This window comes from Teredinibacter waterburyi, assembly GCF_001922985.1.
Lineage (GTDB): Bacteria > Pseudomonadota > Gammaproteobacteria > Pseudomonadales > Cellvibrionaceae > Teredinibacter > Teredinibacter waterburyi.
The window spans coordinates 115,344-160,338 of record NZ_MRUH01000007.1; the positions used below are offsets into that span (position 1 = coordinate 115,344).

General features: G+C 47.8%; 38 protein-coding genes (1 of these 38 running past the window's edge). 22 read left to right on the top strand and 16 right to left on the bottom strand.

Going from position 1 to position 44,995, the window contains the following annotated elements; all coding sequences use genetic code 11:
- The 4 genes from metX to IDZ20_RS00540 all read right to left on the bottom strand — a co-directional run.
- On the bottom strand, positions 1-370 hold the 5' portion of the coding sequence (gene metX, locus IDZ20_RS00525) for a homoserine O-succinyltransferase MetX (protein ID WP_188149468.1). The gene continues 815 nt to the left of window position 1, outside the view; only the first 370 of its 1,185 coding nucleotides appear in the window; its start codon is at positions 368-370; its stop codon lies beyond the left edge, outside the window.
- A gap of 35 nt (positions 371-405) precedes the next feature.
- A complete protein-coding gene (locus IDZ20_RS00530) occupies positions 406-993 on the bottom strand; it encodes a YggT family protein (protein WP_188149469.1) in 588 nt (195 codons plus the stop codon).
- 138 nt (positions 994-1,131) lie between these two features.
- Positions 1,132-1,983 (bottom strand): pyrroline-5-carboxylate reductase, encoded by an 852-nt coding sequence (gene proC, locus IDZ20_RS00535; protein WP_425443398.1) that lies wholly within the window; start codon positions 1,981-1,983, stop codon positions 1,132-1,134.
- Positions 1,984-2,052: 69 nt separating this feature from the next.
- Positions 2,053-2,739: a YggS family pyridoxal phosphate-dependent enzyme gene (locus IDZ20_RS00540; RefSeq protein WP_188149471.1), complete on the bottom strand. Its 687-nt coding sequence runs from the start codon at positions 2,737-2,739 to the stop codon at positions 2,053-2,055.
- 103 nt (positions 2,740-2,842) lie between these two features.
- Between IDZ20_RS00540 and IDZ20_RS00545 the strand changes: the two genes are divergently transcribed.
- Both IDZ20_RS00545 and IDZ20_RS00550 read left to right on the top strand, forming a co-directional pair.
- Positions 2,843-3,877, top strand: a complete 1,035-nt coding sequence (locus IDZ20_RS00545) for a type IV pilus twitching motility protein PilT (protein ID WP_188149472.1) — start codon at positions 2,843-2,845, stop codon at positions 3,875-3,877.
- Between the two features lie 73 nt (positions 3,878-3,950).
- Positions 3,951-5,093, top strand: a complete 1,143-nt coding sequence (locus IDZ20_RS00550) for a PilT/PilU family type 4a pilus ATPase (protein ID WP_188149473.1) — start codon at positions 3,951-3,953, stop codon at positions 5,091-5,093.
- A 7-nt stretch (positions 5,094-5,100) separates the two neighbouring features.
- On the opposite strand, the gene ruvX is transcribed toward IDZ20_RS00550, so the two are convergent.
- The 4 genes from ruvX to gshB all read right to left on the bottom strand — a co-directional run bounded on the left by ruvX (position 5,101) and on the right by gshB (position 8,092).
- Positions 5,101-5,544, bottom strand: a complete 444-nt coding sequence (gene ruvX, locus IDZ20_RS00555; protein WP_245792031.1) for a Holliday junction resolvase RuvX — start codon at positions 5,542-5,544, stop codon at positions 5,101-5,103.
- A gap of 1 nt (position 5,545) precedes the next feature.
- Positions 5,546-6,130, bottom strand: coding sequence for a YqgE/AlgH family protein (locus IDZ20_RS00560; RefSeq protein ID WP_188149474.1), 585 nt, complete (start codon positions 6,128-6,130; stop codon positions 5,546-5,548).
- A gap of 84 nt (positions 6,131-6,214) precedes the next feature.
- Positions 6,215-7,087, bottom strand: a complete 873-nt coding sequence (locus IDZ20_RS00565) for an energy transducer TonB (RefSeq protein WP_188149475.1) — start codon at positions 7,085-7,087, stop codon at positions 6,215-6,217.
- A 54-nt stretch (positions 7,088-7,141) separates the two neighbouring features.
- A complete protein-coding gene (gene gshB, locus IDZ20_RS00570; protein ID WP_188149476.1) occupies positions 7,142-8,092 on the bottom strand; it encodes a glutathione synthase in 951 nt (316 codons plus the stop codon).
- A gap of 246 nt (positions 8,093-8,338) precedes the next feature.
- Here gshB and pilG point away from each other — a divergent pair, with 246 nt between their 5' ends.
- From pilG to IDZ20_RS00610, 8 genes are all read left to right on the top strand, one after another.
- The gene (pilG, locus tag IDZ20_RS00575) at positions 8,339-8,734 is read left to right on the top strand and encodes a twitching motility response regulator PilG (RefSeq protein ID WP_121467187.1); all 396 of its coding nucleotides are present in this window, start codon (positions 8,339-8,341) and stop codon (positions 8,732-8,734) included.
- Positions 8,735-8,782: 48 nt separating this feature from the next.
- Entirely contained in the window at positions 8,783-9,145 is a 363-nt protein-coding gene (gene pilH / locus IDZ20_RS00580) for a twitching motility response regulator PilH (RefSeq protein ID WP_188149477.1), read from the top strand.
- Positions 9,146-9,298: 153 nt separating this feature from the next.
- Positions 9,299-9,841 carry a chemotaxis protein CheW gene (locus IDZ20_RS00585; protein WP_188149478.1) on the top strand — a complete coding sequence of 181 codons (543 nt, stop codon included), beginning with the start codon at positions 9,299-9,301 and terminating at the stop codon, positions 9,839-9,841.
- 183 nt (positions 9,842-10,024) lie between these two features.
- Positions 10,025-12,229: a methyl-accepting chemotaxis protein gene (locus IDZ20_RS00590; protein WP_188149479.1), complete on the top strand. Its 2,205-nt coding sequence runs from the start codon at positions 10,025-10,027 to the stop codon at positions 12,227-12,229.
- An 18-nt stretch (positions 12,230-12,247) separates the two neighbouring features.
- Positions 12,248-13,102: a CheR family methyltransferase gene (locus IDZ20_RS00595; protein WP_188149480.1), complete on the top strand. Its 855-nt coding sequence runs from the start codon at positions 12,248-12,250 to the stop codon at positions 13,100-13,102.
- A gap of 94 nt (positions 13,103-13,196) precedes the next feature.
- A complete protein-coding gene (locus IDZ20_RS00600) occupies positions 13,197-19,436 on the top strand; it encodes an Hpt domain-containing protein (RefSeq protein ID WP_188149481.1) in 6,240 nt (2,079 codons plus the stop codon).
- A gap of 5 nt (positions 19,437-19,441) precedes the next feature.
- Positions 19,442-20,413, top strand: a complete 972-nt coding sequence (locus IDZ20_RS00605; protein ID WP_188149482.1) for a chemotaxis protein CheB — start codon at positions 19,442-19,444, stop codon at positions 20,411-20,413.
- Between the two features lie 135 nt (positions 20,414-20,548).
- Entirely contained in the window at positions 20,549-21,049 is a 501-nt protein-coding gene (locus IDZ20_RS00610; RefSeq protein ID WP_188149483.1) for a chemotaxis protein CheW, read from the top strand.
- A 66-nt stretch (positions 21,050-21,115) separates the two neighbouring features.
- Here IDZ20_RS00610 and hslO read toward each other — a convergent pair whose 3' ends face one another.
- Genes hslO through yrfG form a run of 3 tightly spaced genes read right to left on the bottom strand, consistent with a single transcriptional unit; the run spans position 21,116 to position 23,161 of the window.
- Positions 21,116-22,021 carry an Hsp33 family molecular chaperone HslO gene (gene hslO / locus IDZ20_RS00615; protein ID WP_188149484.1) on the bottom strand — a complete coding sequence of 302 codons (906 nt, stop codon included), beginning with the start codon at positions 22,019-22,021 and terminating at the stop codon, positions 21,116-21,118.
- 46 nt (positions 22,022-22,067) lie between these two features.
- Positions 22,068-22,454 (bottom strand): RNA-binding S4 domain-containing protein, encoded by a 387-nt coding sequence (locus tag IDZ20_RS00620; protein ID WP_188149485.1) that lies wholly within the window; start codon positions 22,452-22,454, stop codon positions 22,068-22,070.
- Between the two features lie 38 nt (positions 22,455-22,492).
- Positions 22,493-23,161, bottom strand: coding sequence for a GMP/IMP nucleotidase (yrfG, locus tag IDZ20_RS00625; protein ID WP_188149486.1), 669 nt, complete (start codon positions 23,159-23,161; stop codon positions 22,493-22,495).
- A 38-nt stretch (positions 23,162-23,199) separates the two neighbouring features.
- Here yrfG and nudE point away from each other — a divergent pair, with 38 nt between their 5' ends.
- Both nudE and IDZ20_RS00635 read left to right on the top strand, forming a co-directional pair.
- Positions 23,200-23,757: an ADP compounds hydrolase NudE gene (gene nudE / locus IDZ20_RS00630; RefSeq protein WP_188149487.1), complete on the top strand. Its 558-nt coding sequence runs from the start codon at positions 23,200-23,202 to the stop codon at positions 23,755-23,757.
- 336 nt (positions 23,758-24,093) lie between these two features.
- Positions 24,094-24,312 carry a hypothetical protein gene (locus IDZ20_RS00635; RefSeq protein ID WP_188149488.1) on the top strand — a complete coding sequence of 73 codons (219 nt, stop codon included), beginning with the start codon at positions 24,094-24,096 and terminating at the stop codon, positions 24,310-24,312.
- A gap of 178 nt (positions 24,313-24,490) precedes the next feature.
- Here the strand turns inward: IDZ20_RS00635 and IDZ20_RS00640 are convergent, their stop codons facing one another.
- Positions 24,491-25,396, bottom strand: coding sequence for a DUF3014 domain-containing protein (locus IDZ20_RS00640; protein WP_188149489.1), 906 nt, complete (start codon positions 25,394-25,396; stop codon positions 24,491-24,493).
- A gap of 51 nt (positions 25,397-25,447) precedes the next feature.
- Here IDZ20_RS00640 and IDZ20_RS00645 point away from each other — a divergent pair, with 51 nt between their 5' ends.
- From IDZ20_RS00645 to IDZ20_RS00655, 3 genes are all read left to right on the top strand, one after another.
- Complete coding sequence (locus IDZ20_RS00645) at positions 25,448-26,506, top strand: lipid A deacylase LpxR family protein (RefSeq protein ID WP_188149490.1); 1,059 nt, start codon at positions 25,448-25,450, stop codon at positions 26,504-26,506.
- Between the two features lie 227 nt (positions 26,507-26,733).
- A complete protein-coding gene (locus IDZ20_RS00650) occupies positions 26,734-27,654 on the top strand; it encodes a type 2 periplasmic-binding domain-containing protein (RefSeq protein WP_188149491.1) in 921 nt (306 codons plus the stop codon).
- On the top strand, positions 27,651-29,132 hold the full coding sequence (locus IDZ20_RS00655; protein ID WP_188149492.1) for a methyl-accepting chemotaxis protein: 1,482 nt from the start codon (positions 27,651-27,653) through the stop codon (positions 29,130-29,132). Before IDZ20_RS00650 ends, IDZ20_RS00655 begins: the two co-directional genes overlap by 4 nt.
- Before the next feature lie 99 nt (positions 29,133-29,231).
- On the opposite strand, the gene IDZ20_RS00660 is transcribed toward IDZ20_RS00655, so the two are convergent.
- The gene (locus IDZ20_RS00660; protein ID WP_188149493.1) at positions 29,232-29,672 is read right to left on the bottom strand and encodes a Spy/CpxP family protein refolding chaperone; all 441 of its coding nucleotides are present in this window, start codon (positions 29,670-29,672) and stop codon (positions 29,232-29,234) included.
- Between the two features lie 177 nt (positions 29,673-29,849).
- Between IDZ20_RS00660 and IDZ20_RS00665 the strand changes: the two genes are divergently transcribed.
- A complete protein-coding gene (locus tag IDZ20_RS00665) occupies positions 29,850-30,572 on the top strand; it encodes a response regulator transcription factor (RefSeq protein WP_188149494.1) in 723 nt (240 codons plus the stop codon).
- Positions 30,565-31,983, top strand: coding sequence for a sensor histidine kinase (locus IDZ20_RS00670; RefSeq protein WP_188149495.1), 1,419 nt, complete (start codon positions 30,565-30,567; stop codon positions 31,981-31,983). Before IDZ20_RS00665 ends, IDZ20_RS00670 begins: the two co-directional genes overlap by 8 nt.
- A gap of 6 nt (positions 31,984-31,989) precedes the next feature.
- Here the strand turns inward: IDZ20_RS00670 and sthA are convergent, their stop codons facing one another.
- Positions 31,990-33,447: a Si-specific NAD(P)(+) transhydrogenase gene (gene sthA / locus IDZ20_RS00675; RefSeq protein ID WP_188149496.1), complete on the bottom strand. Its 1,458-nt coding sequence runs from the start codon at positions 33,445-33,447 to the stop codon at positions 31,990-31,992.
- A gap of 308 nt (positions 33,448-33,755) precedes the next feature.
- Here sthA and IDZ20_RS00680 point away from each other — a divergent pair, with 308 nt between their 5' ends.
- From IDZ20_RS00680 to IDZ20_RS00695, 4 genes are all read left to right on the top strand, one after another.
- On the top strand, positions 33,756-35,573 hold the full coding sequence (locus IDZ20_RS00680) for an ABC transporter transmembrane domain-containing protein (protein ID WP_188149497.1): 1,818 nt from the start codon (positions 33,756-33,758) through the stop codon (positions 35,571-35,573).
- Positions 35,574-35,804: 231 nt separating this feature from the next.
- The gene (locus IDZ20_RS00685; RefSeq protein WP_188149498.1) at positions 35,805-37,835 is read left to right on the top strand and encodes a TonB-dependent receptor plug domain-containing protein; all 2,031 of its coding nucleotides are present in this window, start codon (positions 35,805-35,807) and stop codon (positions 37,833-37,835) included.
- Positions 37,836-37,960: 125 nt separating this feature from the next.
- Positions 37,961-38,599, top strand: a complete 639-nt coding sequence (trhA, locus tag IDZ20_RS00690) for a PAQR family membrane homeostasis protein TrhA (protein WP_188149499.1) — start codon at positions 37,961-37,963, stop codon at positions 38,597-38,599.
- 258 nt (positions 38,600-38,857) lie between these two features.
- Positions 38,858-40,864 (top strand): EAL domain-containing protein, encoded by a 2,007-nt coding sequence (locus tag IDZ20_RS00695; protein WP_223144880.1) that lies wholly within the window; start codon positions 38,858-38,860, stop codon positions 40,862-40,864.
- 5 nt (positions 40,865-40,869) lie between these two features.
- Here IDZ20_RS00695 and IDZ20_RS00700 read toward each other — a convergent pair whose 3' ends face one another.
- Positions 40,870-41,319, bottom strand: a complete 450-nt coding sequence (locus IDZ20_RS00700; protein ID WP_188149501.1) for a hypothetical protein — start codon at positions 41,317-41,319, stop codon at positions 40,870-40,872.
- Entirely contained in the window at positions 41,319-42,509 is a 1,191-nt protein-coding gene (locus IDZ20_RS00705; RefSeq protein WP_188149502.1) for a hypothetical protein, read from the bottom strand. The genes IDZ20_RS00700 and IDZ20_RS00705 overlap by 1 nt, the downstream gene beginning before the upstream one ends.
- 475 nt (positions 42,510-42,984) lie before the next feature.
- Between IDZ20_RS00705 and IDZ20_RS00710 the strand changes: the two genes are divergently transcribed.
- Positions 42,985-44,934: an endo-1,4-beta-xylanase gene (locus IDZ20_RS00710; RefSeq protein ID WP_188149503.1), complete on the top strand. Its 1,950-nt coding sequence runs from the start codon at positions 42,985-42,987 to the stop codon at positions 44,932-44,934.
- Positions 44,935-44,995 lie beyond the last annotated feature (61 nt).

Consider the following 44,995-nt stretch of genomic DNA (forward strand, 5'->3'; position numbering starts at 1 on the left):
TGGCTGGGTTAATGGATGCCGGCCCAGTAGAGCCGTGGCAGCCGCCCAAATTATTTAAACAGACGATAAAGAATTTATTGGTGTCGAGCGGTTTGTTGGGGCCGATGTAGTGCTCCCACCAACCAGGTTTGCGATCGTCGGTGCTGTGGTAGCCTGCCGCGTGATGATTTCCCGATAACGCGTGACAGATGAGAATCGCGTTAGACGCTTCTGCATTTAAGGTTCCATAAGTTTCCACAACCAATTCGTAGCGATCCAGAGTGCGTCCGCAGGCTAGCAATAGTGGTTGGTCAAACTCGAAAGTTTGTGGCGCAACTATACCAACGGAGTCTTCCGGTAGCGCAGTTGTTTCGGATGCGGTATCAGACATTTTCTAGGTGCTCTTTAAGGCCAGCTTACGCGGAATTAATAACCGAGAATAAGTTTAGGTACAAGACCGACACTATAAGCGCAGGCGTTCAATAGCTTTTGCAGAATAGTGATACCCATAAAGACAAAAAGAATAGAAAAGTCGAAGCCCCCCAGTGGCGGAATAATTCGTTGTACTGGCGCTAGGATAGGCTCCATAAGTTGCCGCGCGAGCACAATAGCGGGGTTGGTGCTAAACGGTGCAATAAAACTGCTAACCACAATAATAATGCCGCAGCCGTATGCGATATAGGTCAGCATGTTCAGTATACCGAGCGACCCCCAGATCAAAATTTTGACTGGATTATAGATTTGATGAACCAGAATCAGTGCTATTAGTTCTCCGACAACTAGCTGAACCAGCAAGGCTAGCACCAGCGACGCTATATCAATGCCGAAAACACCGGGAATGATTCGGCGAACAGGCTTTAGTAGCGGGTTGGTGATTTTAACAATGCCCTGGGATATTTGATTGTAGAAATCTGCACGCGCTAGCTGTAAAAGAAAACGCAATAAAACTAGCAATAAAAACAAGGTGCCCAGTGTTTCAACAATGTAGGTGAGTATTTCTGCAAATGGATTCATAGTGACTCAGCTGTGATAAATAAATCGAGTAGTTTGTAGCGACCATTTAATCGCTACAAACAAAATAATTAAATTGTTGCTAACAAACACAGATAAAAGTATTTGCGCAGCAAAGATATTGGTATAACTTTCGCACCGTTATTTTGTGTCACCAAGTTCAAGTGCCAACGAACGAGAACGGTCGGCGCACGCGACCATTGCCTGGTCGACAATAGTGCGAAATCCATTTTTTTCAAACGACTCTATCGCCTCGTGTGTTGTACCATTTGGTGAAGTCACGCGGCGGCGCAACTCCGCCACATCCACATCGCTGTTTTTAGCGAGTTTCGCAGCCCCATACGCGGTTTGAAGGGCTAGGGTAGTGGCGGTATCGCGAGTTAAGCCTTGCGCGACACCGGAGTCTATCATGGCTTCCATCAGTAGGAAGAAATACGCCGGACCGCTGCCAGAAACCGCGGTCACGGCATCGATGTCGGTTTCGGAGGAAACCCAGTCGACACTTCCGACAGCGGCGAGAATGGCTTGTGCTTTGGCGCGCTGCTCAATATCGACTTCGGCGGTAGCATAGAGCGCGCTGGCACCGGCTAGCACTAGCGCTGGCGTATTGGGCATGCAGCGAACCAAGGGCCGAGTGCTGTTATCTGGACGTGAGCCACGTAACCACTGGTTTAGGCTGCCGCAGGTGATCCCGGCTGCAATAGAAATAATTAACGCCGAGGAAGGAATAGCATCGGCGAGGGCCTCGCAAACAGCTCCCATGACCTGCGGTTTGACTGCAAGAATTACCACTTCGGCGTTTTGTACGGCCTGGTTATTGTCGGCGGCGGCGATGATGCCGCTTTTAGTTGCTAGCGCTTGCAAACTTTCGGCGTGTGGATCGCTAGCAATAATATTGTCGGGGGCAAAGCCATTGGCGATTAAGCCGCCGATGATACTGCTAGCCATGTTGCCGGCACCAATAAACGCGATTGCAGCGCTAGAGTCCTGAATTTCGTGATCTGACATAAGAGTGATTCTTGCCTTAAAAGTTGGTCAATGGGGTTGCTGTGGGCGCCAAGGTTAATCGCGGTCGCCAAATAGTGCCGTGCCGACTCGTACAATTGTCGCGCCCTGCGCAATCGCTGTTTCTATATCTGCCGACATGCCCATGGAAAGTGTGTCCATATTGGCGAGCTGAGGCAGAGTTTTCAAGCGTTCAAACAAAAGCCGCGTGCGCATGAATGGACAGTCTTCGCTCGCAGCGGTGGTTGGGTTGAGCGGAATCACCATCAAGCCTCGTAGGCATATGTTGGGTAGCGCCGCAATTTTCAACGCTAGCGATTCCGCTTCGTCAGGTCTTACCCCGGCTTTGTTGCTCTCGTCATCGATATTGATCTGCAGACATAAATTTAGGGGCGTACTCTGTCCGCGCTGTTCGCTCAGGCGTTGCGCGATCTTGAGACGGTCGACAGAGTGCACCCAATCGAACTGCTCGGCAATGGCCCGAGTTTTGTTGCTCTGGATCGGCCCGATAAAATGCCAGCGCGTGTCTGATAGCTGTAAACGCTTGATTTTTGTACTGGCCTCCTGCAGATAATTTTCACCAAAATCGCGTAAACCAGCGGCGTGCGCGGCGGCGATTTTTTGCTCAGTTTGGCGCTTGCTCACGGCCAAGAGTGTGATCTCTGCTGGATTTCTGTTGGCGCTTAATGCTGCATTTGTAATTCGTGTGGTAACTTCGGTTATCTTGTCTCGCATCTTGTGCATATACTTAAGAGATTAATCTGATTAGTAAGGGTGCTTGGCACCAACTTCACTGGTTTATTTAAACGACACCTCAAAGAACGACATTTTATCTCAGGGTTTGCTTATGGATATTACCGAATTACTCGCGTTTTCCGCCAAACAGGGCGCTTCGGATTTACACCTTTCGGCCGGTTTGCCGCCGATGATTCGTGTGGATGGCGATGTGCGTCGTATCAACCTGCCGCCAATGGATCACAAGCAGGTACACGGCCTTATCTACGAAATTATGAATGATAAGCAGCGTAAGGACTACGAAGAGTTTCTGGAAACCGACTTTTCGTTCGAAGTTCCAGGCGTTGCTCGCTTTCGTGTTAACGCGTTTAACCAAAATCGAGGCTCTGGTGCTGTGTTTCGTACCATTCCTTCCAAGGTGTTAACCATGGAAGAGTTGGGGATGGGACAAGTGTTTCGTGATTGCTCCTCAGTAGCGCGTGGCTTGGTGTTGGTAACTGGGCCAACAGGTTCTGGTAAATCGACTACTTTGGCGGCGATGATTGATTACATTAATGAAAACAAATACCACCACGTATTGACCATTGAAGACCCTATCGAATTCGTGCACGAAAGTAAAAAATGTTTGGTTAACCAGCGCGAAGTCCATCGCGATACCCACGGCTTTGCCGAAGCCTTGCGCTCGGCGCTGCGTGAAGATCCCGATATTATCCTAGTGGGTGAGCTGCGTGATTTGGAAACCATTCGCTTAGCGTTAACGGCTGCCGAAACCGGTCACTTGGTATTTGGTACATTGCACACCACCTCAGCCGCAAAGACGATCGATCGTGTTGTGGACGTTTTTCCTGCAAATGAAAAAGCGATGGTGCGCTCAATGTTGTCTGAGTCCCTAGAAGCGGTAATTTCGCAAACATTGCTGAAAAAAAATGGTGGAGGCCGCGTTGCGGCTCACGAAATCATGCGCGGTACCTCGGCAATTCGCAACCTGATTCGAGAAGACAAAGTGGCGCAGATGTACTCGGCTATTCAGACTGGTGCGTCCGTTGGGATGCAGACTATGGATCAGTGTTTGGCAGATTTGGTAGAACGGCGTATTGTGACGCGGGATGTTGCGCGTGAAAAAGCCAAAATGCCTGATAATTTTTAACAGGCTTAGCGCTAGTGATTCAATTGAACACTAATTTGGTTCCACTAAAAAAGAGTAGCTCTGAGGGTTATCCATGGATTTAGATCGACTTCTGTCATTGATGGTGGAAAAAGGTGCGTCGGATTTATTTATTACCGCTGGCGTTCCTCCTTCTATGAAGTTACACGGCAAGATTTTGCCAGTTACTTCAACGCCTATGTCGCCTGAAAAATCTCGGGAAACCGTTCTTAGCGTTATGAATGAAAAACAGCGCAAGGAATTTATGGAAAGCAAAGAACTTAACTTTGCTATTAGTGCTCGCGGTATTGGTCGCTTTCGTGCGAGCGCGTTTTACCAGCGCAACCTTGCGGGTATGGTGTTGCGTAGAATTGAAACCAATATTCCTAAAATCGACGATCTGGGTTTACCTGAAGTCATTAAAGAGTTGGCGATGCTCAAGCGTGGCTTGGTGTTGTTTGTCGGCGCGACCGGCACGGGTAAGTCGACATCGTTAGCCTCTATGATCGGCCATCGTAACCGCAATTCCAAAGGGCATATCATTTCCATCGAAGACCCGATTGAATTTATTCATCAGCACCAAGGTTGCGTGATCACTCAGCGCGAAGTGGGGATCGATACCGACTCGTTCGAAGTGGCGCTGAAAAACACCTTACGACAGGCGCCCGATGTTATTTTAATTGGCGAGGTGCGTTCGCGCGAAACTATGGATCACGCGATTGCTTTTGCGGAAACTGGGCACCTGTGTTTGGCAACCTTACACGCTAACAATGCCAACCAAGCGCTCGATCGCATTATTCACTTCTTCCCCGCCGATCGCCATTCCCAGCTGTGGATGGACTTGTCTTTGAATTTGCGTGCAATTGTGGCGCAGCAACTAATCCCCACGCCAGACGGCCTAGGGCGTCGCGCTTGTTTGGAGGTATTTTTAAATACCCCCTTGGCGCAAGATATGGTGCGCAAAGGGATGGTTCATGAGCTGAAGGAGTTGATGAAGAAGTCGACAGAGCTTGGTATGCAAACCTTCGATCAGGCGCTCTACGACCTGTACGATTCTGGTGAAATTACCTATGAAGATGCGCTCTCTCATGCAGATTCACCTAATGACTTGCGCTTGATGATCAAGTTAGGTTCGGAATCTGACGCCGAATATCTGTCCAATGCGGCCGATGAGTTGACCATTCAGGACGATGAGAGTAATCGTACCAAACGCTTTTAAGCTGTCGCTAGTAAGCGTTTAACCAACTTTCAAAAATCAGCTTCGCGGCAATCGAGTCAATCGGCTTGTCGCGAAAATTGCCGCGATGGCCCTGGGCCAAAGCGTCTTCCTTGGCTGCTCGTGTGGTTAGACGCTCGTCAAAAAACTCAACTTTGTAACCAAACATCCCCTGGATTCGATTGCCAAACTTGCGCGCGCGCCGAGTGAGTTCTTGTTCGCTACCATCCATGTTCAGCGGCAAGCCAACCACGACTAGATGAGGTTGCCATTCGTTAAGTAATTCGCCGAGTTTATCCCAGTTGGGGATGCCGTCCTTCGCTTTTAGTGCAGGTAGTTCGCTGGCGCTGCGGGTAATCGCCTGACCCACGGCTACGCCAATATTATGGGTACCAAAGTCGAAGGCGAGTGCGGTAAAGGTAGCCGGTAGTGGGGAGTTGCTGATGTCGCTCAAATCAAGCGTGCCCAGCAATAGTTGAGATGAGGTTCATGTCGACACCTAGTTGTTTGGTTGCCGCTGCCCAGCGCTCTTCGATTGGAGTGTCGAAAATAATACTGGTATCCGCGGGGAGTGTGAGCCAGGCGTTATTGGCGATCTCGTCTTCAAGTTGTCCAGGGCTCCAGCCGGCATAGCCTAGCGAAAATTGAGCATTGTGTGGGCCGCGATTTGTGGCGATGGCTTGGACAATATCGCGAGATGCGGTGAGGCTGATTTCTGGTGTGATTTGCAGTGATGCATCCCACTCGCCGTGGTTGCGGTGCAAGACAAAACCTCGCTGGGTATTAACTGGGCCGCCGGCAAGTACTGGGTGGCGGCCTAATGACGGGTGGTAGTCGATCTGGAGTTGCTCAAACACATCTCCTAGGGAAAGCTCCAAGGGCTGGTTGATAACAATGCCCATTGCTCCCTGATCACTGTGATCGCAGATATAGGTCACAGAGCGGGAGAATATGGGGTCAGTCAAGCCGGGCATAGCCACTAAGAATTGGTCTCGTAACCCGCCGAGATGACCGAAGTCAAAGCTTATCGAGTCAGTCATAGCTCTAGTATGCGGTTCTGTAGAAATAAAACAAGCTTGAAAATGTAGAAATAAGCTACTCGGCGATCGAGGTTCAAACGTGGCCTAGAGAGCGGTTCTAAGGCCGGTAATTTCAAATTGCCAGGTGCGGATTATTTCGATTTGATCGCTGTGTTTGCGAATCTCACTAGGGAAGCGGTCGAAGGGCGAAGCCAAACGCACAATTTGTAGGGCCGCTTCATCCAGCAGGTCATACCCGGACGATTGCAATATCTCGACATCGGCAAGTGTACCGTTGGCATTGATCAGCACCGCGAGACGCAGGGTGCCAAAAATCTCTTTGCGTAACGCCTCTTCAGGGAAGTTTTCGTTACCGATTCGTTCAACTTTTTGTGCCCAGCTGTTGAGGTAGGCTGCATCTTCAGAGGCTTTGGTGGAAAGCGATGTAAGGCGCCGAATGCGCGGTTTATTTGCGAGTGCTTGCATCTGTCGGTCTATCTTGGCTTTAAGGCTAGCAATTTCTGGGTTGGTGAGAATAGCCTCGAGTTCGTCGCCTGGCTGTTCTTGTTGATTATCAACTTGCGGGCTATCCGCTGGCTGAAGTACCTGCCGCTGGCTGGTTGTGCCTGTAACGACGCGGCTGCGGTTTTCTGCCTTGTGGCGGGCCTGTTGCTGTGTTATCGGGTTGATGTCGTGAATATTGAGGTCGTCAAATTGAGCAGGGTCGCGTGTAGTAATTTCTTTGATCTCATCTTCTGTGCCGCTGCCGACCTGGTCGTATTGAGCTAAAAAATCGGCCTTATCTGGGGCTTCTTTGGAGCGATGAGTCGCCACGGTGACGTTTAGCGTTGGTGCTATTTTATTGCCGCTGCCGAGAGAGAAAGACACGCCAAAGATCAGCATCGCATGCAAAGCCGCTGCAATAAATATAGTGAAGCTGAGGCGGTCGCCAGTATCTACGTTTTCGCTATAAGTCATTTGGATGGTTTTGTGGCCGTGTTAATGAGTGGTTTGGCTTGTGCTGCATCAGCATTACTTGAGTGATTCGATTGCGAGTATGAGCTTTTCGCCGATGCGCGTGTCGTAAGCTTTATCGATTTCTTTGACGCAGGTTGGGCTGGTGACATTAATCTCTGTTAAATAGTCACCAATAATGTCGAGCCCGACAAACATTAAGCCCTTTTCGACTAAGCTGGGTGCTATTTGCGCGACAATCCATTGATCTCTTTCGCTAAGAGGCTGGGGGCGGCCGCTGCCACCGGCTGCAAGGTTGCCGCGAGTCTCACCCTTTGCGGGTATTCGTGCCAAAGCGTAGGGAATCGCTTCGCCATTCACAACTAATACACGTTTATCGCCCTCAGTTATGGCAGGTATGAATTTCTGCGCCATAATAAAACTAGTGTTTGCAAGTGTTAGCGTTTCCAATATAACGGATACGTTGGGGTCGTCGTGCTTGCAGCGGAAAATTCCACTTCCGCCCATGCCGTCAAGTGGTTTGAAAATTACATCGCCGTGTTCTTGATGGAAGGCTTTTAGCTTGCTCGAATCGCGAGCGACTAGTACCGGCGGACAGCATTGTGGGAACTGGGTGGCAAAAACCTTTTCGTTGCAGTCGCGCAAACTTTGCGGCTTGTTGATGATCAGGCAGCCCTCGCGCTCGGCACTTTCGAGAATGTAGGTTGCATAGATGTATTGGTTGTCAAATGGCGGGTCTTTGCGCATTAAAACGGCATCGAGCTCGGCAATGGGTTTGTCAACTTGTACACCTAAATCAAACCAATGCTGAGCATCATCAGCTACAGTTAAAGGGTACATGCTGGCGCGTGATTTTCCATCAGACAAATAGAGGTCTTGAATTTCCATATAATACAGGCTGTGCCCTCGCTCTTGCGCGGCTAGCAAAAGTGCTAAGGTAGTATCCTTCGGAAATTTGATGCCGGAGATGGGGTCCATGACCACACCTATCGAGAGCTTGTTAGTCAAGGTCGTATCCTCAATTTATTGAATTATGGATTGGCGAAACTGATAATCATGAGCGATTATAAAAGGTACGGGTGTAATTAAACTACCGAAATCTGTTGGTAGTTTAGTTAGCTGGGAATTCATAGATTCCTATATTTTTTAGGAGTTTATGGATTAAACTGCAAAACTATGTTAAAAGTTGCGGCATCCCCGATAGGGCTTGTAGCGGTAAACTTAACTCCAAGACTAAATTAGCAAGGGCAATTTATGGACGTCAATCTAGAGCACCTGAAGGTGATGGTTATCGACGATAGTAAAACCATCCGCCGAACGGCCGAGACGCTGCTCAAAAAAGTTGGTTGCACAGTTGTAACAGCTACAGATGGCTTCGATGCCTTAGCTAAAATTGCAGATACTCGTCCCGACATTATCTTTGTCGACATCATGATGCCACGTCTAGACGGTTATCAAACCTGTGCACTTATTAAAAACAATAGCGAATTCAAATCCACTCCCGTAATTATGTTGTCCAGTAAAGATGGTCTTTTCGATAAGGCTAAGGGGCGCATTGTGGGGTCGGACCAATATCTGACTAAGCCCTTTAGTAAGGGTGAATTAATCGGAGCAATCGAAGCGCATGTGAAAGTTGCGCGCGCAAGCTAGATACCATCTTCCTTTAATTAATTTCCCAGATGAATCCGGGGGAGACCTATGGCCAAAGTGCTAATTGTCGATGACTCGCCTACCGAAACGTATAAGTTAACCGGTATGCTCGAAAAGAACGGACACACAGTAATAACTGCTGGCAACGGTGAGGCCGGTGTAGTTACCGCCAAAGCGGAGCTGCCAGATCTAATTTTAATGGATATTGTGATGCCTGGCCTGAATGGCTTCCAGGCTACTCGCCAGCTAAGCAAGGCGCCTGAAACTACTCATATACCTGTGATTATTGTAACCACCAAAGATCAGGAAACTGACCGTGTATGGGGTATGCGTCAGGGTGCTAAAGCTTACCTGACAAAACCTATAGACGAGAAAGATCTGTTGAATACGCTTGCCAAGGTGGGCGTTTAGCCATTGTGTAACTGAGGTGTGTTTTTAGGTTGCCTCAGTCTGGTCTTAGTCGGCAGCTGCCTAATTGTTGTTATATGACGTTTGGCGGCTGCAGTAACCGAGTTTGTAGCGGTTACGCTCTTTGCGAATAAAACATAAGGTAATTGTGCCCAGATGTCAGAAAATCCCGCTTTTCAGGCGCTAGCAGATCTTTCCGCTCAGTGCCGAAAATCTGCTCACGGACTGCCAGCTCAGGTCGAAGCTGCTCCGCGTTGGAGTGGTATTGGCTTTTCGGTCTTGGGGCAGCGTTTTGTTGCACCCATGAGTCATGTTGCGGAACTGATGGAGGTGCCGGGCTCAACCCGTTTACCGGGTGTACACCCGTGGGTCTTGGGCCTCTCCAACGTTCGCGGCCGTCTATTACCGTTATTTGATCTGGCCCAGTTTTTTGGCGGCGGTTTAAGCGCACAGAAAAAGCACCATCGCGTGTTAGTTTTAGAGACCGGCACGCTTTATTCGGGTGTGGTGGTGGAAATGGCGTTTGGTATGCAGCACTTTACCGCGGACAGTTATGGCGAGTGTACTCAGCCAGTGCCAACACCATTGGCTCCATTTGTAGAGGGGGCCTACCACGATCAGAGTGGTGAGACTTGGCCAGTATTTAGTATGGCGAGGTTGGCGCAAGATTCTCGTTTTAACAACGCAGCGTTTGTTTAGGTTTTACGCTTTTTTGCGTCGCAGTTGCGAATTGCATAACAACAAAACGATAAGTAAGAATAACAAAGTTTGGACGATGGATTCGGTGGGTTATCAAACTGAAAATATCGTGATTTCTCTAATCATTGCGTCAGGTTCGGCGCGGTACTTGTGGTAACACATACATTCGCTTGGGAGCGTCGTATGAAGAGTGATTCAGTGGGCCTGTTGGCTCGGGCAAAAGCTAATCCAGTATTGGCTTCGTTAATTGTGGCGCTAGTCGGATTTACCTGTCTGATCGGTTTCATTATTTTCCAGCTGATCAGTAACGCTGAGCGAGATCAGCAGTATTTACAGCTGGCTAGTGATTTGCGTGCATCGTCGTTCCGTTTGGCATCGCTCTCGCGTGACGCGACGGCGGGTCAAGGGCAGGCGTTCTCGCAATTACAAGAAGTTACGGCGAGCATGGAAAATAGTTGGGCGCGTTTGCGCTCTGCCGACAATCAGACCCGTATGGTTTTGTCGGCCGAAGTTGCCGCTTTTGATGGTGTTTGGTCGCGCGTTAAAAAGCAGTCAAAAGAGATTACCGACAACAAAGATACCATCGTATTCCTACACGACGTGGCGACTACCCTGAATGAATCGCTCCCAGAACTTCAGGCTGAACACAACAATATCGTTGAGATTCTGTTAGAAAACCGCGCGCCGTCGGATCAGATTGCAACAGCTCAAATGCAATCTTGGCGTGCAGAACGTATTGGACGAAACGTAGATAAGATGTTGCGTGGTGGTGATGACGCCGACCGCGCAGCCGATCAGTTTAATCTTGATGCTAGCCTTTTCGGAAAAGTTCTAGATGGATTGAAGGATGGCGATATCGCGATGAGTATCTCGCGCGTGACCGATGACGAGGCGCTCGAATCCTTGGAAGAAATCACCGACTTGTTCGGGATCGTAAGTGGCTCGGTTCGCGATATTTTTGAAGCATCGCCGGCACTATTTCGCGCCCGACAAGCGACTAACAATATTCTCGATGACGGCCCTGTAATGCTGGAGAGTTTGGGCTCGCTATCTGACTCGATAGCAGCCTTGCCTGAGTCTCGTGCATGGAATAACCAGTTGTTGTTGATTGTCGGTGCGCTTTGGTTGGTGTGCCTAATTGCCATCTCAATGCAGTTGATTCGCTCTGCAAACAATCAGGCGCGCAGCACCGCTGAAACCAATGAACGGAACCAAAGTGCAATTTTGCGACTGCTCGACGAGCTCGCCGATCTCGCAGATGGTGATTTGACCACCACCGCAACGGTTACCGAAGATTTTACTGGTGCGATTGCCGACTCCATTAACTACACCATTGACCAACTTCGAGTTCTGGTTTCGCGGATTAACGAAACCTCGGAGCGAGTTGTAACCGGCTCTAAAGATACCCAGCAAACTGCGTTACACCTGGCAGAAGCGTCTGAACACCAAGCGCAAGAAATTGCCGGAGCTTCGGCAGCCGTTAACGAAATGGCCGTCACAATCGACCAAGTATCGGCGAACGCTGCAGAGTCAGCTGGCGTTGCGGAGCGGTCGGTGTCAATCGCTAAGAATGGCGCGAAAGTAGTACAAAACACTATCAACGGTATGGATACGATTCGCGAACAGATTCAAGACACCTCAAAGCGTATTAAACGCCTCGGTGAATCGTCACAGGAAATTGGTGATATCGTAAGTTTGATTAACGACATTGCTGACCAAACAAACATTCTTGCACTTAATGCTGCTATTCAGGCGTCGATGGCGGGTGATGCAGGTCGAGGCTTTGCTGTGGTTGCGGATGAAGTACAGCGTCTTGCGGAACGCTCTGCTACGGCGACCAAACAGATTGAAGCACTGGTTAAAACCATTCAGAACGATACCAACGAAGCGGTTATCTCAATGGAGCAAACCACGTCGGAAGTGGTACGCGGAGCTCGCCTAGCACAGGATGCGGGTGTGGCACTGGAGGAGATCGAAACGGTATCGGCTAACCTCGCGGAATTGATTCAGAATATTTCCAACGCAGCACGCCAGCAAGCGTCATCTGCTGGCCACATTTCTAACACGATGAACGTGATTCAAGAAATTACCTCGCAAACTTCTGCGGGTACGAATGCTACTGCGAAATCGATTGGTAACCTCGCTGGATTGGCGATTGAGCTACGTGAATCTGTAACCGGCTTTAAGTTGCCGGAAGAAGTTGATCACGAAGGTTTTGAAGGCAATGACTTTGACGATTACGAATCAGTAGTCGAAGGCTCCGATGACGAGATGGTCACCTTAGATGACGAAGTTATGGATTTGTCTTTAGACGATGCTATTGATGATGAAGACGATACAACTTTGACTGCATTGGAAGACGAAAAGGAATCCAGTGTCCGGGTTTAATTTGACTGGTTGTAATACATGATTTGGTCTTTGCAGGCTGCGGCAGATCTCACCGAAAAACAATTTGATCAGTGGAGCAAGTTGTTAGAGGAGCGCGCAGGTATATGTTTAAGTGATCAGCAACGTGTGTTTCTGCAAACGCAGGTCAGTATGCGTATGCGTGAACTCGGCCATACCGATTATTCGCAGTATTACAATCGCGTTGTAGACGGCGTCTCAGGGATGATGGAATGGTCTGTATTGATCGACCGTCTAGTGGTGAAAGAAACAAGTTTTTTCCGCCACAAGCCATCGGTTGAAAGTGTTAGAAAACACCTGCAAAACCGTATCAATAATGACACCCTGGACGGCGCTTTTGAGGTTTGGAGTGTTGGTTGTTCTTCGGGCGAAGAGCCCTATTCTCTTTCGATGGTGATCAACGATTGTTTTAGTCTTGCGCGACGAGATCCTTACTACGGCGTTACCGCGACAGACATCAGTCGTGCCGCTCTTACCATTGCGCGCAATGGCATATATCCCCAGCGTAAAGTGGAAATGTTAGATCCACATGTTCGCCAGCATTACTTTACTCAGCTCGAAAATGGTCGCTATCAAATTGCGCCAGAACTTAAAGATAGAATCTGTTTTAACCACGCGAACGTTCTCAATATTAATGAGATGCCGAGCGCGCAGTTAGACGTAATTTTTTGTCAGAACTTGCTGATCTATTTTCGCCGTTGGCTGCGTCATGAAATCATGAATGCGTTCGTCGAACGCTTAAAGCCAGGCGGCATACTCGTCGTCGGTTTGGGTGAGGTGGTAGATTGGGCCAACCCAGATGTTGAACGGGTTACGAAAGATGAAGTTCAAGCTTATGTACGGAAAGCGGGTTAAGGTTTGATACAGATATTTGATCGAATCAAGATTAGAGCGAGATTGGATCGAATGAAAAACAACAATAGGTTAATCGTGGTTCAGGGCTCCACCTATGGCAGATAAACGTAACTTTGCAGCGCTGGATTGGGTTATCGGTGAAATTAGCGATACCCTCAAGGACGCTAGACAAGCGCTGGAAGCTTATGTGGAAGATCCTAAGGACTCCACACGGATACGGTTTTGTCTCACCCATATACATCAGGTGCACGGCAGCCTACAGATGGTCGAATTTCACGGTGCCTCGCTGTTGGCTGAAGAAATGGAGCACCTCGCGCAAGCTTTGATGGATCATCAAGTTACCAGCGCGCCGGAAGCTCAAGAAGTGCTGATGCGCTCGTTGTTGCAGTTGCCCAGCTATCTAGACCACGTTAAAAATCAAAAAGAAGATCGCCCTGGTATCGTGCTGCCGCTGCTAAATGATTTACGGGCAGTACGAAATCAAAGTTACCTGAGTGAAACTAATTTATTTTCGCCGGACCTCAGTCCGATCAGCGGTATTAGTGGTAACAGACACCCCATTACCGGCGACCCAGCCAAGCTAAAGCAAGTTCTTAAGAAACTTCGGGAAATGTACCAGTTCGCCGCGGCCAGCGTGTTGCGCGGTATAAAAATCGAAGAGAATCTAAGCTACCTCGATAAAGTATTTAGTCGGCTTGAAGCGCTCACCCAGGGTACGCCTAGCCACCCCTTGTGGGAGGTTTCTGCAGCTTTGGTTGAAGGGTTGTTGCGCGACGATATTGAATTGAGTGTAGCGGTGCGCGGTTTGCTGCGTCACCTTGCGCGAGAGCTACGTATCTTGGGGGAAAAATCTCCGGGTGCGCTGGATTTCACTCCGCGTGAAAACCTTCTCAAAAACCTTCTCTTTTATGTCGCTCGTGCGGACGCCGGCGGAAAGAAGGTTCAGCGTGTAAAAGAACGCTACAACCTCGACTCTGCTTTGCTGAATGCCGGCCCAGGTGACAGCGATCGAAACTCGCTCTCTGCGCCAGATCCCGAGGCGATTCGTTCGGTGATTGTCGCACTTAGCGATGAAATCAATACTATTAAGCACGCTCTAGATGCGCCGCTTTCAGGCCATGGATCACCGGAAGACTTGAAAGAGGTTTTGCCGGTTGTGAAGCGCGTTGCTGACACCCTAGCGGTGCTGGGTATAGGTGATTTACGCAAGCAGGTTATTATTCAGAACGAAGAGCTAGAGCGCCTAAGCACGCTTAACAGCATTGATGAAGAGCGTTTGCTGGGCGTCGCCAGTAGAATTATTGAAATAGAACACCGTTTAGAAGCCATCTCAAAAGTGGTCGGCACCAACCGTGATTTAGCGACTGTTGATGAGCGCGAAATTGAAATCGATCAAGCTAAGATAACCGTATTACGCGAGTGCCAGCTGGGTCTCGAGCAGATTAAAGATGCCATTGTTGAGTACATCTCTTCGAAGTGGGATAAAAGCCACCTGCTCAATGTTGGTGCCTTGCTTAAAGACATCCGCGGCGGCCTAGATATGATCCCCTTGCCGCGTCCGGCAAGAATATTAATTAGCTGTAACGACTTTATTCAGGAGCAGCTGCTAGACAAAGAAGATAAGCCTGCTTGGCAAACCTTAGACACTTTGGCCGATGCGATTGCCAGTGTTGAATACTATTTAGAACGACTTTCTGGCGATATGGAGGAGGACTCCGAAGGCCTATTGGATGTAGCCGAATCCAGCGTTGCCTTTTTGGGTTACCCCGTTACCAATTCGGGCGGTATCGTACATGCTCCCGCGTCCGTCGTTGAGCCAGCCGTAACGCCAATTGTTGAGCCCAATAGGCGCTTTAACGATCCAGCCAGAGATGTGGTTGAACTTGAGAATGACGAGAGTGATGAAGGTTTAGAGCTGCAGTCCCTGTTGACCGCTGAGCAACTAGATGAACCTGAAACTACTACAGAATCCGAGACGGCTAGTAACGCTCCCGAGCGCGCTGTTTCGCTGGATTTAATCAGTGTCGACGACGATGCTGAAGAAAGTGATATCGACGATGAAATTATTGAGATTTTCATCGAAGAGGCGGGCGAAGTAACCGAAACATTGCACGAGTACTTCCCGCAATGGAAAGAAAATCAGCAGGACCAAGATGCCCTAGTTGTCGTGCGCCGAGCCTTTCATACCCTTAAAGGTAGTGGTCGCATGGTCGAGGCCGCGGATATCGGTGAGTTGGCATGGTCTGTAGAGAATATGCTTAACCGCGTTATCGATAACACCGTTACTGTAGATCCAGCTCATGCGCATTTTATCGAGCACGTCCTCAACTTACTGCCAACCTTAATCGAATCCTTTGCGAATAAAACACGCAACCCACAGCGCGCTTTAACCGACCAGTATATGGCGTGGGGCGATCGATTATCGAGCGGAGACATACCTGAAGAGCTAGCTCGAATTCCAGATGGCGGAAGCGTCGAGCTTCCAGATCTGGCCGGCACCGCCGCAACCAGCGAAGTGCAAAGTAGTGATATTGAACCGATAGTGGCGGCCGAACTTGTCGCAGAGGTCGATAGCGACGAGCAAGATGAGAATTTAATTCTCTGGGAAATATTTTCTAGCGAAGCGGAAACCCATCTCGCCACAATGCAGCAGTTTATCGACCACATGGAGCAAGAGGCACCGCTTTACCAGCCGCCGTCCGATGATCTTCAGCGTGCCTTACATACCCTTAAGGGTAGTGCGAAGATGGCACACGTAAATCCAATAGCGGCTATGGCCGAGCCATTGGAATCCTTCGCTAAGGAACTGATTAGTTATCAGGTTCCTATTAACGCCGATATCTTGCAGCTATTGCGTGATTGCGTCGCCTACACCCGCGACGGACTTGTCCAGTTACGCCGTGGTGAGATGGTCGAGATAAGTCGAATTGAACAGTTTGTTGCCCGTTCTGCGGAATTGCGCCAGCTTTCGGTTGGCCATCTGGTGCACTTAAAAGAGTTGGCTAAAGATGGACAGCAAAAAGTAGATCCACGCTTGTTGTCGATTTTCATGGCCGAGGATATGAACCTGTTGCTCGACGCCGAGGAGACTCTTGGCGCGTGGCAGGTGAACCCTGCTGATACGCAGGCGGTTAAGCCAATGGTAAATGAATTGACTACCCTTAACGAAGGGGCTCAATTGGCGAACCTGCCTGATATGGCGGGATTAAGTGCACAGCTATTGAAAGTGTATGACCAGGCATTCGCCGGTCAGCAGGATGTAAGCGACGATTTTTTCCAGTTACTTGGAGCGGGCCACAACGCGCTCTTGGATATGGTCGACGCTGTTGCTGCAGGGCAAAATGCAACAATTCCACCTGAAGATATAACCTCGTCACTAGCATCGTTGATTCATGCTGGTGAACTATTGCCCGCTAAACTAGATCCTGCATCCGATCAGTCCGAAGGCCTACTTGCCGAAGGGGGCGACACCGATGGTAGCTTACCTATAGCGACAGACCTACCCGAACATGCGGTATTCGACGAAACTGATCTCGCCGACTTCAGCGAAAATTATCTCGACACCAGCGCGCTGCTTGTCGAGTCCGCTAAGGTCGAAGCACCGCAAGAAGACAGCTTGCAAGATAGTGATACAGCCTTAGATTTGGGCGACGAAAGCCTAAGCCTTTATGGTGTTGAAACTGAGGACTTAAGCGACGATAGCAACGAAAACCAAGACGCTTCAGCAGAGGCTAGCCTAGAGCACAGCCTCAACGAATCACTACCCAAGGTTGATGAACCGTCGGTTAGCGGTTCTGCAGATGCTGAGTCGGTAGACGAGTCTAGTGTTCTGGCGGTTGTTGGGTTGCTCGATAATATTGATACCAAAGATGAAGACTTCGACGAAGATATCGTCGAAGTGTTTCTCGAAGAAGCTGACGAATTAATTGAAGAGCTGGACGAGGCGGTACACAGCTGGGAAGCGGACTGGTCCGATTTCGAAAACGCCGAGCAAATTAAGCGTGCACTTCACACCCTTAAGGGCGGCGCACGCTTGGCTGGCATGACAAATTTGGGTGAGCTCACGCACGATTATGAAAGCTTTATTATGGCAACTGACTTGTCGGTTGTAGAAGAAGGCTTTTTCGCTACGCTGCACGATTATCAAGACCAAGTGTTGAGGGCTGTGCGCGCCGTTCAGGTCTTTATGGCGAGCGATAGCGATCAAGCACGTGGTGCCGATGAGACTGATATAGCCGCCGCCGAGCCACTTGAGTTCGCCGCAGAATCGAATACTGCTCCCGCGGTGAGTAACGTAAACTCAGACGTCGAAGCCGACGAACCACCTGCAGCGATGGTAATGAGTGCGCAGGAATCCAATGTTCTCCCCTTTATGCCCAAACCTCGTGATGAGGGTATGCAGCAGGGGTCGGGCTTTAGTATGCCTGAACTCAACAAGGGCAACGCACCGGCTCCGCAGCAGGCGATAGCGCGAAAAACTGGCCCTCAAGAAGTGGTCAAGGTTAACTCCGACCTACTTGAAGAACTGGTGAATCTGGCTGGTGAGACCTCCATCAGTCGCGGTCGTATTCAGCAGCAAGTTAGCGATTTTGGCGGTTCGTTAGATGAAATGGACGCAACCCTTGGTCGATTACAAGAGCAGCTGCGTCGTCTAGACATCGAAACTGAAGCGCAGATCTTGTTCCGTCAGGAACAGTTGGCGGCGCACGAAGATTTTGATCCATTAGAGATGGACCGCTATTCAGCGTTACAGCAGCTGTCACGCTCGCTGATCGAATCGGCGTCCGACCTTGAGGATTTAAAAGCCACACTTTCCGACAAAGTGCGCGACACAGAAACCGTGCTACTCCAGCAATCGCGTATTAATACCACCTTGCAAGAAGGGCTAATGCGTTCCCGCATGGTGCCTTTCTCTCGCCTCGTGCCGCGTCTGCGTCGGATCGTTCGGCAGGTTGCTTCGGAACTCGGCAAGCAAGTGAGCTTTGAGCTGGATAACGTTGAAGGCGAATTGGATCGCTCTGTACTTGAGCGCATGGTGCCGCCGTTGGAGCACATGTTGCGCAACGCCGTTGACCACGGTGTCGAAATGCCTGAACGTCGAATCGAATTAGGCAAGCCTGAGTCCGGTCGGATTGTCCTGACTTTAGGGCGCGAAGGTGGCGATGTTATTTTGCGTCTCGCAGATGACGGTCGCGGCGTTGACTTAAAGCGGGTACGCGAAAAAGCGATCGATCGTGGTTTGATGGCCGCTGATGCTGAATTGAGCGACTTCGATGTGATGCAGTTTATTCTTCACGCAGGCTTTAGTACCGCCGAAACCGTAACCCAAATATCCGGCCGCGGCGTCGGTATGGATGTGGTTCATTCCGAGATTAAGCAGCTGGGCGGCAGCGTTACCATTAACTCTGAATGGGGTGCGGGCACCGAATTTATTGTACGTTTACCATTTACCGTTTCGGTAAACCGCGCGCTAATGGTAGAAATCGGTTCAGACTTGTACGCCGTACCGCTAAATACCATTGAAGGTATCGTGCGAGTAAGCCCATTTGAGCTCGAACATTACTATGCTAGTCAAAATGCTAAATTTGAATACGCGGGCGAAAACTATAAAGTTCGCTATTTAGGAACCTTACTTAACCGCGATACCCCGGCAAAGCTAGAGGGGCACGCGTTACCCCTGCCAGTATTGCTGGTGCGCTCCGCTGACCAAACCATGGCTATACAAGTCGATGCCTTACAAGGCAGTCGCGAAGTGGTTGTAAAGGCTCTTGGGTCACAGTTCGGTGCTGTGCAGGGCGTTTCGGGTGCTACGGTGATGGGTGATGGTAGCGTCGTGGTTATTCTCGACCCCCATGCGTTAGTACGTGTTGATATGGCTCAGTCTTCCTTGTCCCTCGAGCATCAGCACACCAGTTTACCCGCGCAGGCCGTTCCAATTGAAGAGACCACAAAAACGATTATGGTGGTGGATGATTCTGTAACCGTGCGTAAGGTAACCACGCGTTTCTTGGAGCGGGAAGGGTTTGATGTCATTACCGCTAAAGATGGCGTGGATGCACTGCGTGTGTTGCAAGAGCAAATACCCGACGCCATGCTATTAGATATTGAAATGCCGCGCATGGACGGTTTTGAAGTCGCGAAAAATATTCGTACCAGTAGCCGCTTGAAGCATATCCCAATCATTATGATTACCTCGCGTACCGGCTCCAAGCACCGCGACCACGCCATGAGCCTTGGTGTTAATGGCTATATGGGTAAGCCTTATCAGGAAGATCTACTACTCGAAAAATTAAATGAACTGCTAGCGTTGGCAGTTAACCCCGAACTAGGGTAACGATTTTGAAAGTTCAGGCCATCAAATTCGGCCTGTTGGCGGCAACACCAACGGAGTTGGCCGACATTCAGCGAATGGTAGTGCGAGCTGGGCATATTGTTGTCGCTTCGGTCACGGTAGAAGCGACAAAGCTCAAGCCTCTGCCAGAAGTAGAGGCTTGGGTTGTACGTTTAGGTGGCGAGGACGATACCGATGAGCCGCTTATCGATTTATTAGATTGTTTGTCGACACCTATCATTTACGACGATCTTGAAGTTGAGACAACACCGAATATAGATGAACGCAGTCGCCGATTTGCTGCAAAAGTGCAGCAGTGTTGCGCCGATGTGAGCGGTTTTGTTGGGGTTCGTGAGCAGAGTTCAGACCGCAGCAATAGCAGTGACGTTAAGCGCCGTGCGCAAGAGGTTTGGGTGTTAGGCGCGTCTACTGGCGGGCCTGAAGCTGTGACAGCTTTCTTAGATTGCTTACCCAAAGGGGTTACAGGTGTTGCTTTTATTTATGTGCAGCACATTAATTCAGAAATTAGCGACACACTACGAAAGGTTTTGGTGCGCCACACAAGCTGGCAGGTGTTTAATTGTGAGAAAGCGCATTTAATCGCCGAACAAAGTATTTACATCGTCTCGCCAGCGAACCAAGTCAGCATTCACGATACCGGGATCTTGGCGCCTCACCCGGATGCTTGGTTGGGGCCTTATAGTCCCTCAATCGATCAGGTTATGGCCAAGCTTGCACGGGTGTACGGGCATTCGAGTGGTGCAATAATTTTTTCTGGTATGGGTGATGACGGCAGTAAAAGTTGTGCCTATATGCATCACTATGGCGGCACGGTTTGGGCCCAGTCACCGTTGAGTTGTACCGTTGATTCTATGCCTGTTTCTGCTATCAATACGGGTGTGGTTAGCTACCAAGGGTCTCCTGAAAACTTGGCAAAACGCTTCGCTCATGAGCGCCATTCAAAGCAAGCGGCGTTTTAACGAAAACACAATTTACAAATTAATCCTGACCGCACCTGTTGTTAGTATTCGGGATTGAAGTGAGTTTTAAGCGGTACGCCGAACACTCAAAACTCGCTACACAAACACTATCAGCCTCGATAAAAAGATACCGTTATGAGTGACGACCAAATAGAAATCGATCCAGATACAGAAGATACCAGCGAAGAGGTTTCTTGCCTTCTTGTGCCTTTATTGAATACACGCTTGTTGTTGCCAGCATCTACTGTTGCAGAAATGGCGGCGATGAAGCCGCTGATTCCGGTTGATCGCATGCCGTCTTGGATGCTGGGCTTCTACGACTGGCGGGAAGTTCGCGTGCCGGTTATTTCTTACGAGGTTATTAATGGAGTTAGTGGTGCACCGCTGCATCCTCAGGGTCGTATGGCGGTCATCAACAATACTGGCGTTGACCCCCGGCTACCGTTTATTGCAATACCAACTCAGGGTATCCCGCGTATGTCTCGGGTTAGTATTCACGATATTTCCGAAAATCCGAATGTTGTGCGGCGCAGTTTCGATAGGATGCGTGTACGCATCGGCATGGAAGAATTTGTGATACCTGATATCGGAGCCATAGAGCAGGCTTATATTAATACTGGCCGCTTAGACGGTTAAACGACCCGGCTGCCCGCTGTAAAAGCGGGCAGCTTCATATTCTTCTTGTCCCGAATTCTAGCTTAATTAATGTAATGGCTGATCTTTCTCGCCAAAAATAGAATCCATATCCTCGCTGGCAAATGCATAGTGCTGACCACAAAACTGGCAGTCGACTGCGATTTTTCCCTTCTCTTCTAGCATCGATTCCGCGTCGCTACGGCCGAGTGAAATCAGTGCGTTAGCGCTTCTCTCGCGACTACAACTGCAGCGAAATTGAAGTTCTCGTGCTGGGTATAGGCGGCATTTAAGTTCATTAAATAAACGGTACAACAGTGCATCGCGGGGTAAACTAAACAGTTCGTCGTGGGTTAACGTAGCGGCCAAATTTACGGCGGTGGCCCAAACCTCGCCGCGCTGATCTAGATCTTTAATTTTCTGAGCGGGTAGGCTTTGTAGCATTAGGCCGCCACAGACGAATTCGCTGGCAAATAACCAAAGCTTGGTGGGGAGCTGTTCGGATTGTACGAAATAAGACGAGAGGCAAGCCGCAAGTGTTTCGCCGTCGAGTGGCACAACACCCTGATAGCGCTCCCCTTGGCTCGGGTCGACGGTGATGGTCAAAAACCCGTTACCGAGCAGTTCCTTAAACGATTTCTCCGTACCTAATAATTCGAGCTGTTCGTTAGTGAAAGACTCCGAGTGACGTAAAATTCCGCGCAGATCACCACGATTATTGGCTTCCGCCATGATTAACGGGACTGCGCCATCTCCACGTGCTTGCAGGGTGAGGACGCCATCAAACTTGAGTGTTTCACTGAGTAGCGAGATGGCCGCAAAAAACTGCCCCAATAGCGGCTTAAGGGATGTAGGTATTTGCTGATGCGCCATTGCTTTCTGATAGCTGGTGCGCAGTGTAACAAGCTCACCGCGAACATCGGTATCATCAAAAATAAAGCGGTGAGTACAATCAAAAACGTGGTGTTCAGACATAACAACAGGGTCCGGTTAATTTGGGCAAGAGTCGATCGGCACGAAACTATTCGTTTAAATCGCGCTTAAATTGATTGATGAGGCGGCGCTCACGCGGATTAGGCTTGCCGGCAGTGTGAGCACTCTGGCCGCCAAGCGATTTGCGTTGCGCTGCGTAGAGTGCGCGTTTTTCTATGCTGGCTTGTGTTTCTTGATAAAGCTTAGCTGCTTCCGGTGCACCGCGACGTTGATCCGACAGCGCTAAAATCAGCACCTCGCGTTCATCATAGCCCTGTCTTACCTGTAGCGTCATACCTTCTTCGATATCTTTGCTAGCTTTCACGCGAGCGCCATTCAGGTGGATTTTTCCACCGTCGATGGCCTGCTTTGCTAGGCTGCGGGTCTTAAAAAACCGCGCCGCCCAGAGCCACTTGTCGATACGAACTTTGTTCATAAGATTAAATAGCTGGGATATTGGATTTAAGTGGCGCTCTACGGCTGCACGTGCGTAGGGGGCATTATCTCGTCGAAATGGGTGATGTCGATAAATTCTCCAGACGCAATACCACGACGTTGGCTATCGGGTTGAGTGATACATACCAGATGCTGAATACCAAAGGTTTTGGCGCTGCGGAGAATATTGGGGGTGTCGTCTATAAATAAAGTGGTGTTCGGGTCGAAATGTTCTTTTTCCTGCAATTTGTGCCAAAAAGCGATATCTTCTTTTGGTAGGCTGAACTCGTGAGACGAGATTACCAAGTCCAGCCAGCGGTCAATTTCTGTCACATCCAATTTCAGCTGTAACCCTTTTGGGTGAGAGTTGGTGATAAGTACAACCTTTTTACCAATGTGGCGTAGTGTTTTTAGAAACTCTTCCGCGTAGGGGCGTATTTGAATCTTGTGGAGAATTTCGCGTTTAAGTAGTGGAATATCCATTTCGACCAGTTCAGACCAGTGATCTAAACAATACCACTGTAGCGTACCTCGGTAGGATTCGATGCGCTCACCCAAAAAGCGCTCGGACTCTTCCAGCGAGATGCCTTTCGCGTCTGCATAGCGCATGGGTAGATGAGTAAGCCAAAAATAGTTATCGAAGTGGAGGTCGAGCAAGGTGCCGTCCATATCCAATAACACTGTCTCGATTTGGTTCCAGTTAATCATTGTTATAATGCAGTTCTCATTTATCTAGGTAATCCACTATGCCGGTTAAACCCGAAATACTCAATTGCAAGATGGTCGCGCGTAGCCGCCTATTCCGCATTGAGGAGCTGTCGTTACGTTTTAGTAACGGCGAAGAACGAATATATGAGCGTTTAGCATCGGGCGGCAGTGGCGCGGTACTTATAGTGCCTATACTTGATGAAGATACGGTGCTGTTAATTCGCGAATACGGTGTAGGTATTGAGGGCTATGAAATTGGATTGCCAAAGGGCCGGGTCGAATCTGGGGAAGATATTTTACACGCGGCTAACCGCGAGCTGATGGAAGAGGTTGGCCACGGTGCTCGTGAACTAAAGCTACTAAAACGGGTGAGCCAATCTCCCAGCTATATGCAGCACCATACCAATATAATAATTGCCCAAGGCCTGTACCCCGAGACGGCTGAGGGTGACGAACCCGAGCCGCTTGACGTTGTACCCTGCTCGCTATCGGACATCGATAACCTCGTTGCAAGTGGCGAACTAACCGAGGCGAGAAGTATTGCGGCGCTGTATTTGGCTCGTGCTTATCTAAAAGGTGATTACAAGCCGAATTAGGGGGACGACTCTGGGCTTATGAAGTCACCTGCTTTAAGCTCAGGTGTGGCGCGTGATGCAGCGAAAGTGAATACTTACTAAAACGCGACTGATATTAGAACCCTATCTCGATATAAGAAAAAAGTGGCGTCAGATTTATCTTTTGGCCGTTTTATGAACCATCTTTGCTTCAATCACTCTGATATTTAGCTATTCTTAACCGACCGGCAACATAATAAGAAAAAAGCTGGAAATAGAATCAGGCCTATCGTTTTACATCAACCTAGCGTCTTACCCTAGAGTTGTAACATAAGACTTACAAAGGGCAGTCAACCTAACAACGAATGGAAGAGGCATATGAACAGGGCACATCAGCTACACGGTATCAATGCGCCGTATAACAACACTACCTTGATGCGGCAACAGCTCATTCGTGAAATAACGTGTTTAGAGCGTCAGTTAGAGCGTTTGCGCTTGCGTGATGAGTTGTTAGATTTCTCTACCGTACAAACCTATGAAGAAATGATTACAAGTCGCCGAGAGATGTTAGAAAATTTACCATGGGAAAACAGTTAGTTTAAGCTTATTGCCTAGCGGACTTTTGATAATTAAAACGCTAGCCGTAACCTTGGTAACTTGCCCCAATTTCTCGATATTTTTTAGCGCTATTTCACGGCTTGCTAAAGACGAATCTATAATCATTAAAGCTAGTAAAGGCCCGCGGTATTAAGCGGGCTTTTTTATGTAACAAAGATCAACCCTTTCTCTTATCCTCTGTTCGTTCTAATAAACTTTTTAATTCCTTTAACTTCAACTTAACGCTAGCGCGATTTTCGGTACCGAGACGCAGCATCAATTTTTGACTGTTGGGTAGTCGTTCCAACGCGGGATCCAAGTATTTATAGAGTACCGATGTACGAATTAATATCGGTTCCTGCTTAGGCTCTGGTGTTGCTAGTAAATTGGTTAAAGTGTCTATTACGACTTGGTTAAAATCGGAAGGCCCTTCCCCTAACTCCTCGTAGGCTTGTTGTAACAGAGGGTAATAGGCACGATAAAGCTGAACAGCAGAATCGAGCGGCGCCCTATTGATCAGTTCGACATAGGGTTGGTAGCGCTGAAAATTAGCTGCGCCCATTTGGTACGTTGGCGTTTCTATAAATTCACCAATAACCTCTGACGATGCAATGGGCGTGGATTTCCCGGTTGCAACTGCATTAAATTGTTTAGCGGGGCCCTCTAAGGGCCGATACTGCTGAACAACATTTCCCTTGCTGAGATTATAAATAGCACGCACCGACTTTCGGATAATCTCATCGGGTGTTAGCTTTCCCGCGAGCGCGCCCAACAAATTTAATGACGTAATCTCATTCCTCAGAACTACGTCGCTATCGTTAAGCTTGGGAAGCGGAGTTGGTGTAGGTTCAGGTGTGGTTTGAGCTTCTGCAGTGATGACAGCAAGTACTTCCGATGACTTGTTAACCGTTGTTGGCATCACTACAGGGGTAGGGATGGGAACCTGTTGTGAAATAGATTTGACCGCCTCAGTGTTAGAATTCTGATCTCGAGAAAGCAAAAAATACGCGAGTAGAGCGGCTACGAGGCAAACGCCAAGTAACAGTAAGGTTACGATTGGAAATGGGCGGTCGTTTGTACTCATGGTATTAACCCTAAAAATCTCAAAAATTGAAGCTAAGGAAAACCATAGCGAATGGCTACTAAGAACTCATTCCGGCCTAAGAGTTCACCTGCTTGGAGTATATGGCTAAGTTCACTCATCACTTTTGTTGTTGCCGTATCACTATTTAGCGAAGCGGGAGCAAGAGGTGATGATAGGCCTGCTACGGAATACCTAAGCGTGGTATTTGAAAACGACGTGTTCTTTCAGGAGGACGGCGGTTATACCAACGGTTTTGGCATAGCATTAGGTAAGGGGACTTTTGACGAATTTGATCAAGACAATACGCCAGCATGGCTATTACCCTTGGTTAAGCTTAGCTATTTAAGCCGCCTAGATAATCGCAAGCGCGCGATCAGCTACCTGTTTGGCCAAGTCATTAATACCCCTGAGGATATTGAATCGGAAGACCTGTTAAGCCAGCAGCAGCCTTATTCTGGTGCGTTACTTTGGCGAGCGAATTTTTACGCCGTTGATACCGACACTACAGATCGAATAGCGCTCCATCTTGGTGTGGTTGGGCCTAGCGCTAAGGCAGAAGAGTCCCAAAAATTAATTCACAAACTTACCAGTGGAACCAATCCGCGTGGTTGGGCCCATCAACTTAACGACGAGCCCGTGGTTAGACTTGAGTTCGCTCATTCCGAAAAATTGTGGCAGCGCTCGTTAACAGGTGGACTGGGTATTGAATTTATTGGTAGCGCTCATGGTGGTGTTGGCAACCTGCGCAGTGACATCGGCGCCGGTGCCGGGTTTCGCTGGGGTAACCATCTAGCCGAAACTGTGCATACAGCGACGGATTTGCCGGGGCGAGAGGTAAACCCAATTGCTGGCGTTGGCGAACGACGTTGGTTAGTTTTTGTTGAGGTATTGGGGCGTTATGTTTTTAACGATATTTTTATCGAAGGCAATAGCGTTAAGAGTAGCCACGGTGTACCTCTAATTCATGAACAGCTCCAATTTAGCTACGGGGTATCATTCAATTTGGGGCGATGGGCGTTTATCTACTCTGGCGCGCGCGCAACGAAAAGCTATAAAAATCAGCCTGCTTCTAGTGATTTTGGCGCCATTGGCGTTACCTACCGGTTTTAAATTCCCGTTTTAAACAATTATTTTGCCGACAAATTCGGCAGCTAAAATTGCATGTGTCTATACTCATTATCGAGTCTACGTGAAATGGCATGGTTCTATATATGCTGTTGGTGTTCGCGTCTTTGTTTAATACCACAAGATCAAACTTCGCATTAGTTCTGGCGTAGTTAGTCAGCCGAAGATCTAAGCCGTACGCATGTATTGGCAATAGAGTACGGGAAACTCAGATGAACCCCCTAAAATGTTACTTCGCCAATTTTTTTCTATACGTTAAATATGTTGCGGCCTTTACATGCATTGCGTGCGTTAGCGTATGCGTAAGGGGTGAGCAAGTTCGAATACCTAAAGAAAGCGGTGAAGAGAAATTGGCGGATCGATTGATCGTCGAATTGCTGCGCCGCGGCAATAAATACCAGCCAACATTTCCCTATGGTGAGATTGATTCAATACCTCTAAGTACAGTTATCAAGGACGTAGAGAATAATGACTTAGATATTTTTTGGGCGCTGTCGAGCCCAGATTATGAAAAGAATTTTCAGGCAATCTATATTCCCTTGTATCGCGGTCTGTTCGGCATGCGCCTAGCCATAGTGAAACGAGAAAACGCGTACCTATTCGAAGATGTAAAATCACTTGGTGACTTAAAGCGGTTTACTGCTGGTCAGGGAAAGTTTTGGGCCGACACCCAGATTCTAGAAAATAATGGGCTGCCAGTTGTTAAAGAGTTGAAGTACAGCAACCTTTTTAGAATGCTAGAAGCCGAAAGGTTTGACTATTTTCCTCGGGCTATTCAAGAGCCCTGGTTAGAGGTTCAGAGGGAAGCGAATCTAAATCTTGTTATCGATAAATCATTACTGCTTTGGTACAAAGCGCCCTTCTATTTTTTCGTCAATAAAAATAATCAAGCGTTAGCGAAACATCTAACCGAGCAATTAGAACTCATGATCGCCGACGGAAGTTTTGACGAGATCTTCTTTGCTGATGAAGAAACTCAAATGGCTCTCAAAAACTCTGATATTAAAAACCGTCGCGTTATCAAATTAGCTAATCCATTTTTGAGTGATAAAACGCCGCTTGAAAGAAATGAATTGTGGTTGGACCCAAGTGATCTAAACGTAAAAACTTATACAAGTAGAGGGCAAAAGTGAAATCTATAACAACTAAAGTGTTGGTGGTTGTATTGGCAACCGTAACCATAGTTCTAGGCGTAACCTCAATCGCTTCCTATCTCTATCTTAGTACTCAAGAATACAAGGAACTAGAGAATGAAATATCGGATCTAAATGATCAACTAGAAGTCATTATGAAAGATCCTATCTTCTCCTATGATCTGCCAGTGCTGCAGAAAATTGTCGATTCCTATGTAACGGGTAATACTATCAGTGCGATCACCGTCTTCGATCAAAAAGATCGACGTATGGTAACCGCAAAAAATGATCATTCTGTCTACCGCTCACTTAGCTTCCCTGTGACTTACAATAGCGGCAAAGAAATCGGCAAGATTAGTGTTAGCTATAGCGATGACGGCGTCACCAATGCATTGGTGTATAGCATTATTGAAACGGTAATCAATATGATCATTACGCTAATCGTACTGTCGGTATGTTTGGTGTTGTTGATCCAGCAAGTAGTACTTCGGCCACTTTCGATAGTAACCAAAACGATATCCGGAATTAACAGTAACGGTACATTCAATCTCGCAGTTCGCGCGCCCACGGATCGTGAAGACGAAATTGGCGAGTTAGCGTTAAGCTTTAATAAACTGTTAGAGGTCGTCTCGTCGACATTTCGAGAAACCCAAAAGAGCATCGATCAAGTTGGTGAGTGGGTAGAGAAATTTGGCGGTGTGAGTAAAAAAACGAGCGACAATACATTGGAGCAGCGCAATATTACTCAGAATTCTATTTCACTACTTTCCAGCCTGCAAAGCTCGATAGATGGCATTGTTAAAAGCACCGAGGATACCGCAGCCGATTGCGAAGAAACGTTGCAGGTAGCGACTGAACGAAAGCAAGACGTAGAGAAAAATTTGAAGCTTGTAAGTGATTTAGTAATTGAATTGGATTCAAATGCAACGACCTCAAATGAATTAAGAGCCTCTAGTGAAACCATTGCAGGCGTACTTGATGTTATTAAAAATATCGCCGCACAAACAAATTTGCTGGCGTTAAATGCGGCAATTGAGGCTGCGCGGGCAGGCGAGACCGGTCGTGGTTTTGCGGTTGTTGCCGACGAGGTGCGTACCTTGGCGCAGCGAACTCAGGACTCAACTCTTGAAATAGAACGTATTATCGGTGAGCTTCAGCAAAAAACAGAAGAGTCATTTTTGGGGACACAGCGTGGCCAAAGTATGGTTAAAGAGGCGATAAAGCTGACCGAAGCGAGCGCCGACTCCTACAACCTTATAGCCAGCAAAATTCAATCGATAAGTAGCCGCATAGCTTTAGTGGCAACCTCGGCTGAGCAGCAGCGTGAACTTAGTCACGAGGTAAACGAAAAAATGAGCAACGTGTTAAGTGGCTCGGAATATCTCGCCAATGAGATTTTACAAATGAACAGCGACGCAAATGATGTTGCTGTAGCCGAGAAGAAGCTCGTCTCGGATCTAAGTCGTTACCGCTACTAGCTGTTGTTGTAACTGCCTACCAAACCATGCGAAAAAAGGCCACCAAAACGAGTTTTGGTGGCCTTCTGTTATGCGAATGAAGAACACTCGATAAAGCTTCTATCTGCGCCAGCCGCCGCCATTGCCGACTCTATTTGACGCTTTAAAGTCTTTTAGTTGTAGGCGTTGTTCCTCGGTTAAGACCGCTTGAATTTGCGCGTGAACTTCTGCGCGCTGTAATACGCGCTCACGTGCATTTTCGGCAGCTTGCTCGGCAAGTTGATCTACCTGCTGTTGGTAATCTACTGCTTGTGGGTCCAAATCTCGCATTTGATCGCCAAGCCAAGCGCGCGGGTTTCCATCCGTCGCATAGGTTGCGTTAATATCGGCGATGGCACTTTTTTGCTCGTCGGTTAGGGTTAGAATTCTCTCTAACATAGGCGTTTGCATGCCTCGGCTTGGTCCGCCGTCACCAAAGCAATCACCTCGCCCAGCAAAACTCGCCGCGGCAGAAGTTGTGAGCGCTATAGCCAAAAGTGTTGTGGGGAATAACTTGTTCATAATATTAGCTCCTAAGTTGAGGGTTGATTGGTACGCTTAGTGCCAACCAATATGATGAAAGCAATCGCCTCATCCGTTGAGCAGATTATGCTCTGCCTGGTCGCTAAGTAGGGTTAAGTCAGTGTAAAGTTAGGTAAAGATTTACGATGATAAAAATGACTCAAGTAGACTCGTCATATGAATACTGTTGCCACCAAAATACTGCTTGTCGACGACGACCAAGAGCTGTGTGAGCTGCTAGGCGATTATCTGCGTTTACAGCAACTAGATGTTGATTGTGCTCATTCGGGAGTGGACGCCTTGACGGTGCTCGAAGCTGATAGCCGCTACGCAGCGGTCGTGCTCGATATCATGATGCCGGGTATAACAGGGCTCGATGTACTACAGAAGTTGCGCCCCGCGAATACCGTCCCGGTAATTATGTTGACGGGGCGAGGCGATGATATAGATCGTATCGTTGGGCTCGAGATGGGCGCGGATGACTACCTCACCAAACCCTGCAACCCACGTGAGCTGCTCGCTAGAATCAGAGCGGTACTGCGCAGGGCGAATGCGTCGCCCGAGGTTAGCCGTCCTGTGCCGGCGGACGAGCTAAGATTACATGGCATTAGCGTTAGCCCTGGTTTGCTCTCCGCAAATGTAAATGGCGTAGACCTGAATTTAACCGGCGCAGAGTTTCATACCTTGCAATTATTGATGCAACAAGCGGGGCAGACAATTTCTAAGCAGGAGCTAACTGAGCAAGTACTGCAGCGAAAGCTTGAAGCTTACGATCGCAGTATCGACGTTCATATTAGTCGGTTGCGGCAGAAGTTAAGTATGCAAGGTGTGGACGGCATAATTAAATCAGTGCGAGGTCAGGGCTATCAACTGCTGACCACGGATGGTCACGGTGACTAAAGTAAAGCCGATGAAAGCGACAACAAGTGAAAATCGCGTGCGCGGATTTGGTTTCCACCGACTTTTTTGGCGAATTTTTCTATCCTTTTGGTTGTCGAGTATTTTTATAATGCTGGCAACGACCTACGTGATTACCGAAAAAATCGAGCGGGCTGACTTTACAGAAAACTATACGGGGTTGGTAAAGCAAATATCTAGCAATATCATTGAGCGTTATGAGCGGGGTGAAGTTATGCATCCGCGCTTACTCGAGCGGGAGTTGCGCCAACGATTTAATCGCGCAACGAATCATCCACCAGATGCTGGCGATTCGTCGTCTTCATTAACGTCTATTGCCGACAATTTTGGTCATGCACCGAAAATACGTATGACAATTTTCGACGACCAAGGTAAGCAAATATTCGGCTGGCCGAACCGTAATTTACCGCAAGACGATGTGCAGTCGTTAAATTTATTGAGTAACGCTGGCAATGAATATCAGGTGGTTTCTGTTAAGCCTCCCGTTCCGCTATTCTTTAAACACGCTCTGCGACGTTTTACCTCGGTGCAGCTGGTGATTATTTTGATTGTGTCCAGCATCGTGAGCGCCGTATTGAGTTGGAGTATTAGTCGGCCATTGAAAAAACTCGGGCGCTACAGTCGTGACTATGCGCAGGGGAATACTTTGGTAGCGGTCGACAAAAAACTTCTGCAGCGGCGCGATGAACTTGGCGACCTCGCCACGGATATGGCGTATATGACAAGTCATGTTAATGCGACTTTACAAGCGCAACAGCAATTGTTACACCATGTGTCCCATGAACTGCGTGCGCCCTTGGCACGCTTGCAGGCGTCGGTGGGATTGGTAGAAGAGCAGTTGTCGGACAGCACCTATACATCGCGAATACATGGAGAATGCGCGCGTATCGATAGTTTGATACAGCAGATTCTCGATTATTCTCGTTTGAATAAGACCAACGAATCAAAAACGGATGTCGATCTAGTGTCGCTGGTGGCGGAGGTGAAAAAGACTATTCAGCTTGAATACCCCGAAAAAGAAATCGAGCTAGATTTAAAACAAGAAAGTGTAGTTGTGCCCGCATATCAGAAAACGCTCCAAAGCGCGTTGGAGAATATCGTGCGAAATGCCTGTAAATATACGCCAGCAGAAAAGAAAGTCGATATTACCCTAAGACAGCGAGAAGATAGCGTAACGGTGTGTATTAAAGACTATGGCGAAGGCGTTGACGCCGATGATATCGTTCGGCTAACCCAACCCTTTTATCGCGCGGGCAATCAAATGCACACGCAGGGTTTTGGTTTGGGCTTGAGCATTGCCGAAAAGGCGCTACACAAACACCGCGGTCAATTGCTAATTGAAAATCAACCGCGCGGTGGTTTGTGTGTTAGTTGTACACTACCAATTAGCTAAGTAATTCTAGCTGTCACTGTATTCTTTCAGCGCATCATTGCTAATAGGTACAACGTTAGGGGGAATCGCTTTGCGGTAAGGCTTCATCTTATTCCAGGCGTTGAGAGCGGCCACTTTATAGGCTTCAGCCAGAGTAGGGTAATTGAATGCAGAGTCGACAAAGTAATCTAAGGTTCCACCCAAAGTTATAACCGCTTGGCCGATATGAATAAGCTCAGTTGCCCCTTCCCCCATCACATGTACGCCAAGCAAACGAAAATCATCCACCGCAAACAGCATTTTCAGCATGCCCTGTTGTAAGCCGAGAATTTGACCGCGCGCGACTTCGCGAAATCGCACCACGCCGGTTTCGTAGGCGATGCCTTGCTGAGTTAATTCCTGCTCGGTTGCGCCGACCATGCTAATCTCGGGTACAGAATAGATGCCGTAAGGGAAGTACTCGAGCTTATTGCGAAATTCATGATTAAACATATGGCAGGCGGAAAGTCGGCCCTGCACCATTGAAGTTGCTGCCAAGCTGGGAAACCCGATAACGTCGCCGGCGGCATAGATATGCGGCACTTGGGTTTGAAAAAATTCGTTTACCGTTAAACGGCCGCGCGAATCTGCCGCCAAACCTGCGGCCGGCAAGTTTAATGAGTCTGTCGATCCGGCACGGCCGGCGGCGAACAGCAACATGTCGGTTTGAATTTTTTTACCGCTGTTGAGGGTGGTAATAACTCTATTGTCAGCATCGGTCTCGATTGTTTTTACCGTTTCTTCGAGGCGTAAAACGACACCTTGGTCGCGCATTTGGTGTTGAAATTCATCGATGATTTCACTGTCGAGAAAGCTTAGTACCCGTGCGCGCTCTTCTACCAAGGTCACCTTTACGTCGAGCGCTGCGAAAATTGTAGCGTACTCAATGCCAATAACCCCTCCGCCAATAACGGTTAACGAGCGCGGCATTTTGTTGAAGCTTAAAATCTCGTCGCTGTCGAGAACGGTGCTGCCGTTAAAGGGAACTTCGCTTGGGCGATAAGGGCGTGTGCCCACGGCAACCAAAATATTGTGGGCCTTAATGTGTTCTAATTCGCCACCGTTAGTCTTTATCGCCAAGGTGTTCTTATCGACAAAGGATGCCGCACCGCCGATCACTTCTACGCCGTTTCGACAAAGTTGATCGCTCATCACTTCGACTTGATGGCTGAGGGTTAGCTTTACTCGCTCGAGAACGTCGTCAGGAGTAATCTTGGTGCGCTCGCGATGATTCATTCCGTAAAAACCGCGCTGGCGCCAGCCGCTTAAATAGAGCACCGCTTCGCGTACAGTCTTACTAGGGATGGTGCCGGTGTGAACTGAAACACCGCCGACGCGGGTGTTTTTCTCAACTATGGCCGCGCGCTTGCCAAGCTTACAGGCTTGAATAGCGGCTCGTTGGCCAGCCGGCCCACTGCCAATTACTACAAGATCAAATTCTTTCATGAAGATTTAATTGCCCAAATTATTTACAAGATCATTAGCTTTGCTCAAGCAAGGTGCATACCACTACTGTAAGGTGTTTAAAGCCCGACAAAATGAGCGAAAAATGAGCGAATAGATCGAGAAGGATAGAGATGTAGCGAATGTAATTTCAGAAGAATACAGCGCTGCGCGCGATAATGGTTCACCTATGTCTGTTATGGTGCGATTTTCAGTGCTCAAATGAGGCCCTAGGTATAACTAGTATGGCCAGAGTTTAACCGCGGTATCATCAGTAGATACCTTACTAAATAGCATGGAACCCACCAATTATGACCGAAGCAAAAGTACGGAAGGATACCGCGACCGAGCAGACCGGAGCCGAGCATAAGAAAGAAAAACGTGAAAAAGCTATTCCAACGTTGATTCCCATATTCCGCTTTGTAAAACCCTACAAAATAACTGCATTGGCCGCTGTTGCGGCTTTAGTCTTTGTAGCGGCAATTAGCTTATCGATTGGTCAGGCGGTAAAGCTGGTCATCGATGAAGGGTTTGTCGCCCAGTCGGAAGCACAGTTGGCTGCGGCGCTAGGCATTGTGTCCGTATTGATTTTTGCTATGGCCTGCGGAACCTTTATGCGTTTCTATCTGATGAGCTGGCTCGGGGAGAAAGTCAGCGCCGATATTCGGGAAGCTGTGTTTAATCGGTTGTTAAGTTTGCATCCAAGTTACTTTGAAGAAAATGTTAGCGGCGAAATTATGAGCCGATTAACAACCGACACGACCCTTTTGCAATCTATTGTGGGATCGTCATTTTCATTGGCGCTGCGCAGCTCACTTACTTTAGTGGGCGGCTTAATTATGCTTTTTATTACCAATGTAAAACTAAGTTTAATCGTCTTGAGCGGAATTCCGTTTGTGCTTTTGCCGATGTTGCTGTTTGGCCGCAAGGTACGAAGTTTATCGCGTAAAAGTCAGGATAGCGTTGCCGGTGTTGGTACCTATGCCGGAGAAATTATTAACAACATAAAAGTCGTGCAAAGCTATACCCGAGAGCAGGAGGAGCGCTTAGCCTTTGCGAAAGAGGTAAATACCGCATTTGAAATAGCCAAAAAGCGTATTCTTCAGCGCGCAAGCTTAATTGCTGCGGTAATAATTTTAGTTTTCATTGCTATTACAATGATGCTGTGGGTAGGTGGTACAGATGTGTTGCGCGGCAATATAACGGCGGGCGAGCTAGGTGCGTTTGTGTTCTACGCAATTATGGTTGCGACATCATTAGGCACTCTTTCGGAAGTCTATGGCGAGGTGCAGCGTGCGGCCGGAGCAGCGGAGCGGCTTCTTGAGTTACTGGGTGTTAGTGCAGAAATTGAAACGCCGAAAAATTTCACTAGTCCAAACTTAACCGATGCTGAATACGCGCTGGAATTTGTCAACGCGAGTTTTTCTTATCCATCCCGTCGAGATCGCTTCGCATTAAAAAATATTAACCTGCGAGTAAAACCCGGCGAAACCATTGCGTTGGTTGGGCCTTCTGGCGCGGGGAAGACAACAGTGTTTGAATTGTTAGAACGGTTTTACGACCCAACGACAGGCCAGGTAAATCTATTTGGTAGCCCGCTCCACAGTTTGCAATTACAGGAAGCGCGCCAGCATGTTGGCTTAGTGCCGCAGCAGCCCGTGTTGTTTAGTGCCGATGTTGCCCATAATATTCGTTACGGTAAGACAGATGCGAGCGACAGTGAAGTAACCGCGGCAGCGATTAAAGCACATGCTCATGATTTTATCGAGCAGTTGCCAGAGGGCTACCAGAGCTATCTTGGCGAGAAGGGCGTACGGTTATCTGGCGGGCAAAAACAACGTATTGCAATCGCCCGTGCCATACTAAAAGATCCAGCAATTCTTTTGCTTGACGAAGCGACCAGCGCGCTAGATGCTGAGAGTGAACAGCATGTGCAAGCAGCATTGATAGAATTGATGCGGCAACGCACCACCTTAATTATTGCGCACCGTTTGGCGACCGTAATGCACGCCGATAGAATTATTGTTTTGGATGATGGTGTAATCGTCGCAGAGGGAACTCACGCCGAACTGCTACGAAGCTCGCCGTTGTACCTGCGCTTATGTGAACTACAGTTTAATCAAAAATAAATGTCCGTAAAAATAGGGATAAAAAGCGACAGTAGTGGCGCACAAAGTAATAAATCTGGCGATAACCCGCAAAAGTGATATAGGTTTTCACGCGGACATTGACGTAAGTCGAAACAATTACAAAACGACTTCGAGTATTATGGGGGAGGCGAGATTTAGCAAAGTTCTGGCAGTCTGAAATGGGTGGCGCCGATATGGCTTTACCACCGCACAGGAAGGTAAAGGTTCGATATGGTAATTGGACGATCACTTGTAGGTGCGTTAGCCATCTATTGGGCTCTCGCGGTGCCAGCTTTTGGCGCGCAACCTAGACAAAATGATATTTTTAAGATGTCTCTTGAAGAGCTACTGACTGTAAAGGTCAGTGGAGCAACGCTATCCGAGGCGTCAATGGAGCAGGTGCCGAGCTCTGTAACTGTTTTTACGCGACAGCAGCTCGATACTATGGCGGTTGATTCGCTTGCAGAGTTGATGAATTTTGTTCCTGGCTTTCAATCATATCGCTCATCGTCCACTCCTATTGATTACCCATTTTCGGCGCGCGGACGTCGTATCGGCATCGCCAGTGCCGAGGTGCTGGTATTGGTTGACGGCCAGCGTTTAAACGACGCGCGCACTAGCGGTAGCTCAACGGCCTTCCCCCAATTCAACCTTAGCCAAATTGAGCGTGTAGAATTTATTCGTGGCCCGGGTTCAGCGTTATATGGTTCGAACGCGCTAATGGGCGTGATAAATATTGTGACCTTGCGCAATACCAACAGCTTAGAAGTGATTGCAGGTGATAACGGCACTCTGGGTACTGAGCTTGCGCTTAATTATAGCCGTTCAGATTTGAGTGTGGATTTTCTGGCGAATCTTAAGCGAGATGACGGTGATAGTTTCGATGTTTCGGATCGCGGTCAAGAGCGTATTACCGACCCGCACAATCAGCACGGCGCAAATCTAAAAGTAACATGGCGGGATACATCTTTGACGTTACAGCAGCAGCAATACCACGGCGAAAATTTTATAAGCTTTACTGGCGCGGGCCAAGACGTAAATTATTCTACTGCTAAAACTACATCGGCTGCAGCAATCCAAAATTTTAGTTGGTTCGATATAAATTCAACGCTTAGATTGAGTTATAGCTGGTCTGAAATTGAAGTAGTTAGTCAAGCTACGGGTGCGGGTGTCCTTGCCTCAATAAGTTCCCCTGCTAGCAACGAACCGCTAATTACCAAAACCAGCGCCAAAGGTTTTAATGAGCTTCGCGTTAATCAAGCTAACGATTGGCGAATTTCTAATCGTACAGAATTGCAGTTTGGTTGGGAATATCGCAAGCTCGATGTGCCCAGCTATAGCACCGCATACAACTACAATTTGAATGCGTTTTTAACATCTGAGTTTCCGATTGAGTGGTATGGACCTAACTTTGCGGCTAGTCGAGTAACCCAGTTCGGTTCGAGGCGAGATATTGTTGGTGCCTATACCCAGCTGCGAGCAGAAGTGTTGGGTGATGGTGAATTAACACTCGGCCTTCGGCACGATAGCTATTCCGGAATTGGTTCTAAAATTAGCCCGCGTGTCGGCTTGGTAAAGCCTATAAATAAATCGCAAACATTAAAGCTATTATATGGTGAGGCGTTCCGCGCACCGTCGGAAGAGGAATTAAATTTAGCGCCTAGCTCAAGTATTTCGGGTAATTCAAATTTAGCCGCGGAGACGGTCAAAACCTTAGAATTGATTTGGTTAGGGCGTTGGCGTCAAACTCAGGTGTCTGCATCGGGCTATATCAATAAATTTGATAAATCTATTGGTTTAGCTGTCGTGTCTGACGCTGCTGTAACCTTTATTAATTCGCCTAATCGGGAGCAAAGCAAAGGTGTCGAGCTAGAGTTTTCTCACGAGGTTGGGATGCGATTAATGTTGAATGTAGCATTAACGCGTCAGTATGAGACGCTTAGCACTACTTATAGAGAAGCGAGTAATACTGCGTCCGCGTCGCTTAATTATCAGCACCAAGATTGGAATGGGAACGTCGGCATAACCTACCGCGGAAAGAGTGACATGCTCTTGCCGGATAATAGTCTACGTGAATTAGGCGCTAGTTCTAATGTATTTGCTAAAGTTCAATATCGACCAACTACTAATTGGCAAATCTATTTGAAGGGTAAAAATATTCTCAATAATAAAATTGAAACCCCTCCTAACGGCGCGTTTTTAACTTATCCGGTTCCCAGTCGCGGACGAGAGCTTGTTATTGGAGTAGCTTGGCAGTTTTAGAAGCCACTAAAAACCCAAGGTTATTAAGCGTTAAATTGGCGATTGCTAAGTGTTAGAGCTGTCATACACCTTACTGTATAGTAGTTTTATCCTGACTTTTGCTTTGCAATCGAGCGCCAATATTTATGACAGTTACGAGTTACAGTTCGCGAGAAGAATTTCTACATGCACTTAGCCACGGAGCAGGGGTTGTTTTTAGTGTTATTGGTACGTTGGTTTTGCTTCAGCGTGCGCTGGCCTATGGTGATAGTTGGCATTTAGTAAGCGCTTTGGTATATGGCATTAGTTTGATACTGCTCTACCTTAGTTCAACGCTTTATCACGCTAGTCGGCAAGGCACCAAGAAGCTTTACCTGCGCAAGTTAGATCACGCCATAATCTATGTGATGATTGCGGGGAGCTATACGCCGCTCACCTTGGTTAGCCTTCGCCACAATTATGGCTGGGCTATTTTTGCGGTGATATGGAGTTTAGCGCTCACTGGTCTTTACGTGGAGATATTCGCTAAAAAGAGTTATCGTAAAACCGCAATTGCACTGTATTTAATTATGGGCTGGTTGATTATTATTGCGGCAAGGCCACTAGCCGCAATAATTCCCGATGGTGGGTTGGGTCTTTTATTTGCCGGCGGTCTTTGCTACACGCTGGGTGTAGTATTTTATATTCGTAAGAAGATGCCCTATCACCATGTTATTTGGCACATATTCGTGCTCGCTGGCAGTGCATTTCATTATTTCGCCTTTCTGTTTTATGTGTACCCCTAAAAGTTTTCTTATGATTTTTTGATCTCGACTAGATAACCACAGATTGCCGATCAACCAATGCCGTATCTAAGTCGGTTTAAGCTACACTTAGGTGTGTTGGTGCGGAAGCTTGGGGCGAATTGCCTTTGCGTCAGAAAACTGGCGCAACGCGGCTTCTCTATGCGTTGGTAGAAGGTCGAGTCAATGTTTTACAGTATTCGGTCAAAATTGTTCGCAATTACTATTTTGTCCATCTCAGTATGCGCCTGTTTAGTTTTTTTGTTTTCTGTAAATGAGCATCGCGCGCTCTATCGTAAAGCGGTTGAGCAAAACCTAGAAGCGATTTCTTCAAATATGGGGGATGATCTTCTACAGATTATGTCGCTCGAAAACGACGAGTTTTTGATAACGACAAAACTGTTAAGTTTTGATCGCTTTAAGCATATTAAATTTGCGACTGTATTTAATTATCGGTGGGAAATTGTATCTCAATATGTTCACCCTTCGTATCTTGAGAGCGCTAATTTTTCTCCCGAATTAACATCCATACACCCTTCTGAATTACCTCTATCTATCTCTATAACTGACGCAGGTTTAACCGGCGTTACACGTATAGGAGACCCTCAAGAAACCGTAGGCTATCTATTGGTTGTACAAGATTACAATCAGCCTTTGTATGAAAGCCGAAATATATTTTTCGGCAATGTATTCCCTTACGTTTTAGTTACCCTGTTGCTCGCTAATTTGGCGGTATGGGTGATGTATTTTAGATTGCTCGCGCCGTTGTCTCAGCTGGCAATATTTACACGAAAAGTTGAGAGAACACACGATTATGATTTGCGTGTAGAGTGGTCTGGTAGGGACGAGGTGTCGCGTGTTGGGCATGGTATCAATAGCATGCTTGGTGCGATTCAAACCCAGATAAGAACAAATAATGTTCAGCATCAGAAGTTGCTGGAGCAGCAAAATTCTATAACCTATATGGCTAAGTATGATTTGCTCACGGGTTTGCCGAATCGCTCCCATTTTATGAACTTGCTGCGAGAAGAGCTTGTTGCTCGACGCGAGAGCAATACCGATCTGGCTATTATATTTTTTGATGTAGATGGTTTGAAGGGCGTTAACGATACCTTTGGGCACGATGCTGGAGATCAGCTATTAATTGGCGTAGCCAAGGTGGTTGAGTCGTGTCTCAGTGGGCGGGATATATTGGGGCGTCTTGGTGGCGATGAGTTCTTAATTATGATTCGCGATTTTTGCGATAGAGAAACCGCTGTTACCGTCGCGAAAAATATGATCAATAAAATGAGGACGGATTTAAAAATTGGCGACTGGGAAGTTAGGTCGGGTATCAGTATTGGAATTGCGATGGCGAGTGACGCTGGATTTGATATCACTAAGATTATCGCGAATGCCGACGTCGCAATGTACCTATCAAAAGAAAACGGAAAAAGTACCTATACGGAATTTCGCGACGATATGCTTGAGCAGGTTCATAGGCGCGTCAAGATAGCTAGGGCGATAGACCAAGCTATAACACGCGATGAATTTTTTTTGCAATATCAGTTGAAGATTTCAGCCTCTGGTGAGGTTAATGGTGCCGAGGCCCTGTTAAGGTGGAATAGCGCAGAATTTGGATTTGTGCCTCCGGATGAGTTTATTCCAATTGCTGAACAAAGCGGAAAGATAGAAATTATAACGATATGGGTAGTTGAGCAGGTATTTAAAGATCTTTCAAAACTGAAAGATATTTTAGGTGGTGGTGGTGTGGTGTCGCTTAATGTGTCGAGTTATGACTTGCGTAATCAAAATTTAATTACACAGATTAAAAGACTTGTTGAACAGTATGGTGTTGATATTGGCATGTTGCAGTTTGAAATAACAGAATCTAGTTATTTGCAAAATTTTGATCGAGCAAATGAATTTTTTACTGAGATTCATAATCTCGGTGGTTCTATCGCTTTAGATGACTTTGGTACAGGTTATTCCTCTCTGAGTTACTTGACTCGGATCCAAATAGATACAATAAAAATTGACCGAATGTTTATATCCAGTTTAGCCAACTCCACTAGAGATTCCGCTATTCTACAGACTATCTTGGAGTTGGCGCGTCGACTTGGTCTTAAAACCTGTAGCGAAGGCGTGGAAATAAATGCTGAAGTTAAGTACTTGCGGGACTTTGGCTGTGATCAAATGCAAGGCTACCTATTTGCTAGGCCTTTGGTTTTGGATGAATTACCGAAAGCTAAGGTTCTCGCTGAAAAAATATATCGCGAAATTGAATAATTGCTTTATGGGTAAATAATCGCGACCGAATCGGGTAGAGGGTAGCCCGCGGGTAGATAAGCAACGGTGTTTTCATTAGTACTAACGTAGTTAATAATTTCTTCAAAGGTGTCCAGTTCTAATGGCGGTTTACTGCGGCCAGTGAATTTTAATTGTGCCCAGTAAGACTGAACTCGGGCCTCGGTAAGCCCGAGTATTCGCGTGTTAAATGAAATTCGCAGTGGCGCGCCAGCGGGTAGATTTACGGCATGGATTGAACGACTAAGTGTTCCGCCCATGTAAATAGGGCGAAGGTCGCGCATGCTTAGTTCGACGGTGTTTTCGGTTAGGTTGGCGACGACAATGAAGTCTCTACCGTCTAGATTAAGGCTGATGAGTGGTGCAGCAATAATTAAATATTTAATGCAGTGCTTAATTGCTCGGTGGATTTTTTTTACTAGAGTGGTGTGTCCCATTAGAAATTCCACTCCGCGCCAAGTAAATACAGATTCGCTTTGCGGTCGAAATCGTCGGCGGGAAGGGTATAGAAAGAATTTGATCCGGCTTTGCCCTTAAGAATGCTCCACTCTGCTTTTAACGCAAGGCTGGCGCTCACATCCCATCGACATCCTAGGGTGATACTTTGTAGATCATCACGTAGCATTGTTGCGAAAATACCCGTGTATTGTTGGTTCAAAGCATCTAATGCTGGTGCTACCCCAAGCGGAATTTCCTGTTCTGGTGATGATATTTTTGGACGGCTATTGGCAAAAGTTAAATGTAGTGTGGCTGGTGTAAAGTTATAGCCCGCCGAGAGATAACCGCTTTCGAGGCCGGGAATCATCGTCATTTCTGGCGTAATGTCTACCCATTCTGCACGCACAAAGTAGCTGAGGTTGTCGTAGACAATTCCGAGTTGATTAACATCTACAGCGCCCTCTGTATTTAAGCTAGCTGCACTTTCGCTGAAGCCGTATTGACTTAGTATTCCTGCGAACTGGTCTAGGCTGGGGATTTTTAAATCTACTTCGCCGCGATAGCGTGATGCGCGAAATTCGAAATTACGGTAGTTGATTCGGCCGATGGCACCAGCCAATTGGCTTACAGAATATTCTATGTCGCCGAAGCCGTCGTCGTAGGCGCCGTCGTAGCGTCCTCCCCAAAGTTCTAGCGACGCATCAAAGCCTTTGCCTGCATACCCCCAAGTAAGGTTGATGCCGTCATAGGTATCGAACAAATAGCCGTTATAAACCTGCTGTGGTGGTGCTACCCAAGGGTAGGCAAAACCGATGTCTCTAACTTCGCTAAGGGTAAAGAATGGGGTGCGGAGTTGCCCTGCTTTTATGGTGAGTTGGTCGAGTGGACGCCAGGTCACATATAGCCATTCGATGCCGCTGTCTTTATTGTCGTCGGCGTGGCCAATCAATTGCGCGGTTAGAGATATTTCAGGGTTAATATCGGCATCTACTTGCAGCCCGATTAGGCTTGAGGGTTGGATGCTCCAGCCGTCGTCATAACCTTTGAATTCTGCCGCTTTAGTATCTAGGTGGCCGCCGACTAGGCGAGCAAACCCCGAGAGTTTTACGTCTTCAAGTGCACTGGTGTACGAGCTTAATAGCGCGAGTATAATTGGCGCGTGAGATAGCTTTCGAATCCGATGTGCCACAATTGCTCCAAAGTTAAACCATCCAGTCTGAAGCATAGTGAAGTATCAGAGGCTTGCAACCGAGTGCTAGAAGTATTGGCGCGTACGAAATCGAACACAAGTGATTCGATGTCGCTTGAATTGAGCGCTCGGTGGCGGAATATCTATTGCGTTTTGCGCCCCTTGTGAATCCATCACTTACTTCAGGTTTTTTGTGTAGCGGCGTAGTGGAATTGGGTGCGCAGGGTTTAGTCGTAACGGGACAATATTGTGGCTTATCTAATGGGGAAGCCGTCATGGCGCCTTATAAATGAAGAGGCGAAAATAGATGCCGTAATGGTCGAGCCAGTTCAAAAATTCAGCTGAATCACTTATATTTATATGGACAATAAGTCTGCTGATCTCTATTGTCGCAGGGGTTTTATTTCGACGTGGCTAACGATTAATACTTTAGTTGTACGTAGTCGCTTTTTCTTTAATAAAAACGGGGCTAATAATGAATAATATCCCATTTAGTAAATTTCTACGGCTAAGTTTCGCGGTGGCATTTTTGTCGCCACTCTTTTTTGTCGCGCAGGCGCAAGCTCAGAGCGCTTGCCAATGTAATTGGTACGGTGCTACATATCCTATGTGCCAAAACCAAACAACCGGTTGGGGTTGGGAAAGCAGCGCTAGCTGTATAGGCAGCCAAACTTGTAGCAGCCAAGGTGGTGGTGGTGGTCCAATAGGTGACTGTAGCGGAAGCTCTAGCAGCTCATCGAGCTCGTCTAGTAGTAGCTCGTCGTCAAGCACTAGTTCGTCATCTACCTCATCTAGTAGTGCATCTTCAACAACCAGCTCCTCATCTACCTCCTCTAGCTCTACCAGCGGTGGCACTTGTACTGAGAGCTGTAAGTGGTATCAAGATGATCCACGCCCACTTTGTCAGAACCAAAGCTCCGGCTGGGGTTATGAGAATGGTCAAAGCTGTATTGGTCGCACCACATGCGAAAGCCAAAGCGGTAATGGCGGTGTTGTAAGCAGTTGTAGCGGTTCTAGCAGTAGCTCTTCTTCAAGTAGTTCATCTTCTTCTAGCAGTTCATCGTCGAGCAGCAGCTCTTCGTCTTCTTCTAGCAGTAGCTCTTCCTCGTCGTCTAGCAGCTCATCTTCTAGTTCTAGCGGTGGTAGCAATAGCATTACTGTTCGTATGAGCGGCACCGTTGGTGAAGAAAATGTAAGCCTTCAAATTGCGGGTCAGACCATTCAGAGCTGGACCTTAACTACCAGCATGATGAACTACACCGTAAACACCAATTCAACTGGCGAACTTCGCGTTGCCTTTACCAATGATTCTGGCGACCTTGATGTGCAAGTGGACTACGTGATTGTTAACGGCGTAACCTATCAAGCGGAAGATCAGCAAGACAACACAGGCGCCTACGATGGTGAATGTGGCGGTGGCTCCTACTCCGAAATGCTGCATTGCGATGGTTCTATCGGCTTTGGTAATCCATTTACCGGTAGCAGTTCATCGTCGTCTAGTTCCAGTAGCTCAAGCTCTAGCAGTTCTTCATCTTCAAGTTCTAGCAGTTCGTCTTCAGGCGGCAGCCGTAACTACCCACCTTTCTTCGTGGGTAACATCACCACTAACGGCAGCGTTCGATCCGATTTCTCGCAATACTGGGATCAGATCACGCCAGAAAACGAAGGTAAGTGGGGCTCTGTAGAAGGTACTCGCGATCAGTATAACTGGGGGCCTCTAGACGCTATATACGATTACGCTCGCGCGAACGGTATTCCAGTAAAAGCCCACACCATGGTTTGGGGCAGTCAGCAGCCAGGTTGGATCGGCGGTTTAAGTGCCTCTGAGCAAGCGGCCGAAATCGAAGAGTGGATTCGCGATTACTGTGAGCGTTATCCCGATACTCAGATGATGGATGTGGTGAACGAGGCTGTTTCTGGTCACGCACCTGCGGCTTATGCACAGAGTGCGTTTGGTAATGACTGGATCATCAAGTCATTCCAGTTGGCTCGACAGTACTGTCCGAACACTATCCTTATCTACAACGACTATAACTTCATGACTTGGAACACCAATGAAATTATGGACTTGATTCGTCCAGCCGTTCAGGCGGGTGTAGTTGATGCACTTGGTCTACAGGCACACAGCTTGTACGATCCACAGAATTGGACTGCACAACAAATTCAGGACAAGTTAGACCTGATTTCTACCTTAGGCGTGCCGTTGTATATTTCTGAGTACGACATCGAAGCCACTAACGACCAAACTCAGTTAGAGTACATGCAGCGACACTTCCCACTGTTCTATGATCACCCGAATGTGTACGGTATTACGCTTTGGGGTTACGTAGTGGGCTCTACTTGGCGTGATGGCACCGGCCTTATCCAAAGCAACGGCCAGAAGCGCCCAGCAATGGATTGGTTGATGAACTACCTCGGTAGATAATATTGACTAAAGCCGTGCGGTAGAAATACTGGTACGGTTAGGCTCAAAAAAAGGCCCCCCC

Bases quoted from the DNA above. Each gene is read 5' to 3' on its own strand.
- IDZ20_RS00635 (WP_188149488.1), top strand. From the start codon at position 24,094: ATGAACAGGGCACATCAGCTACACGGTATCAATGCGCCGTATAACAAC.
- IDZ20_RS00620 (WP_188149485.1), bottom strand. From the start codon at position 22,454: ATGAACAAAGTTCGTATCGACAAGTGGCTCTGGGCGGCGCGGTTTTTT.
- IDZ20_RS00565 (WP_188149475.1), bottom strand. From the start codon at position 7,087: ATGACTTATAGCGAAAACGTAGATACTGGCGACCGCCTCAGCTTCACT.
- yrfG (WP_188149486.1), bottom strand. From the start codon at position 23,161: ATGATTAACTGGAACCAAATCGAGACAGTGTTATTGGATATGGACGGC.
- IDZ20_RS00650 (WP_188149491.1), top strand. From the start codon at position 26,734: ATGAACCCCCTAAAATGTTACTTCGCCAATTTTTTTCTATACGTTAAA.
- IDZ20_RS00660 (WP_188149493.1), bottom strand. From the start codon at position 29,672: ATGAACAAGTTATTCCCCACAACACTTTTGGCTATAGCGCTCACAACT.
- IDZ20_RS00530 (WP_188149469.1), bottom strand. From the start codon at position 993: ATGAATCCATTTGCAGAAATACTCACCTACATTGTTGAAACACTGGGC.
- IDZ20_RS00585 (WP_188149478.1), top strand. From the start codon at position 9,299: ATGTCAGAAAATCCCGCTTTTCAGGCGCTAGCAGATCTTTCCGCTCAG.
- IDZ20_RS00595 (WP_188149480.1), top strand. From the start codon at position 12,248: ATGATTTGGTCTTTGCAGGCTGCGGCAGATCTCACCGAAAAACAATTT.
- IDZ20_RS00545 (WP_188149472.1), top strand. From the start codon at position 2,843: ATGGATATTACCGAATTACTCGCGTTTTCCGCCAAACAGGGCGCTTCG.
- IDZ20_RS00665 (WP_188149494.1), top strand. From the start codon at position 29,850: ATGAATACTGTTGCCACCAAAATACTGCTTGTCGACGACGACCAAGAG.
- IDZ20_RS00610 (WP_188149483.1), top strand. From the start codon at position 20,549: ATGAGTGACGACCAAATAGAAATCGATCCAGATACAGAAGATACCAGC.
- IDZ20_RS00550 (WP_188149473.1), top strand. From the start codon at position 3,951: ATGGATTTAGATCGACTTCTGTCATTGATGGTGGAAAAAGGTGCGTCG.
- pilG (WP_121467187.1), top strand. From the start codon at position 8,339: ATGGACGTCAATCTAGAGCACCTGAAGGTGATGGTTATCGACGATAGT.
- IDZ20_RS00600 (WP_188149481.1), top strand. From the start codon at position 13,197: ATGGCAGATAAACGTAACTTTGCAGCGCTGGATTGGGTTATCGGTGAA.
- IDZ20_RS00640 (WP_188149489.1), bottom strand. From the start codon at position 25,396: ATGAGTACAAACGACCGCCCATTTCCAATCGTAACCTTACTGTTACTT.
- sthA (WP_188149496.1), bottom strand. From the start codon at position 33,447: ATGAAAGAATTTGATCTTGTAGTAATTGGCAGTGGGCCGGCTGGCCAA.
- IDZ20_RS00685 (WP_188149498.1), top strand. From the start codon at position 35,805: ATGGTAATTGGACGATCACTTGTAGGTGCGTTAGCCATCTATTGGGCT.
- nudE (WP_188149487.1), top strand. From the start codon at position 23,200: ATGCCGGTTAAACCCGAAATACTCAATTGCAAGATGGTCGCGCGTAGC.
- IDZ20_RS00680 (WP_188149497.1), top strand. From the start codon at position 33,756: ATGACCGAAGCAAAAGTACGGAAGGATACCGCGACCGAGCAGACCGGA.
- IDZ20_RS00540 (WP_188149471.1), bottom strand. From the start codon at position 2,739: ATGCACAAGATGCGAGACAAGATAACCGAAGTTACCACACGAATTACA.
- pilH (WP_188149477.1), top strand. From the start codon at position 8,783: ATGGCCAAAGTGCTAATTGTCGATGACTCGCCTACCGAAACGTATAAG.
- IDZ20_RS00560 (WP_188149474.1), bottom strand. From the start codon at position 6,130: ATGACTGACTCGATAAGCTTTGACTTCGGTCATCTCGGCGGGTTACGA.
- IDZ20_RS00645 (WP_188149490.1), top strand. From the start codon at position 25,448: ATGGCTACTAAGAACTCATTCCGGCCTAAGAGTTCACCTGCTTGGAGT.
- IDZ20_RS00700 (WP_188149501.1), bottom strand. From the start codon at position 41,319: ATGGGACACACCACTCTAGTAAAAAAAATCCACCGAGCAATTAAGCAC.
- IDZ20_RS00590 (WP_188149479.1), top strand. From the start codon at position 10,025: ATGAAGAGTGATTCAGTGGGCCTGTTGGCTCGGGCAAAAGCTAATCCA.
- IDZ20_RS00710 (WP_188149503.1), top strand. From the start codon at position 42,985: ATGAATAATATCCCATTTAGTAAATTTCTACGGCTAAGTTTCGCGGTG.
- trhA (WP_188149499.1), top strand. From the start codon at position 37,961: ATGACAGTTACGAGTTACAGTTCGCGAGAAGAATTTCTACATGCACTT.
- hslO (WP_188149484.1), bottom strand. From the start codon at position 22,021: ATGTCTGAACACCACGTTTTTGATTGTACTCACCGCTTTATTTTTGAT.